The sequence below is a fragment of the Serratia sp. Ser99 genome, from assembly GCF_024519545.1.
In the GTDB taxonomy this organism is placed as follows: Bacteria; Pseudomonadota; Gammaproteobacteria; order Enterobacterales; family Enterobacteriaceae; genus Serratia; species Serratia liquefaciens.
In genome coordinates this window covers 298920-356590 of sequence record NZ_JALJRT010000005.1, presented here as the reverse complement: position 1 = coordinate 356590, position 57671 = coordinate 298920, and the positions used below count along the sequence as shown (strand labels likewise).

46 protein-coding genes and 1 riboswitch (2 of these 47 cut by a window edge) are annotated in these 57671 nt (G+C 57.2%); of the genes, 22 read left to right on the top strand and 24 right to left on the bottom strand.

What is annotated here, in order from left to right:
- The 4 genes from edd to iclR form a co-directional block, all read right to left on the bottom strand.
- Positions 1-986, bottom strand: the 5' portion of a protein-coding gene (gene edd / locus NR114_RS13320; protein ID WP_256814191.1) for a phosphogluconate dehydratase. Its footprint begins 829 nt before the window's first position; 986 of the gene's 1815 nt are visible here — the first part of the coding sequence; its start codon is at positions 984-986; its stop codon lies beyond the left edge, outside the window.
- A 111-nt stretch (positions 987-1097) separates the two neighbouring features.
- Positions 1098-2435, bottom strand: a complete 1338-nt coding sequence (gene gntU / locus NR114_RS13315) for a gluconate transporter (RefSeq protein ID WP_020837210.1) — start codon at positions 2433-2435, stop codon at positions 1098-1100.
- Positions 2432-2971: a gluconokinase gene (gene gntK, locus NR114_RS13310; protein WP_256814189.1), complete on the bottom strand. Its 540-nt coding sequence runs from the start codon at positions 2969-2971 to the stop codon at positions 2432-2434. Before gntK ends, gntU begins: the two co-directional genes overlap by 4 nt.
- A gap of 235 nt (positions 2972-3206) precedes the next feature.
- The gene (iclR, locus tag NR114_RS13305) at positions 3207-4037 is read right to left on the bottom strand and encodes a glyoxylate bypass operon transcriptional repressor IclR (protein ID WP_020837199.1); all 831 of its coding nucleotides are present in this window, start codon (positions 4035-4037) and stop codon (positions 3207-3209) included.
- 363 nt (positions 4038-4400) lie between these two features.
- Between iclR and metH the strand changes: the two genes are divergently transcribed.
- Complete coding sequence (gene metH, locus NR114_RS13300; RefSeq protein ID WP_256814188.1) at positions 4401-8081, top strand: methionine synthase; 3681 nt, start codon at positions 4401-4403, stop codon at positions 8079-8081.
- Between the two features lie 37 nt (positions 8082-8118).
- Here metH and NR114_RS13295 read toward each other — a convergent pair whose 3' ends face one another.
- Complete coding sequence (locus NR114_RS13295; protein WP_020837197.1) at positions 8119-8829, bottom strand: UTRA domain-containing protein; 711 nt, start codon at positions 8827-8829, stop codon at positions 8119-8121.
- Positions 8830-9022: 193 nt separating this feature from the next.
- Here NR114_RS13295 and NR114_RS13290 point away from each other — a divergent pair, with 193 nt between their 5' ends.
- The 6 genes from NR114_RS13290 (at position 9023) to NR114_RS13265 (ending at position 15353) form a co-directional block, all read left to right on the top strand.
- Positions 9023-10084, top strand: coding sequence for an ABC transporter substrate-binding protein (locus NR114_RS13290; protein ID WP_020837196.1), 1062 nt, complete (start codon positions 9023-9025; stop codon positions 10082-10084).
- Between the two features lie 11 nt (positions 10085-10095).
- Positions 10096-10893 (top strand): alkaline phosphatase family protein, encoded by a 798-nt coding sequence (locus NR114_RS13285; RefSeq protein WP_256814187.1) that lies wholly within the window; start codon positions 10096-10098, stop codon positions 10891-10893.
- Between the two features lie 9 nt (positions 10894-10902).
- Positions 10903-11742: an ABC transporter permease subunit gene (locus tag NR114_RS13280; RefSeq protein ID WP_256814186.1), complete on the top strand. Its 840-nt coding sequence runs from the start codon at positions 10903-10905 to the stop codon at positions 11740-11742.
- Between the two features lie 17 nt (positions 11743-11759).
- Entirely contained in the window at positions 11760-12545 is a 786-nt protein-coding gene (locus NR114_RS13275) for an ABC transporter permease (RefSeq protein WP_256814185.1), read from the top strand.
- Between the two features lie 4 nt (positions 12546-12549).
- Positions 12550-13542, top strand: a complete 993-nt coding sequence (locus tag NR114_RS13270) for an ABC transporter ATP-binding protein (protein ID WP_046372511.1) — start codon at positions 12550-12552, stop codon at positions 13540-13542.
- A gap of 161 nt (positions 13543-13703) precedes the next feature.
- Positions 13704-15353 (top strand): Na/Pi cotransporter family protein, encoded by a 1650-nt coding sequence (locus tag NR114_RS13265; protein WP_048759971.1) that lies wholly within the window; start codon positions 13704-13706, stop codon positions 15351-15353.
- Positions 15354-15389: 36 nt separating this feature from the next.
- Here NR114_RS13265 and NR114_RS13260 read toward each other — a convergent pair whose 3' ends face one another.
- The 5 genes from NR114_RS13260 to NR114_RS13240 all read right to left on the bottom strand — a co-directional run bounded on the left by NR114_RS13260 (position 15390) and on the right by NR114_RS13240 (position 26967).
- Complete coding sequence (locus NR114_RS13260; RefSeq protein WP_256814183.1) at positions 15390-20237, bottom strand: hemagglutinin repeat-containing protein; 4848 nt, start codon at positions 20235-20237, stop codon at positions 15390-15392.
- A gap of 45 nt (positions 20238-20282) precedes the next feature.
- Entirely contained in the window at positions 20283-21959 is a 1677-nt protein-coding gene (locus NR114_RS13255; RefSeq protein WP_256814182.1) for a ShlB/FhaC/HecB family hemolysin secretion/activation protein, read from the bottom strand.
- Between the two features lie 416 nt (positions 21960-22375).
- Positions 22376-23293, bottom strand: a complete 918-nt coding sequence (gene panS / locus NR114_RS13250) for a ketopantoate/pantoate/pantothenate transporter PanS (protein ID WP_048759966.1) — start codon at positions 23291-23293, stop codon at positions 22376-22378.
- A 144-nt stretch (positions 23294-23437) separates the two neighbouring features.
- Positions 23438-24805, bottom strand: a complete 1368-nt coding sequence (gene lysC / locus NR114_RS13245; protein WP_020837187.1) for a lysine-sensitive aspartokinase 3 — start codon at positions 24803-24805, stop codon at positions 23438-23440.
- A gap of 108 nt (positions 24806-24913) precedes the next feature.
- Positions 24914-25106, bottom strand: a riboswitch (Lysine riboswitch).
- Between the two features lie 52 nt (positions 25107-25158).
- The gene (locus NR114_RS13240) at positions 25159-26967 is read right to left on the bottom strand and encodes a sodium:proton antiporter (RefSeq protein ID WP_176984388.1); all 1809 of its coding nucleotides are present in this window, start codon (positions 26965-26967) and stop codon (positions 25159-25161) included.
- Positions 26968-27240: 273 nt separating this feature from the next.
- On the opposite strand from NR114_RS13240, the gene pgi reads away from it, so the two are divergent.
- On the top strand, positions 27241-28887 hold the full coding sequence (gene pgi / locus NR114_RS13235) for a glucose-6-phosphate isomerase (RefSeq protein ID WP_048759960.1): 1647 nt from the start codon (positions 27241-27243) through the stop codon (positions 28885-28887).
- Between the two features lie 64 nt (positions 28888-28951).
- Here pgi and NR114_RS13230 read toward each other — a convergent pair whose 3' ends face one another.
- Positions 28952-30388 (bottom strand): capsule assembly Wzi family protein, encoded by a 1437-nt coding sequence (locus tag NR114_RS13230; RefSeq protein ID WP_129941610.1) that lies wholly within the window; start codon positions 30386-30388, stop codon positions 28952-28954.
- 221 nt (positions 30389-30609) lie between these two features.
- On the opposite strand from NR114_RS13230, the gene psiE reads away from it, so the two are divergent.
- Positions 30610-31017: a phosphate-starvation-inducible protein PsiE gene (psiE, locus tag NR114_RS13225; RefSeq protein WP_020837183.1), complete on the top strand. Its 408-nt coding sequence runs from the start codon at positions 30610-30612 to the stop codon at positions 31015-31017.
- A 113-nt stretch (positions 31018-31130) separates the two neighbouring features.
- Here the strand turns inward: psiE and malG are convergent, their stop codons facing one another.
- The 3 genes from malG to malE form a co-directional block, all read right to left on the bottom strand.
- Positions 31131-32021: a maltose ABC transporter permease MalG gene (gene malG, locus NR114_RS13220; protein ID WP_256814180.1), complete on the bottom strand. Its 891-nt coding sequence runs from the start codon at positions 32019-32021 to the stop codon at positions 31131-31133.
- An 11-nt stretch (positions 32022-32032) separates the two neighbouring features.
- Positions 32033-33610 carry a maltose ABC transporter permease MalF gene (gene malF / locus NR114_RS13215; RefSeq protein WP_256814179.1) on the bottom strand — a complete coding sequence of 526 codons (1578 nt, stop codon included), beginning with the start codon at positions 33608-33610 and terminating at the stop codon, positions 32033-32035.
- Positions 33611-33673: 63 nt separating this feature from the next.
- Positions 33674-34867, bottom strand: coding sequence for a maltose/maltodextrin ABC transporter substrate-binding protein MalE (malE, locus tag NR114_RS13210; RefSeq protein ID WP_020837180.1), 1194 nt, complete (start codon positions 34865-34867; stop codon positions 33674-33676).
- Between the two features lie 358 nt (positions 34868-35225).
- On the opposite strand from malE, the gene NR114_RS24245 reads away from it, so the two are divergent.
- The 4 genes from NR114_RS24245 to malM all read left to right on the top strand — a co-directional run bounded on the left by NR114_RS24245 (position 35226) and on the right by malM (position 39622).
- Positions 35226-36197: an alpha-amylase family glycosyl hydrolase gene (locus NR114_RS24245; protein WP_020837179.1), complete on the top strand. Its 972-nt coding sequence runs from the start codon at positions 35226-35228 to the stop codon at positions 36195-36197.
- Positions 36190-37299 carry a maltose/maltodextrin ABC transporter ATP-binding protein MalK gene (gene malK / locus NR114_RS13195; RefSeq protein ID WP_020837178.1) on the top strand — a complete coding sequence of 370 codons (1110 nt, stop codon included), beginning with the start codon at positions 36190-36192 and terminating at the stop codon, positions 37297-37299. The genes NR114_RS24245 and malK overlap by 8 nt, the downstream gene beginning before the upstream one ends.
- A 32-nt stretch (positions 37300-37331) precedes the next feature.
- The gene (locus NR114_RS13190; RefSeq protein ID WP_046372520.1) at positions 37332-38624 is read left to right on the top strand and encodes a maltoporin; all 1293 of its coding nucleotides are present in this window, start codon (positions 37332-37334) and stop codon (positions 38622-38624) included.
- A 95-nt stretch (positions 38625-38719) separates the two neighbouring features.
- A complete protein-coding gene (gene malM, locus NR114_RS13185; RefSeq protein WP_116691095.1) occupies positions 38720-39622 on the top strand; it encodes a maltose operon protein MalM in 903 nt (300 codons plus the stop codon).
- A 55-nt stretch (positions 39623-39677) separates the two neighbouring features.
- On the opposite strand, the gene NR114_RS13180 is transcribed toward malM, so the two are convergent.
- Genes NR114_RS13180 through NR114_RS13170 form a run of 3 tightly spaced genes read right to left on the bottom strand, consistent with a single transcriptional unit; the run spans position 39678 to position 43090 of the window.
- Positions 39678-40661 (bottom strand): nucleoside hydrolase, encoded by a 984-nt coding sequence (locus NR114_RS13180; protein ID WP_115060668.1) that lies wholly within the window; start codon positions 40659-40661, stop codon positions 39678-39680.
- Positions 40662-40683: 22 nt separating this feature from the next.
- Positions 40684-41685, bottom strand: coding sequence for a LacI family DNA-binding transcriptional regulator (locus tag NR114_RS13175; protein ID WP_020837174.1), 1002 nt, complete (start codon positions 41683-41685; stop codon positions 40684-40686).
- Between the two features lie 22 nt (positions 41686-41707).
- Entirely contained in the window at positions 41708-43090 is a 1383-nt protein-coding gene (locus NR114_RS13170; protein ID WP_020837173.1) for an MFS transporter, read from the bottom strand.
- 391 nt (positions 43091-43481) lie between these two features.
- On the opposite strand from NR114_RS13170, the gene ubiC reads away from it, so the two are divergent.
- Positions 43482-44006 carry a chorismate lyase gene (gene ubiC, locus NR114_RS13165; protein ID WP_256814178.1) on the top strand — a complete coding sequence of 175 codons (525 nt, stop codon included), beginning with the start codon at positions 43482-43484 and terminating at the stop codon, positions 44004-44006.
- Entirely contained in the window at positions 44003-44896 is an 894-nt protein-coding gene (gene ubiA, locus NR114_RS13160; protein WP_041415038.1) for a 4-hydroxybenzoate octaprenyltransferase, read from the top strand. Before ubiC ends, ubiA begins: the two co-directional genes overlap by 4 nt.
- 60 nt (positions 44897-44956) lie before the next feature.
- On the opposite strand, the gene plsB is transcribed toward ubiA, so the two are convergent.
- A complete protein-coding gene (gene plsB, locus NR114_RS13155; protein WP_115060665.1) occupies positions 44957-47422 on the bottom strand; it encodes a glycerol-3-phosphate 1-O-acyltransferase PlsB in 2466 nt (821 codons plus the stop codon).
- Positions 47423-47570: 148 nt separating this feature from the next.
- On the opposite strand from plsB, the gene NR114_RS13150 reads away from it, so the two are divergent.
- The 4 genes from NR114_RS13150 to NR114_RS13135 all read left to right on the top strand — a co-directional run bounded on the left by NR114_RS13150 (position 47571) and on the right by NR114_RS13135 (position 50631).
- Positions 47571-47939, top strand: a complete 369-nt coding sequence (locus tag NR114_RS13150; RefSeq protein WP_256814175.1) for a diacylglycerol kinase — start codon at positions 47571-47573, stop codon at positions 47937-47939.
- Between the two features lie 121 nt (positions 47940-48060).
- Positions 48061-48669 (top strand): transcriptional repressor LexA, encoded by a 609-nt coding sequence (lexA, locus tag NR114_RS13145; protein ID WP_037416119.1) that lies wholly within the window; start codon positions 48061-48063, stop codon positions 48667-48669.
- Positions 48670-48770: 101 nt separating this feature from the next.
- Entirely contained in the window at positions 48771-50135 is a 1365-nt protein-coding gene (dinF, locus tag NR114_RS13140; protein WP_234529164.1) for an MATE family efflux transporter DinF, read from the top strand.
- A gap of 286 nt (positions 50136-50421) precedes the next feature.
- Positions 50422-50631 carry a CsbD family protein gene (locus NR114_RS13135; protein ID WP_017894203.1) on the top strand — a complete coding sequence of 70 codons (210 nt, stop codon included), beginning with the start codon at positions 50422-50424 and terminating at the stop codon, positions 50629-50631.
- 105 nt (positions 50632-50736) lie between these two features.
- On the opposite strand, the gene zur is transcribed toward NR114_RS13135, so the two are convergent.
- The 4 genes from zur to NR114_RS13115 all read right to left on the bottom strand — a co-directional run bounded on the left by zur (position 50737) and on the right by NR114_RS13115 (position 53254).
- Positions 50737-51249 (bottom strand): zinc uptake transcriptional repressor Zur, encoded by a 513-nt coding sequence (zur, locus tag NR114_RS13130; RefSeq protein ID WP_041415728.1) that lies wholly within the window; start codon positions 51247-51249, stop codon positions 50737-50739.
- A gap of 185 nt (positions 51250-51434) precedes the next feature.
- On the bottom strand, positions 51435-52193 hold the full coding sequence (locus tag NR114_RS13125) for an anti-sigma factor (RefSeq protein ID WP_174574831.1): 759 nt from the start codon (positions 52191-52193) through the stop codon (positions 51435-51437).
- Positions 52190-52678 (bottom strand): RNA polymerase sigma factor, encoded by a 489-nt coding sequence (locus tag NR114_RS13120; RefSeq protein ID WP_071844531.1) that lies wholly within the window; start codon positions 52676-52678, stop codon positions 52190-52192. The genes NR114_RS13125 and NR114_RS13120 overlap by 4 nt, the downstream gene beginning before the upstream one ends.
- Before the next feature lie 42 nt (positions 52679-52720).
- Complete coding sequence (locus NR114_RS13115; RefSeq protein ID WP_176984395.1) at positions 52721-53254, bottom strand: tetratricopeptide repeat protein; 534 nt, start codon at positions 53252-53254, stop codon at positions 52721-52723.
- A gap of 204 nt (positions 53255-53458) precedes the next feature.
- Here NR114_RS13115 and dusA point away from each other — a divergent pair, with 204 nt between their 5' ends.
- Both dusA and pspG read left to right on the top strand, forming a co-directional pair.
- Positions 53459-54469, top strand: coding sequence for a tRNA dihydrouridine(20/20a) synthase DusA (gene dusA / locus NR114_RS13110; protein WP_048759940.1), 1011 nt, complete (start codon positions 53459-53461; stop codon positions 54467-54469).
- A 159-nt stretch (positions 54470-54628) separates the two neighbouring features.
- Positions 54629-54847, top strand: coding sequence for an envelope stress response protein PspG (gene pspG / locus NR114_RS13105; protein ID WP_234529165.1), 219 nt, complete (start codon positions 54629-54631; stop codon positions 54845-54847).
- A gap of 313 nt (positions 54848-55160) precedes the next feature.
- Here pspG and NR114_RS13100 read toward each other — a convergent pair whose 3' ends face one another.
- Entirely contained in the window at positions 55161-55580 is a 420-nt protein-coding gene (locus NR114_RS13100) for a lysozyme inhibitor LprI family protein (RefSeq protein WP_242507333.1), read from the bottom strand.
- Between the two features lie 129 nt (positions 55581-55709).
- Positions 55710-56699 (bottom strand): quinone oxidoreductase, encoded by a 990-nt coding sequence (locus NR114_RS13095; RefSeq protein WP_234529166.1) that lies wholly within the window; start codon positions 56697-56699, stop codon positions 55710-55712.
- Positions 56700-56879: 180 nt separating this feature from the next.
- Between NR114_RS13095 and dnaB the strand changes: the two genes are divergently transcribed.
- Positions 56880-57671 carry the 5' portion of a replicative DNA helicase gene (dnaB, locus tag NR114_RS13090; RefSeq protein WP_020837159.1) on the top strand. 633 nt of this gene lie beyond the right edge of the window, so 792 of the gene's 1425 nt are visible here — the first part of the coding sequence; the start codon lies at positions 56880-56882; its stop codon lies beyond the right edge, outside the window.

Sequence of the window (57671 nt, the reverse complement as noted above, 5' to 3'; positions counted from 1 at the left end):
TCCGACAGTTCGGAGAAGTCGTCCCAGTTGATGATGATGCCGGCGGCGCGCGCCATCGCCACCATATGCATGGTCAGATTGGTGGAGCCGCCGGTGGCCAGCAGCGCAACGATGCCGTTAACCACCACCTTTTCATCCACCAGTTTGCCGATTGGCAGATAGTTGCCGGCGGTTTCGGTCAGGCGAGTGACCTGGCGTGCGGCAGCGTCGGTCAACGCATCGCGCAAAGGGGTGTCCGGGTGAACGAAGGAGGATCCCGGCAGATGCAGCCCCATCACTTCCATTACCATCTGATTGGTGTTGGCGGTGCCGTAGAAGGTGCAGGTGCCGATGCCGTGATACGAAGCGGCTTCGGCCTCCAACAGCGCCAGTCGATCGGCCTTGCCTTCGGCGTACAGCTGACGCACGCGCACTTTCTCTTTGTTCGGTAAGCCGCTGCTCATCGGGCCGGCAGGCACAAACAGCGACGGCAAATGGCCAAAGGACAGGGCGGACATCACCAGACCCGGCACGATTTTGTCGCAGATGCCGAGGAACAGCGCGCCGTCGAACATATTGTGCGATAGGCCGATGGCTGAGGACATGGCGATCACGTCGCGGCTCATCAGCGACAGCTCCATACCATCCTGCCCCTGGGTCACGCCATCACACATCGCCGGTACGCCTCCGGCTACCTGACCGACCGCGCCCACGGCATGCAGCGCCTGTTTCAGCCGCTGGGGATAGTTTTCGTAGGGCTGGTGGGCAGACAACATATCGTTATAAGCGGTGATGATGGCGATATCACTGCGCACCATGTTTTTCAGTGCGGTTTTGTCGTCCGGCTGACAGGCGGCAAAACCGTGCGCCAGGTTACCGCAGGCCAGCTGTGCACGGTGCACGGTTTGGGAACGCGCCGCTTGAATGCGTGCCAGATAGGCGGCGCGGCTCTGTTTGGAACGGTCGATGATGCGTTGCGTGACACGGGATAGGGTGGGATTAAGCATACCTTCCTCACATGGCTATTGTTATAGACGCCGCCTGTGGCGGTGCCCCCGGTGGAATATTGCAGCCCTGATGTGCAAAGGCCGGGGGCGGTGTTGTGTCGTTATCGTGATTTAAAACAGGGTGAAAGCAATCATGCCGATGATGCCACCCACGCTGCCAAGGATGGTTTCCATCACCGTCCAGGTTTTTAGCGTTTGCAGCTCATTGGCGCCGGTAAATTTGCCGAACAGCCAGAAACCGGCATCGTTGACGTGGCTGAGCACGATAGACCCCCCGGCAATACAGATAGCCAGCGCGGCCAGCTGCCCACCGCCGAGCCCCAACTGGCTGGTCACCGGCAGCACCAGGCCAACGGTGGTCAGGCAGGCAACGGTGGCGGAGCCTTGGATCACGCGTACCATAGCGGATAATGCAAAGGCGGCTACGGCGATCGGCAAACCGGTGCCAATCATGGCGTCACCCAGTGCCGGACCTACGCCGGAATCCACCAGGATTTGTTTGAATACGCCGCCTGCACCGGTCATCAGCAGGATGATCCCGGCGGGCTGCACTGCAGCCGAACAGATGGCCAGCGTTTGTTCGTTGGTCATGCCGCGCGGTTTTGCCAGCCCATAAATCACGATCAGACAGGCGATTAAAATGGCGGTGAACGGATGGCCAATAAACTCCAGCCACTGCTGCAACTGAGAACCTGGCGTGACCAGACGTGCACCAATGGTTTTCATGCCGACCAGCACCAGTGGGCAGAGTACCAGCGCCAGGCTAAAGCCAAATGACGGCAGGTTGCCTTTGTTGAGTGTCGGTTCGTTTTCGTCTGCCGGCATTGGCCAGTTAACGAAGCGGCTAATAAAGCTGCCGTACAATGGGCCTGCAATCAGCATGCCGAGGACGGCGGCGACCAGGCCGATGGCGATCATCCAGCCGAAGTCGGCTTTCATTTGCGCCGCCAGCAGCATTGGGACCGGCCCCGGCAGCAAGAAGGAAGCCGCAGCGGCGACGCCGGCGAACAAGGGAATGGCCAGCTTGACGATATTGCCGTCGGTGCGACGTGCGACGGCAAACACGATGCCGATCAGCAGTACCACCGCCACGTCAAAGAACAGCGGCAGGGCGCAGATCAACCCGGCGATACCGAGCGCGTAATGGGCTTTACTTTGGCCGAAACGTTTCAGCAAATGTGCCGCAATTTGATCGAGTGCGCCGACCTCATGCAGTATCTTGCCGAACATGGCGCCCAGCGCCACGACGATCGCCAGAAAACCCAGCGTATCGCCCATGCCTTTTTGCATGGTATCGGCGATGCGGTCCAACGGCATGCCGGAAAAAATACCGGCAGCGATAGACACCAACATTAACGCGACGAAGGCATGCATGCGTGCCTTCATCACCAGAAACAGCAGTAATAGAACCGAGCCGACTGCGGTACCGACCAGCGTTACAGTATTCACGCGCACACGTCCTGTGGCAGGAAACTCTGGATATGTCGCACGGTATCGGCGATGACGGCTTCCAGCGGCTGGTTGATATCTACGGACATAACGTCACTTTCGTCCGCGCCCGGTTGCTCCAGCGCCGCGAACTGCGTTACCAGCATCTGTGGCTTGAAGAAGTGGCCGTTACGCGCAGCCAGGCGGGCTTCGATCACCGGAAAATCGCCGTGCAGGTAGATGAACGACAGGTTGCCGTTACCGGCGCGCAGGCGATCGCGGTAGTGCTTTTTCAGCGCCGAACAGACAATGACCGAAACAGTATTGGTGCGTTGCATCGCAAAGGCAGCATCGTTGAGGGCGGCCAGCCATGGGGTGCGATCGTCATCGTTCAGCGGTTCACCGGCGGCCATTTTCAGGATATTGCTGCGCGGGTGCAGAAAGTCACCGTCAAGGAACCCGGCAGACAGTTGGCGGGCCGCTGCGGCGGCCACGGCAGACTTGCCGCTGCCGGAAACGCCCATAATGACGTAAATACGGTTTTGATTATTGGTCATGGCTTAGCTCCAAAACGACAAGTGGCGTTACCTTGCATTATTTGTTACCGGTAACATGTTATCGGTAACATTGTCGAAGGAAGTTTAACCAGTTGCAATGGGCTTTAGCAGGCAGGATCGTTAACTGTGATCGGCTTCAAGTTTTTATCAGGCGTGGAAACACTCTACCTACAGCGTTTCACATACTGACAACAGAAGGGGAGCGAGGCGCCACGGGGGCACCCCAACAACAAATTTAACGTACGCCACCGTATTCCAGGCTGATCTCTTTTGCGGCATGGATCACCAAGGCGCCCAGCTCAATCACGCGGTTGTCGGTGATGCGCGATACGGGGCCGGAAATCGAAATGGCAGCGAAGGCTTCGCGGTGCTCGTCAAAAATGCAGGCCGCCACGCAGCGCAGACCCAATGCATGCTCTTCATCGTCAAACGAGAAACCCTGCTTGCGGATCTGCGCCAGCCCTTCCTTCAGGTTGTGCGGCGTCAGCGTATGCTGGGTATAGGTTTGCATGCCCTTTTTATGCAGCAATTTGGTGACCTGATCGTCCGGCAGGGTGGACAGAAAGGCTTTGCCGGCACCGGAGGCGTGCATCGGCAGTTTGCCGCCGATGGGCGCAGACATGCGCATCAGCGCGGTGCATTGCACCTGGTCGATAATTATCGCCTGGTACTCGCTGGTATCCAGCACCGCCAGGTTAACCGTTTCGCCAGACTCTTCCATCAGGCGACGCAGCGTGGGGTGCACCATCGCCAGCAGATTACGGCTTTGCAGAAAACTGCTGCCCACCACAAAGGCGTGTGAACCTATAGTCCACAGACCCAGATCGCCGACCTGACGCACGAACCCTTGCTGTTGCATGGTGGAAAGCAGACGGTGAGTGGTGGAGTTCGGTAACCCCGCCTGTTGGGCCAGGTCGGTCAGCGCCACGTTGCCCTGGGCTTCGGCAATGTATTCCAATAATTTCAGGCCACGGGTCAGCGACTGTACCTGACCGGTTGCCGCACTGGCGCTTGGAGATGCAGCGCGGGGCTTCTTGCCACGTTTGGCGGGAACGGGGGTGACCATGATTCACATTCCTTTTTCCGTATGATGGAATTCATTTTCGTTTTTTACGTGTGAAATGCAAGCCGTCAATCAGCTCATCGGATGTGTTGCCAGACAACCTGAAAAACTCTCAATAACCGCTCGCCCCTTTAGCGGCACAACCTGTGCTAGGATGACCGATACCCGTCGTCTTTCAAGCCGCAGCGTTGTTGCCTGCACGTGTTCACCCCAGTCACTTACCTTAGTAAGCTCCTGAGGATGAACAGGCTGGGCGCCTAGCCGCAACTTGAAATCCCTAGGGTATGGGTGATGGTGACATAGTGACCCGATAATTTTACATAGGGGTCAATATAGCAGTGGCTTGAAAGATAAAGGGGATAAGGGGTGGTGAATCGAGTAGAACAACTGCGCCGGCAGTTAGCGCAGCGAATTTTAGTGTTGGACGGCGGCATGGGCACCATGATCCAAAGCTACCGTCTGGAAGAGAGCGACTTTCGCGGTGAGCGTTTTGCCGGCTGGCAAAGCGATCTGAAAGGCAATAACGACCTGCTGGTGCTGACCAAGCCCGAGGTCATTACCGCCATTCACTACGGCTATCTGGAAGCGGGAGCCGACATCCTCGAAACCAATACCTTCAACTCCACCTCCATCGCCATGGCCGACTACCATATGGAGTCGCTGTCCGCCGAGATTAACTATCAGGCCGCCTGCCTGGCACGTGCCTGCGCAGACGAATGGACTGCGCGTACCCCAGAGCAGCCGCGCTACGTGGCCGGGGTGCTGGGGCCGACCAACCGCACCGCCTCTATTTCGCCGAACGTCAACGATCCGGCTTTTCGTAACGTTTCTTTCGACGAACTGGTGGAAGCCTACCGCGAGTCGACGCGTGCGCTGGTGGAGGGCGGTGTCGATCTGATCATGATCGAAACCATCTTCGATACCCTGAACGCCAAGGCCGCCGCCTTCGCGGTGGAAACCGAATTCGAAGCCTTGGGCGTTTCGCTGCCGATCATGATTTCCGGCACCATCACCGATGCTTCCGGCCGAACCCTGTCCGGTCAAACCACCGAAGCCTTCTATAACTCGATGCGCCACGTCAAACCGCTGAGCTTTGGCCTGAACTGTGCGCTGGGGCCGGATGAACTGCGTCAATACGTTGCCGAACTGTCGCGTATATCGGAAAGCTACGTCACTGCACACCCCAATGCCGGTTTACCTAATGCGTTCGGTGAATACGATCTGGATGCGCAAGAGATGGCGAGGCAGGTTGGGGAGTGGGCGCAAGCCGGCTTCCTGAATATCATCGGTGGCTGCTGCGGTACCACGCCGGAGCACATTGCTGCCATGGCCAAGGCCGTGGCGGGCGTGCCACCGCGCCAATTGCCGGCGATCCCGGTGGCCTGCCGTCTGGCGGGGCTGGAGCCGCTAAACATCGATGCCAAAACGTTGTTCGTCAACGTGGGTGAGCGTACCAACGTGACCGGCTCGGCACGCTTTAAGCGGCTGATCAAAGAAGAGAAATACAGCGAAGCGTTGGCGGTTGCTCGCCAGCAGGTGGAAAGCGGCGCCCAGATTATCGACATCAACATGGATGAGGGGATGCTCGACGCGGAAGCGGCGATGGTGCGTTTTCTCAACCTGATCGCCGGTGAGCCGGATATCGCCCGGGTGCCGATCATGATCGACTCCTCCAAATGGTCGGTGATCGAAAAAGGCCTGAAGTGCATTCAGGGCAAAGGCATCGTTAACTCCATCTCGATGAAAGAGGGCGAAGAGGCCTTTATTCATCACGCCAAGCTGGTGCGTCGTTACGGTGCCGCGGTGGTGGTGATGGCGTTTGACGAAGTGGGCCAGGCCGATACGCGCGAGCGCAAATTCGAGATTTGCCGCCGTGCCTATAAAATTCTGACCGAGCGCGTCGGCTTCCCGCCGGAAGACATTATTTTCGACCCGAATATTTTCGCCGTTGCTACCGGTATTGAAGAGCATAACAACTACGCCGTCGACTTTATCGAAGCCTGCGCCGACATCAAAACTCACCTGCCGCACGCGATGATTTCCGGCGGCGTGTCCAACGTGTCGTTTTCATTCCGCGGCAACGATCCTGTACGCGAAGCGATCCACGCGGTGTTCCTGTATCACGCGATCCGCAACGGCATGGACATGGGGATCGTTAACGCCGGGCAGTTGGCGATCTACGACGATCTGACGGCTGAGCTGCGCGATGCGGTGGAAGACGTGATCCTCAACCGTCGTGACGACGGGACCGAACGGCTGCTGGAACTGGCGGAGAAATACCGCGGCAGCAAAGACAACGAAGTGGCGGTGCAGCAGGCGGAATGGCGCGGCTGGCCGGTCGAAAAACGGCTGGAATACTCGCTGGTAAAAGGCATCACCGAGTTTATCGAGCTCGATACCGAAGAGGCTCGACAGAGGGCGGATCGCCCGATCGAAGTGATCGAAGGGCCACTGATGGCGGGCATGAACGTCGTCGGCGATCTGTTCGGCGAAGGTAAGATGTTCCTGCCGCAGGTGGTGAAATCCGCCCGCGTGATGAAACAGGCGGTGGCCTATCTGGAGCCGTACATTGAGGCCAGCAAGCAAAAGGGCTCAACGGCAGGCAAAATCCTGCTGGCGACGGTGAAGGGCGACGTGCACGACATTGGCAAGAATATCGTTGGCGTGGTGCTGCAGTGCAACAACTATGAAATTGTCGATCTGGGCGTGATGGTGCCGACGGAGAAAATCCTGAAAACTGCGCGCGAGCAAAATGTGGATATTATCGGCCTGTCCGGACTGATCACCCCGTCGTTGGACGAGATGGTCAACGTGGCGAAAGAGATGGAGCGTCAGGGCTTTACCCTGCCGCTGCTGATCGGCGGCGCTACCACCTCCAAGGCCCATACTGCGGTGAAGATTGAGCAGAATTACAGCGGCTCAACCACCTACGTACAAAATGCCTCGCGTACCGTGGGCGTGGTGTCGGCATTGCTTTCCGACGCTCAGCGCGACGATTTTGTGGCGCGAACCCGTAAAGAATACGAAACCGTCCGCATTCAGCACGCACGCAAGAAACCGCGAACTCCGCCGGTTGACCTGCAGAAAGCGCGCGCGAATGCCATGGTGCTGGACTGGGAAAATTATCAGCCACCGGTACCGAAGCAACTGGGCGTTTACCCGGTCGAAGCCAGTATCGAGACGCTGCGGCATTACATCGACTGGACGCCGTTCTTTATGACCTGGTCGCTGGCGGGCAAATACCCGCGCATTCTGGAAGATGAAGTGGTGGGGGAAGAAGCTAAGCGGCTGTTTGCGGACGCCAACCAGATGCTGGATATGCTGGCCGCTAACGGCAGCCTCAACCCGCGCGGCGTTTATGGCCTGTTCCCGGCTAACCGGGTCGGTGACGATGTCGAAGTTTATCGCGACGAAAATCGCGATGAGGTGCTGGTGGTCAGTCGCCATCTGCGCCAGCAGACCGAAAAAACCGACTTCCCGAACTACTGCCTGGCCGACTTCGTCGCGCCGAAAAGCAGCGGCAAGGCCGACTACTTCGGGGCTTTCGCAGTGACCGGTGGGTTGGAAGAGGATGAACTGGCGGCGGCCTATGACGCGCAGCACGATGATTACAATAAAATCATGGTGAAGGCGCTGTCCGACCGTTTGGCGGAGGCTTTCGCCGAGTACCTGCATGAACAGGTGCGCAAGGTGCACTGGGGCTTTGCCAGCGACGAGAACCTGAGTAACGAAGAGCTGATCCGCGAAAATTACCAGGGCATTCGTCCGGCGCCGGGGTATCCGGCCTGTCCGGAGCACACCGAGAAAGCGGAGATCTGGCGACTGCTGGACGTTAACCGTCATACCGGCATGGAATTGACTGAGTCCTTCGCCATGTGGCCGGGGGCGGCGGTATCCGGTTGGTACTTCAGCCACCCGCAAAGCAAATATTTCGCGGTGGCGCAGATCCAGCGCGATCAGGTTGAAGATTATGCGGCGCGCAAAGGCATGAGCGTCGGCGAGGTTGAACGCTGGTTAGCGCCTAACCTTGGTTACGACGCCGACTGATCCTCTCCTAGATGGGCGCAGCAATGCGCCCATGTCATTACAACGCTTCGACGTCAATGTGCAGCGCGTCGTATCGCCAGTATTCCAAATCGCAGTCAATCACCCGATCGTGCTGATCGCGGTTAACCCGGGTAATAAATAACGCCGGGCTGCCGTAGGTGACCTTCAGCATGGCTGCCGCTTCCTGCGACAGCAGGGTTGGCAGCATATCGAAACGTACCCGCCCGTAGCGAATACCGTAGCGTTCGGCATACAGCCCGGTCAGCGACTGGGTTAAATCTGCCTCCAGAATGCCGGCAAAGTAGGCCGGGTTGAGGTAGTGCTCGCAATACAGCACCGCGCGGCCATCGATGTAGCGCAACCGACGAATGCGATAGACCTCGCTACCGGACGGTAAAGCCAGTTTTTGGCTCAGATCTTCGCGCAGCGGCACGGTGGCGCTGTCGATCACTTCGGTATGGGCATCACGCCCTTGCTGTTGCGCCATGGCGTGGAAGTGGCTGCGCTGCAGAGGGTTGTAAATCAGCCGCGGCGGCGAGATAAACCAGCCGCGCCTCACCTGACGGTAGATCACACCCTGCGCCTCCAACTGACCGAGCGCTTCCTGCAGCGTAATACGGGTGGTGGAAAACTGTTCGCTCAGAGCACGTTCCGAAGGCAATTTGCCGTCGGCGCTGAACTCCCCCAGGGCGATCCGGGCGTTCAGCGTCTGGCAGATGGCCGCCACGGTTGTCGATACTTCACTCATGCAACAGATGCCCCATTTTAGTGCGTTTATCCCCGCTAAAGGTAGACCAGCGAAGGGCTGACGAACACGCCAAATGCGATAAAACCGCTGCTTTTTTAGACTGACATATAATTATCACATTCGTCCGTTAGATTGGCTTGGTTCTTGCTGGACTAGTCCAGCCACTCCCACACTACCACCCGGAGCATCAGTTATGAAACGTTTGTGCGCTTCTGTGTTAACCAGTGCCATTGTCCTGACCAGTCAAATGAGCTGGGCAGCCGATTCCGATCTGGCGGCGCTGGAACAGGCTGCCAAGAAGGAAGGGGAAGTCAACAGCGTCGGCATGCCGGACAGCTGGGCTAACTGGAAAGATACCTGGCAGGATCTGCTGAGCAAGTACGGCCTGAAGCATGTCGATACCGACATGAGCTCGGCGCAGGAAATTGCCAAGTTTGATGCAGAAAAGAGCAATGCTACGGCGGATATTGGGGACGTGGGCGCGGCATTCGGCCCTATCGCGGTACAAAAAGGGGTGACCCAGCCGTATAAACCTTCCACCTGGGAACAGGTACCTGACTGGGCCAAAGACAAGGACGGCCACTGGGCACTGGCCTATACCGGCACCATTGCCTTCATTATCAATAAAAAACAGGTGAAAGAGATCCCTCACAGCTGGGCAGATCTGTTGAAGGGCACTTATCAGGTCACTATTGGTGACGTCGGCACCGCTTCGCAGGCGGCCAGCGGCGTGCTGGCGGCAACCTACGCGATGGGCGGGAACGAAAAGAACCTGAAGCCGGGTCTGGAATTCTTCGGCAAGCTGGCCAAGGCCGGGCGCCTGAGCCTGAGCAACCCGGTGATCGCTTCGCTTGAAAAGGGCGAAGTGCAGGTGGGGGTGGTTTGGGACTTTAACGGTTTGAACTACCGCGATCAGATCGACAAAACCCGCTTTGAAGTGCTGATCCCCTCTGACGGATCTATCACTTCCGGTTACACCACCATTATCAACAAATACGCCAAACACCCGAATGCCGCCAAGCTGGCACGCGAATACATCTTCTCAGACGCAGGCCAAATCAACCTGGCGCGCGGCTATGCGCGTCCAATCCGAGCGGAACACCTGACGTTGCCAGACGATGTCAAAGCCAAGCTGCTGCCGGCTGAACAGTATAAGAATGCTCACCCGATCGCCGATCCGGCGGCCTGGGAGCAAAGTGCCAAAACGCTGCCGCGCCAGTGGCAGGAAAACGTCATTATGTTTATGCAGCAGTGAGTTAAACCATCATGAAAACTATCCTCGTGCTGCTGGACGGTCTGAACTATCAGGTGGCACACGACGCCATGGGCTATCTGCAGGCCGAATGTGTGGCAGGGCGCGGACGGTTGTATCAGTTGGAGAGCGAGTTGCCCTCGCTCTCCAGACCGCTGTACGAATGCATCCTCACCGGTGTGCCGCCGGTGGAGAGTGGCGTGGTGCATAATCAGGTGTCACGCCTCTCGCATCAGCAAAGCGTGTTTCACTACGCTCGTGCCGCGGGCTTGACTACCGCGGCAGCGGCCTATCACTGGTTCAGTGAGCTGTACAATCGTACCCCGTTCGACGCCGCGCGCGATCGCCATACCGACGATGCCGAGCTGCCGATCCAGCACGGCCATTTTTATTACGACGACCGTTACCCGGATTCTCACCTGTTTGACGATGCGGAAAGCTTGCGCCGCCGTCATCAACCCGATTTCTTACTGATCCACCCGATGAACATTGACGACACCGGGCACCGCTTTGGCCTGTCATCGCCGCAGTACCGCAATGCGGCGCGCAACGCCGACGGCGTACTGTCGCGCTATTTGGCCGACTGGCTGAATGCGGGTTATCAGGTCATGGTTACCGCCGATCACGGCATGAATGACGATCGCAGCCACGGCGGCGTGTTGCCGGAAGAGCGACAGGTGCCGCTGTTTGTCTTCGGTGACGCCTTCAGCCAGAGCGACGCTAATCCGCAGCAAACCGACCTGTGTGGCACCCTGTGCGAAGTGCTGCAGATACCGCACGACAAGCCGCGTTGCCGTGCGCTGTTGGCCTAAGGGTGAGCCATGAAAGCTAAGTGGATTGCCGCGCTGTGCCTGCTGCCGTTTATCCTGCTGTTCGGCGCGTTTCAAATTGCGCCGCTGGTGTGGATTGCCGTCAGCAGCTTTTTCAGCCAGACCAGCGGCTGGGGGCTGGGCAACTATGTTGACGTACTGACCTCGCCGTTCTATTTGCAGGCGTTTCAGTTCTCGCTGGAGATCTCTCTTTGGTCGAGCGTTTATGGGCTGCTGATTGCGTTAGTAGGCAGTTACTCACTGCGCCGACTCGGTCAGACGCGGTTTCATGATTTTGTGATGTCGTTTACCAACATGACCAGCAATTTCGCCGGGGTCCCCTTGGCGTTTGCCTTTGTCATTCTGCTGGGATTGAACGGCTGCCTGACGCTGCTGCTGCGCAAATATGGCCTGATGGAAAGCTTCAACCTGTATTCCAAAACCGGACTGATCATACTTTATACCTACTTCCAGATCCCGCTGGGCGTGCTGCTGCTGTACCCGGCGTTTGACGCGCTGCGCGAGGACTGGCGCGAATCGGCATCGCTGCTTGGCGCCAGTCCGTGGCGCTACTGGCGGCATATTGGCTTGCCGGTGCTGGCGCCGGCGTTGATGGGCACCTTTGTCATCCTGCTGGCCAACGCACTGGGGGCTTATGCCACGGTGTATGCGTTGACCACCGGCAATTTCAACGTGATACCGATCCGCATATCGGCGCTGGTCGCGGGGGATATCTCCCTCGACCCTAACCTGGCCAGCGCGCTGGCCATGCTGCTGGTGGTGATGATGGCGTTTATTACTCTGATCCATCAATGGCTGTTGCGCAGGAGCTACCTCAATGCGCGCTCATAATGTTGCGGAGGGCGGCCATGTCGCGCTTTGAAACCGGCTATCACCGCGTAGTAAGCGGGCTGTTGTTGCTGATCCTGTTGTTGCCGCTGGCGGCGACGCTGATTTATGCGCTGGCCACCCAGTGGGGCGCGACTATTCTGCCGGACGGCTTTACCCTGAAATGGTTGGTGACCCTATGGAGCGATCCCCGCTTCCTGCTGGCGCTGTGGCACTCGCTGCTGATCTGCTTTGGCACCCTGGTGCTGGCGGTGGTGGTGATTTTGCCAACGATGTTTGTGATTGCTTACTATTTTCCCAAACTGGATGCGGTAATGAACGTGCTGATCCTGCTGCCATTTGCCGTGCCGCCGGTAGTGTCGGCGGTCGGGTTGATGCAGCTGTTCGCCGCCGATCCGCTGCCGCTGCTGGGCACGCCGTGGATCCTGATCGGCTGCTATTTTTCCATTACGCTGCCGTTTATTTACCGTGCCATCAGCAACAACCTGCAGGCGATCAACCTGCGCGATCTGATGGACGCCGCACATCTGCTGGGCGCCAGTACCTGGCAGGCGGCGCTGCTGGTGGTGCTGCCGAACCTGCGTAAGGGCGGGATGATTGCGGTACTGCTGTCGTTCTCTTTCCTGATTGGCGAATTCGTCTTCGCCAACCTGCTGGTGGGCAGCCAATACGAAACGCTGCAGGTTTACCTCTACAACATGCGTAACGGCAGCGGCCATTTCACCAGCGCACTGGTCATTTCTTATTTCGCCGTGGTGCTGATTGTCACCTGGTTGGCGAATTTGCTGAATAAAAATAAGGGCTAACCGCATGGCTTACCTCAATGTCACCCGCCTCAATAAACACTATGGCCAGACCCAGGTGTTTCAGGATATCGACTTCACCGCCGAGGAGGGCGAGTTTGTCACGCTGCTCGGGCCGAGCGGCTGCGGTAAATCGACGTTGCTGCGCTGTCTGGCGGGGCTGACCCCGGTCGACAGCGGACAGATCCTGCTGCAGGGCCAGGATCTGGTACCGCTCCCCCCGCAAAAGCGCGGTATCGGCATGGTGTTCCAGAGCTATGCGTTATTCCCGAACATGACCGTTGAGGGCAACGTCGCGTTCGGGCTGAAAATGCAAAAGCTGGCGGCCGGTCAGATCCAGCAGCGGGTGCAAGAGGTGCTGGCGTTGGTGGAGCTGACTGAGCTGGCGAAACGCTATCCGCATCAGCTGTCCGGTGGACAGTGCCAACGGGTGGCGCTGGCACGTTCGCTGGTGACCCGTCCGCGGCTGCTGTTGCTCGACGAGCCCCTTTCGGCACTGGACGCGCGCATCCGTAAGCATCTGCGCGAACAGATCCGTCGGATCCAGCGTGAACTGAACCTGACGGCTATCTTCGTTACCCACGATCAGGAAGAGGCGCTGACGCTGTCGGATCGCATTGTCTTGATGAACAAAGGACAAATCGTACAAAGCGGTGACGCGGAAACTCTGTATACCCAGCCGGCCGACGTCTTCGCCGCCGGGTTCATCGGCAACTACAACCTGTTGAGTGCGGAACAGGCGACGACTTTGACCGGCAGCCCTTACCACGGTAAGGTAGCTGTTCGACCAGAGTCCATTACCCTGGTGCCTGCCGGGCAGGGGATTGCCGCGGTGATCCTTAACCACAGCCTGTTGGGCAACGTGGTGCGCTATCGGGTACGGGCCCGCGGTGTGGAGCTGCTGGTCGACGTGCTCAACCGTTCGGTCGAAGATTTGCGGCCCGACGGCAGTGAAATTGGACTACACTTAGAAACTGTTACATTACGGGAAGTTGCATGACATCGCTGCGGCATTCAATGATAACTCCAGGGTAATTCCTGCCGTTGCGTTAACCCTCCAATAGCGGTCTGCAGCCTGTTGCCGCTGTCCTGCCTTTATGCACGCCTGGCAGGCAGGATAGCCTGCTGTGTCTTGCCGGGCGTGAAGGGAGCGTTCCTTCCGTGTTGACCCTTCTTCACCTGCTTTCTTCCGTTGCCCTTTTGGTGTGGGGTACCCACATCGTGCGCACCGGAATTATGCGGGTTTACGGCGCTAATTTGCGCCGGGTATTGAGCGACAGCGTAGAGAAAAAACCGCTGGCGTTCGTCTCTGGTATCGGCGTGACCGCGCTGGTGCAAAGCAGTAACGCCACGGCGTTGCTGGTGACCTCTTTCGTCGCGCAAGGGCTGGTGGGACTGACGCCCGCACTGGTGATCATGCTCGGCGCCGATGTCGGTACCGCGCTGATGGCGCGAATACTGACCTTCGACCTCTCCTGGCTGTCACCGCTGCTGATCCTGGTCGGCGTCTTCCTGTTTCTCAGCCGCAAGCAAACCCGTGTAGGGCAAATGGGGCGCGTGTGTATCGGCCTCGGGCTGATCGTACTGGCGCTGGAGCTGATTGTTGCCGCCGCGACGCCAATCACCCAGGCGGCGGGTGTGAAAGTGTTGTTCTCGTCACTGACCGGTGATGTGATGCTGGATGCCCTGACCGGTGCGCTGTTCGCCATTGTCAGCTATTCCAGCCTGGCGGCCGTACTGTTGACTGCCACTCTGACCGCCTCCGGGGTGATCTCGCTGAAGGTGGCGCTGTGCCTGGTGATCGGTGCCAATCTTGGCAGCGGTCTGTTGGCGATGATCAACACCAGCGGCCAGAATGCCGCCGGTCGTCGGGTGGCGCTCGGCAGCCTGTTGTTCAAGCTGATGGGTTGTGTGCTGGTGCTGCCGTTTGTCTCTTATCTGGCGGAGGTGATGACTCGGTTGCCTGGCGGCAACGAAGAGTTGGTTATCTACTTCCACGTGTTCTACAACCTGATCCGTTGCCTGGTGCTGATCCCGTTGGCCGGGCCGATGGCGCGCCTGTGTGAAACGCTGATTGCCGACGTGGCGGCGGACGATCCCCGATTGCGACCGCGGCACCTTGATGCCAGTGCACTGGATACCCCGACGCTGGCATTGGCCAACGCGGCACGTGAAACCCTACGTATGGGCGACGTGGTGGAGCACATGATGATTCTGCAGCGCGAAGTGCTGCACGGTAAGCAGGGGCAGGATAAAGAGGTTCGCCGGCTGGATGATGACGTCGACGTGCTTTATACCGCCATCAAGCTGTATCTGGCGCAGATCCAGAAAGAGGATTTAGGCGAGGAAGACTCTCGGCGCTGGGCGGAAATCATCGAGATGGCGCTGAATCTGGAACAGGCGGGTGACATTATCGAGCGCATGGCCGGGGACGTGGGGGCGAAATCACACGCGGCGCGGCGAGCATTCTCCACCGAAGGGCTGGCCGAACTGGATGCGTTGCATGAGCGGCTGATAGGCAATCTGCGTCTGGGACTGTCGGTGTTCTTGTCCGGTGACCTTACCAGCGCCAAACGGCTGCGGCGCTCCAAGCATCGGTTCCGGATTTTGGATCGTCGTTACGCCCATGCGCACGTTGATCGCTTGCATCAGCAGAACGTTCAAAGTATTGAAACCAGCTCGCTGCACCTGGGGCTGTTGGGGGATATGAAACGCCTGAACTCACTGTTCTGTGCGGTGGCATATAACGTGCTGGATCAAGATGAAAAGGATGATGAGCGTGAGTGGGAGGATACGCCCAGCACGCTGTAAGTCATGCCCCCGGCGTGGCCGGGGGCAGTACCTCAGTTATTTACCCGAAAAGACCCCCGCTTTGGCATCGGCGGCCTGGTTATTGATATAACCGCCGACCGGTGTCTCCAGGTTCACCACGCTTTTACCGGCGATGCCCAGCAGTGCGCCTGCCGAGGCAGCGGCATCAAGATGACCACCACCCTGATAGCGGTTGCCGGCCACGTCCTGCTGTTCCAGTTTACCGTTACCCAGCGTCACTTCACCTTGCTGGCTGCGGATCTCGCCGCCAGTGAGACGAGTGGTGCCCTGAACGTTGAGCGCAACGTCATTTTTCCCATTGATGGCCGACTGCACGCCTACTGCATCGTTATTGACTACGTCGGCCTTGACCTTGAACTGACCTTGCAGCCCGGCAGGACCGGTCAGGCTCTCTTTGGATTTGTTGCCCAGGAAGCGAGCGCCGCGATCCCACAGTGGCCCCTTTTCTTTTTCGCCGGCAAGCGTTTCCGGCAGGGTGACCTTACCTTCGGCCTTGCTGAAGCTGACCGCGCCGGTGGTGTCCTGCTTCGGATCGAGGCGACGAGCTACGCTGTTGTACTTGTCGGTGGTGGCGTCAGCGACCTTGTTGATGCCGCCCTCCAGCTTCTCCTTCACCTTACCCGCGTAGTGCGGGGTACCCACTTTCGACAGTTTGCTGGTTATGCTGCTGGCCGGGTCGTTGGTGTGGCTCAGACCGACATCCACATCGACCTTCACGCTGCTTTCGCTGTCTTTGCGACTTTCGACGCGCAGATCGCCACCGATGTTGCCTTGCACGCTGTCGGCATCGATTCGGGCGCCGGCCAACTGGGTGTCTTTACCACTGTTGATCGTGACTTCTCCTGCGCTAATCAGGCTGTTGCCCTGAGTGGTTTTTTGCAGGTTATCCACACCGACTTTCACACCGGCGCCCAGGGTATGGGTGTCGCTGCCGCTGGTGGTATCCACCTTACCGTTGGCGTCCTTATTGAAGGATTGGCCGCCTTTGGCGTTAGCCTTCAGCCCCAGGTTCCAGTTGTTTTTCTGCTCCTGGTTTTGTACCGAATCCAGCACCACGCCGCCGTTCTCGGCGTTCAGGCCAACGCTGCTGCCCTTGACCTCGGTTCCCTGCAGATGCAGGGCATGCGCGTCGTTGCCTTTGGCGGTAATGGTCACTGCGCCGCCGCTGGTGATTTTGCCACCTTGCTGGGTCGTCGAGGTCTCATCTACCTTGGCAATGTCAAACGCGCCGCCGAGAGAAAGGCCGCCCGCGCTCTTTTTGTCGTTATCGGTGCTGTTGCCGCCGATATCGATATTGCCGGAGAGCGTATCGTCCTTGCGGGTCTGCTGCGATTGGGCTGCCTGTAGCGCGACCTTGTCTCCTGCTTTCAGCGAAACGTCGCCCTGGCTGGTGACATTACTGCCTTGCAGCGTCAGCCCACGGCCGGCATCCAGTTCTACGCCCTGTTTGCCGCCGATGTTGCTGACTTGCGCGCTGCTGCCGTCACTCTTCCCGTTGCTGTAGCCGCCACCCAGCCCAAGGCCGAAGCTTTTGGTTTCCGGTGTGGTACCGCCTTTGGCCGACACTTTGACATTGAAGCCGTTGTGGCTTTCATGGCTGGTATCGGTGGCCTGGTCGAAACGGATGTTGCCGTCTTCCGCTTTTACCTTCGCCTTGCCGTCGCCGGCCTCCAACGAAGTACCCTGATACACCGCGTCTTGCTTGACCTTGATGTCGATGCCATTGGCGGCGGTGATGCTACCGGTCACGGCCTGGCTGCCGGTGCTTTCGCTGTGCTTATTGCCGCCTTCGCCTTTGGCATCGACGGTCAGATCGCTGCCGGTGGTGGTATAAACGCGCACGCTGGCGCCGCCGCGGGTTTCGCTGCTGCTTTCCTGCTGGCTATTTTTCGCCGCTTCACTGTGGTGGCTATCGGCTGTCAGCGCTACGCTCCCTTGAGTCGCCTGATACTGTGTTCCAGTATCCTGCAATTTCCCGCTGGCTTTTACGTCGATGGATCCGGCGGTAATCTTGCTGACTACGGCTTGGGAGCTGCTATTGCTCTTTTCGCTGCTGCCGCCATTGGCGCCAATATCCAGCCCGATATTCGGTGCGCCGATGCCGCCGATCTCGTTAATCACGCCGTTGGCGTCCAGCTTGGCGACTTTCCCTACCGCACGCTCTACCGGGCGGGTGACGGCGCTGTAATCGACGTTGGCACCGATGTCTACGCCGACGTCGGTTTTAGTGGTGTTGCTGCTTTCGCTGTTGACGGCGGCCAGGTGATCAACGCTGTTGGCATTCTCCTGATATTTGCCGCCAACCTGGTGCTGCGCACCTTGCTGGGTCAGTTTGTCTTTGGCATTAATCGTCAGATTGCCCGCGATATCGCTGCCGGAAGTCACCGCCTTGCTGCTTTGTGAGTGCGTCTTGCTGTTCTCGTAACCGCCTTCGATGCCGGAGCCAACTTTATCTATGCCGCCGGTGTAGTAGACTCCGCCGCCGATTTTAGTTTTTTCGGTATCGCTGGTGGTCTTGTTGTCGGCTGCCAGGAAGGCCACGTTGTCGCCGCTGATGCTGGCGTCACCTTGGGTGGTCACCAGTTTGGATCCGCTGAAGGTCACGTCCTTGTCTGCTTTCAGCGCGACGCTGCCGCCGCTCAGCGTTGATGACTGTTGTTCGCTGCGGGTGGTTTTCTCGCTGTCACTGGTATGCTCAATACGTATACCGGCACGGTATTGCTTGTCGCTTTTCTCGTTGGCATAGCCGTTGATGGCAAGGGCAGTTTTTTGCTCATCAATGTGCTGCTGCTGTTCTCCGCTGCTGACATTGATATTACCGCCGGCATTGACTTCCAGCTTACCGGTGCTGGCCACCTTGCTGCCCACCACGTCGGTATCCTTTTTGCTGACCAACTGCAGGTTGGTATCGGAAACCAATTCGCTGGCGGTGGACTGTTGGTGGCTGTTATTGGACTTTTGCGAGCTGCTGGTGATATTGAAGACGGTGCCGGTACGGGCATCCACCTTGTCAACCGTGGTGCTGAGGGCGTTATCGATGCGCAGACCGCCGTCGGTGGCGGCGACAAAACCGCCTTTGGCGCCCTTCACGGTGCTGCCGGTAATGGTCACGCCCTGTTTGCCGTTCAGCCACAGGGTGCCGTCGGCCGTCACCTGAGAAGCGTTGCTGACTTCGCGACGGTTGCTGTTGTCCTGGTTGTTGCCGCCGCCGATACCGCCCCATGAGGTTTTATTGTCGCGAACGGTTTTCTCATTGGCGGTTTTTTGTACGCCGATATTGATTTGGTCGTTGGCATCCACCTTGAGGTCGCCTGACGCGTACACTTTGGTTCCCTGGCCTACGACGCGATTACCGGCTTTTATCGCCAAATCACCGCCGGAGAAGACGCTGCTGGACTTCAGGCTTTCGGTTTCATTGCCGTTGCTCCAACTGCCGGTACGCAGGCTGGGGGTATGGTTGCGTTGATTACCGCGTTCGCTGGTTTTTTCTCGCTCGATCAATCCGCTGAGCTGCACGTCGCGCTTGGCGTCGATGCTCAATGCATTGCCCGCCGAAACCTTGGCGCCGCGCAGCGCCACATCCTGCTCGGTGGCGGTCAGCGTGACATTTTTCGTGGCCTCAATGTTGCTGGTGGCCTGTTGAAGCTGCTCATTCTCACGGGTGACGTTGTATTTCCAACTGTAGAACCACCGCTCATCGTTATGGCCCTGAGTCTGCTTCAGTTGCCGACCGTCGAGCGTCAGGCTGGCGCCTTGCAGCGTGACCTCTTCGCCACGAACGTCGGTGGCGGTCAGGTGGTTGCTGTTATCGGCCACCAGGCTGATATTCTTGCCTTTTAGTTCGGTGCGGGCCAGTTGCTGACCGGTGCTGCGGTCGTTGATGTAGATCCCGCCGCGGTAGTTTTGGTAATTCTCGCCGCTATTGCGGTTGCTGCTGCTGTCGTTGACCTGGCTGTCGGTGCGGATGTTGTAAGCTTTCACCCGGATTTCATCACTGCCATCCAGCTTGCCAGCCAGCTTTACGCCGCTGCCGGTGACGGTATGGATGATATTGATGCGCCCTGCCTGCATGCTGCCAAGATAGTAGCTGTCCGTGGAGCCTAATAACTGGTCCCAGACTGTGAGCTCAGGTTGTTCGCTGCTGAGCACCTGTGCATCGCGCGATACGCGGTTGTTGCCGCTGATGGCGTTGATCGCCGAGATCATTTTATCGCTTTTTTTATCGTACAGCGGTGCGACGATGACCTCGCCGCGGCTGTTGATTCTCGGCGCGATCAAATCCAGCACGCCACTGGCGTTCAGCCGGCCATCAAGGCTCAGGGTGTTGCGATTGCCCAACGTGCTGTAGCCCTGCAGCATGCCGTTTTCCACCAGGGGGTTACCCACCACCAGCGACGAGCGGCTGGTATTGATAAAGCCGCAGCCGTCGCAACTGATGCCGTTCGGGTTAGCCAGCACGTAATCGGCCGCCATGCCGAAGATTTCTTGCTGTCCGTGCAACAGCGACGGGTTGCGGCTGATCACTTCATTGAGGATCACGCTGGCCGCCTGGTTGTTCAGGTTCGGGTTGGCAGCCAGTTGGCCGGCCAACTGAGACCGCCCGGCATCGAGCGAGTTATTCAGCACCGCGCCGGGTTGGTTGACGTTGAAATCCTGATACTGGTTATGTGACAGCCCGTGGTCGTTAGGCGTCACGATATTGACCACCTGTGCGCCGTTACCGGCAGTTGAAACACCGGGCCCGTTAGCGCCGTTGGCCGCTACGATCTCGCCGGCGTACGCGCTGCCGAGGGAGGCGAGAATGATCGCCAGTGAAGCGGCTAACTTGCCCGCTCCCGAGAGCCTGAAGTTATTATTTTTCATCCATGTATCTCCATATATCGCTGTGGTAGTGCAAAAAAACGCAAACTAAAAGGTGTACGAAAAGCGTGCCAGTACCTGTATCGGATCGTCGGGCATTGAGTGGCTGGATAGTAGCCAACCGCGGCTGGCTTCAACGTCGAACATGGCGCGTTGGTAACGCAGGGTGACACCGGCGCTTAACCCCGCGCTGCTTTGCCAACCGGAAGGTCGGTTATCGCGAGGCAGCACCCGGCCGACGTCGCCGCCGATACGTGGAGTGAGGCTGCTCTGGCCCAAGGTGAAGCTGCGGGAAAGGGTGTTTTGCAGATACCAGCCGTTATCACCGGACAGCGTGCTGCGGCTGAAACCCCGGATCGCGCTGCGGTCCGTCAAGCTGAGCCATTCCACACCGGGCAGGCGATCGCGGCTGTATTGCCCGTACAGCAAGTTGCTCAACTGGTAAGTGGCACCGGCAAGCTGGAGGCGTTGGTTGAGGTTGGCGAACAGCTTGCCCTTGGTGAATTGGGGATCGGGCAGCCCGGCCCCCCCTTGACGGTCGGCGCCAAACCAGGGCAACCCTTGCTCTACGCTGAGGTTGGCGCTGATCAGCCCGGTAGGCAGGATCTGCAGGTGGTTAACGCCCAGCTCAAACAAGCTGAGCGTTGGGCTGCCGAGGCCAATACGTACGGTTTCGAAATAGTTAGTGATGCGCTTATGGGTCAGCTGGCCGCTCAGGGTGTTAATCTGGTCTCGATCGCGATAAAACACATAGTCGCCGCGCAGACCGTACTGTTGGGTCTGGCCGTGCAGCTTGTAGCTGTTGAACACTAACTGCTGGTGGTTCAGGTATTGCGAGTAGCTGGCAAAGCCGCTGAAGGTGAAAGCGCCGTAGGGCAGGGAATAGAGCAGGGTATAGGCGCGATTATAGCGTTGCGCCGGGTTGTCCAGCGTGCCGGCAACGTTCAGGCTGGCGAAGTCCGACAGGCCGAAAGGGCTGTCCAGCGTTGCCGTGCTCCGCGCCAGCCATTGGCCGGTATTTTTCTGACCGTAATTATCCAGCGTAGTGGACAGCAACCAGGGTTTAGTGTGTTGATTATGCAACCGAATAATAGATCCACCAACTTTGCTGCCCGGTAATATATCCAATCGGGTTTTATTCGATTGCAAACGATTGGCCTGATCTAATCCCTGATCGAGCTGGGTTAATTTTAATGGCTGACCTTCCAATCCAGGGAATAATAATTGGCTGTTAACCCAACGATCGCCCCCCTCTATTTTTTCGATAAATCCTTCTGTGACATGCAGGCCTAATTCCCCCTCGGCATTGGGGCGAATAAATTGCACGCGTGCGGTGATATAACCTTTATCCAGGTATAAGCGGGTCAATTCACGCGTCAGGCGATTGATGTCGTTGCTGCTGATGCAGTGCTCTGGCAGTGCACTCAGCGTTGCCAAATCTTTCGCCGACAGCAGCGTTATCCCCTGTAGATACACGCCGCCGATCGGCAGGCATTGAGCCGAAAGTGGCAGTGCCGGTGCAGCGGGTTCGGGGTCTTCCAGCAACTGCTGCTGTTTAAGCTGCTGATAGCGCCGCTGCTCTATTTGTTGATTCACTTCACGCGTACCGTCTTGCAAAGCGCGACGCGATTCGCTCATCGGTGAGAACCCCCCCATTTCCGGCAGGGTGGCGGCGGGGAGTGCGGTGCTAAACAGCAGCGCTAGGGCGGCGGTTTTTCTGATCATTGTAATCCATTATGAGAAACCGCTGGGGCGGCCTACTCAATCCATGAGGTCAATAAACGGACGGCCAACGGCCGGCCCGGAATCGCGAGCGACAATCACATTGCGGGGTTCTTATTCGCCAGTGGAAAATAAGAAGGTGGGTTTTATTTTTCTAAATAATAATTAGGCTGCTTGTTTATATTTTTAATAATTACCCTTCAATTACTCATAATGAGGTAATTAAAAAAGTAAATTAATTGGACTTTTCCGCTCTCGTCGTCATAGGCGGTTATCGGCAGCTCTGGGAAAAATCTGAATTTTTATTTTGTGCGGGGATAATAGAGGATGGGGATAATTCTGACAATCCGACCAGTGGGAAATACGAAATTTCGTAGGAGAGTCCGGGGCGCAAATGTGAACTGCACCCCGAGGTGAAATTATTTTTTAGTGATTGGTCGGCCGGACCAGTAACCCGCCAACAGGGATCCGGACAGGTTATGCCACACCGAGAACAGGGCGCCCGGCAACGCGGCCAGCGGTGAGAAGTAGATTTTACCCAGCGTCGCGGCCAGCCCGGAGTTCTGCATGCCGACTTCAATTGCCAGCGTACGGCAGGTCGATTCGTCGAAGCCGAACAGCTTGCCGCCCCAGTAACCACTCAGCAACCCGATGCCGTTGTGCAGGATCACCGCCACGATCACCACCAGCCCGACCGAGGCGATATGGCTCTGGCTGCCGGCAACCACGGCGCTGATGATCGCCAAAATGCAGATCATCGACAACGCCGGCAGGATCGGCTCAATACGTTTGACGGTTTTGGTAAAGGTGTGATGGACGATCAAACCCAGACCAATAGGGATCACCACGATCTGCAGAATGCTCAGCAACATCCCCATGACGTCGACGCTGATCTCGGTATCGACGTACAGGCGGGTCAGCAGCGGCGTCGCGAAGACGCCCACCAGCGTGGAGACTGCCGAAATGGTCACTGACAGCGCCACATCCCCTTTGGCCAGATAGATCATGACGTTGGACGCGGTACCGCTGGCAACGCTGCCAACCAGCACCATGCCGGCGGAAAGATCCGGGGGCATATGGAACAGCATTGCCAGCAGCCAGGCCGCCAGCGGCATGATCAGGTAATGCAAAAAGATCCCTGCGGCAACCGGGCCCGGGCGGGACAGCACGCGTTTAAAGTCATCGAGCCGCAGCGTGACGCCCATGGCGAACATGATCAGCATCAGCAGCGGGCTGACGTAGGGGCCGATCCCGATAAAGGTGGTGGGCGTGCTGTAGGCGGCGACGGCGAGCAGCACCGCCCACAGAGGGAATAATCGGGTAAATTTTGCCAGCATGAGTGAGGTTTTCCTTAGCCAAATAACAACGATGGGGGTGGTGTTGTGTTTTTTGCGGGTTCGGTGAACTGAACCCCTACGGTTATGGACTGCTTTTTTAGAGGTAGAGGCGCGGCGTGCCGCGCCTGCAAAGGTGACGGTAGCTTATTCGAACAGGTTGTGGTGCAGGGTGCGAACGACTTGTTCGGCGTCATCGCCCGGTACCAGGAAGCACAGGTTGTAGCTGCTGGCGCCGTAACAGATCATGCGGATATTGAACGGGTCGAGCACGCCGAACACTTCTTTGCCCACGCCGCAGGCCTGGGAAAGCTTGTTGCCGATCAAGGCGACCAACGCCAGGTTTTCTTCCACTTCTACCCGGCACAGTGACGACAGTTCGGTCAGCAATGAAGTGGTCAGCAGGCTGCCGCCGGTGGAGGTTGAACCCGTGGTATCCATGGTCAGCGCTACGCTAACTTCGGAGGTCGTGATCAAGTCCACCGAGATATTGTGGCGCGCCAAAATGCTGAACACCTCGGCCAGGAAACCGCGTGCGTGCAGCATGTTGAGGCTGTGCAGCGTCAGCAGGGTTTGTTTGCGGCGCAGCGCCAGCGCACGGAATAGCGGTGGGTTCTCGGTGGTGTTGCACACCAGGGTACCGCCGGCGGACGGATCTTTGCTGGAGCCGACGAACACCGGGATATCGCTGCGAACGGCCGGTAACAGGGTGGCCGGGTGCAAGACTTTTGCGCCAAAGGTGGCCATTTCAGCGGCTTCTTCGAAGGCGATTTTATCGATGCGTTTTGCCGCCGGAACCACGCGTGGGTCTGTAGTGTAGATGCCCGGCACGTCGGTCCAGATATCGACCCGGCTGACGCTCAGTGCTTCACCCAGCAGGGCGGCGGTGTAATCGCTGCCGCCGCGACCCAGCGTGGTGGTGCGGCCTTTCGGCTCGCTGCCGATAAAGCCCTGGGTAACCACCAGGGCTTCCTGCAGGCGTGGCTTGAGCAGCGACTGGGCCAGTTGGTTCAGCGCTACGCTGTCCGGCGTTGCGCGACCGAAATGATCGTCGGTGTGCATCACTTTACGTACGTCAAACCACTCCGCCTGCACATCACGACTGCGCAGGATCTCAACGAACAGCAGGGTAGACATCAGTTCGCCGTGGCTGACCAGTTCGTCGGTCAGCGCCGTGGAGGTGGCCAAGGAGGCTGCTTCGGACAGCATGGCAATATTTTCCAGCATGCGGTCGATTTCGTCGCGCACTACCGCCGGATTATCGAGGCGATCGAGAATGGCGTATTGAATGCGGCGGATTTCGTCGAGCTGATAGTGACGCTTGTCGGCGTCGCTGCCTTCGGCCAGAGCCACCAGCAGGTTGGTGACGCCCGCAGAAGCGGACAATACCACCAGACGTACGTTCGGATTGGCGAGAACGACGTCGGCGCTGCGGTTCATGGCTTCATAGTCGGCAACGCTGGTGCCGCCGAATTTGGCGACAACGGTGGCATTCTGGGGTGCTGCTTGGTTCATGTAAAAACCTCGTGTCAGGGTGGCCCTCTTCAGAGAGCACTTTTTTCATAGCCTTGGCACAAGGGGGGAGCGATAAACGGGAGCAGACGTAGAAGTGAAAGCTACGATACACCCAGAAGCGCCCCACCTTGTTGATTGCCCTTACGGACAATTCTGGTGACAACCCAGGGGATTCAGCCCCTGTAGTCGATACGATGAATGCCGCGCATCACCTTACCTCGGCGTCGCTCCCCCTCAAGCGTCGTCATTGGAAAACGGCTCCTCTGACACTCTACCTGGGCGACGCGCCTCTTCTGGCTTGCACACCGGGTGCGCAAGTAGGCTGTTAGGAATAGCCCGATATCGTGCCGCTGTCAACGTCCGGAAGTTGAGGGATTTTCATCTTGTACCAGTGCAATCAGCGTACAGGGCATTGCCGGGACAAAACCGGCGCCGATCGGCTGCAGCGTGCCGTCTTCCCGCTGGCTGAAAAGCGGAATAACACCATGATTTTTCTCTATATATTCCAACCAGCCAAAGTTCTCGTTCAGCTTGGTGGCTTTGATGGTGGCGCCCTGGGCAATCAGGCTGCTTAGCCGACCGTAGGTGGCCTCTTGATTGAACAGGATCTCATGCCGGCGGAAGCGCGAACTTTCCGCACTGTTGCCGCGGCCTTTCAGCGGGGCGCCGGAGCGGATGGCGAACACCTGTCCTTCGCCAAAAATATGGCCGAAGTGATAGACCGCCAACGCATTTTGGTGGCGGTTGGGAGAGAGCGCCAGTACCTGTGCGGTGTCGCTGAGATCGAGATAGTTTTCGGCATGCTCAGAGTAAGCATGGCCATAATAGGCGGGGATGCCGTCCATACGCGCCTGGCGATAATATTCCCAACTGCTGTCGGTGACGAGCACCGGAATATTCAACTTCATCAGCGCCTGTGCCAGCATACGTGCGACGCTATTGGCGCCGACAATCAGCACTCCACGCGGTTTTTGCTGCTGTACCCGCAGCCAACGCGCCATCATGCCGCTGGTCAGGCTTTGCAGTACCACGGTGCCGATGATCACGGCGAACACCACGGTCACCAGCCGATCGGCTCCCGGATAACCGCTGCGCTGCAGCGTCAGGGCAAACAGCGAACTGACCGCCGCGGCGACGATGCCACGCGGAGCGATCCAGCATAGCAGCAGGCGATCGCGCCAGTGCAGGGAAGAGCGCCAGGTTGATACCGCAATACACAGCGGGCGGGCGATGAACTGCACCACCAGCAACAGGCCCAATAATGGCCAGCCCATGTTCCACAAGGCCTGAACGTCGAGTCGTGCCGCCAAAATGATAAACAGCGCTGAAATCAGGATCGCCGACAGCTCTTCCTTGAACGCCAGAATGTCGCTGGTATCCACATCGCGCATATTGGCCAGCCAAATGCCCATCACGGTAACGGTCAGCAGGCCGGATTCATCGGCAATGGCGTTGGACACGCCAAAGGCGGTGAGCATGATGGCCAGTACCGCCAGGTTTTGCAGGTAACGCGGCAGCCAGACGCGGCGCAGCGCCAGGCCCAGCAAATAGCCGAACAGTGCGCCAGCCACCAGGCCGACGGCGGCGGTAATGCCCAGCGTCCAGAACAGATGGGTGTAAGATTCTGAATGCTGTTTCAGTACGATAAATTCGAACACCAGCAGGGTAAAAATGGCGCCGACCGGATCGATGACGATGCCTTCCCAGCGCAGTACCTGGTTGATATTGGCATTCGGTCGCACCACGCGCATCAACGGGGCGATCACCGTTGGGCCAGTAACCACCGTGACCGCGCCGATCAGCGCCGCCAACTCCGGTGGAAAGTCCAACAGCCACCAGCAGGCCACGCCGATCACCAGGAAGGTCATCAGCATGCCAATGGTTACCAGATTGCGCACCACGCCGCCGAGGCCACGTATTTCCTCGACCCGTAGCGTTAGCGCCCCTTCAAACAGAATAATGGCGACCGACAGCGACACCAGCGGGAACAGCAAATCGCCGAACAACGCATCCGGCTGAACCCAATGCACCACAGGCCCCAGCACGATGCCAAACACCAGCAACGGCAGAATGGCCGGCAGGCGTAACACCCAGGCTAGCCACTGCGCCAGCAATGAGCTCAAGCCAATAACCACCAACATCAATGGGGCAGATAATTCCATAGTCATGTCCTTCGTCGTTCACACCGCAGCCTGGCTGGCCGCGCATCCTTAGCCTAATTACGTCATTGACGTGGTGATAACCTGACACAGTTTAGTGACAGTTAAGCAACCCTGATAACAGGCTGTTATCCAAAAGTATAGGGGAAGTGCTGAAACGATGCGGCGGCAATTGACAGTTAGCGCCTATCGCAAGAAAAGAGATCATAATCACGGTCGAACAGGCTACAATCGGTCAACCACGTCACATTTATTCTCAAGCCTAAGAGTGTTGCTATGAAAAATATCAATCCTAGTCAAACCGCTGCTTGGCAAGCCCTGCAGCAACATTTTGAACAGATGAAAGACGTACAGATCAGCGATCTGTTTGCTCAGGACAAAGAGCGTTTCTCCAAGTTTTCCGCCACCTTCAACGATCAGATGCTGGTGGACTACTCTAAAAACCGCATCACCGCGGAAACCCTGGAGAAGCTGCAGGCACTGGCGAAAGAAACCGATCTGCAAAGCGCGATCAAATCCATGTTCGCCGGCGAGAAAATCAACCGTACTGAAGACCGTGCGGTGCTGCATATTGCCCTGCGTAACCGCAGCAACAGCCCAATCATCGTTGATGGCAAAGATGTGATGCCGGAAGTGAATGCGGTGCTGGCCAAAATGAAACAGTTCTGTGACCGCGTGATTGGCGGTGACTGGAAAGGCTACACCGGCAAAGCGATTACTGACGTGGTAAATATCGGTATTGGCGGTTCAGATCTCGGCCCTTATATGGCTACCGAGGCACTGCGCCCGTACAAAAATCACCTGAACATGCACTTCGTCTCCAACGTTGACGGCACCCATATCGCCGAAACGCTCAAACCGCTGAACCCGGAAACCACTCTGTTCCTGGTGGCGTCCAAAACCTTCACCACCCAGGAAACCATGACCAACGCCCACAGCGCGCGCGACTGGTTCCTGAGCACCGCCGGTGATCAAAAACACGTGGCGAAACACTTCGCGGCGCTGTCCACCAACGGCAAGGCCGTCGGCGAGTTCGGCATCGACACCGCTAACATGTTCGAGTTTTGGGACTGGGTTGGCGGCCGTTATTCCCTGTGGTCGGCGATTGGCCTGTCTATCGCCCTGTCAGTGGGTTACGAGAATTTTGAACAGTTGCTGAGCGGCGCGCACGCGATGGACAAACACTTCGCGCAAACGCCGGCAGAGCAAAACCTGCCGGTGCTGCTGGCGTTGATCGGTATCTGGTACAACAACTTCTTCGGGGCAGAAACCGAAGCTATCCTGCCGTACGACCAGTACATGCACCGTTTTGCCGCTTACTTCCAGCAGGGCAACATGGAATCCAACGGTAAATATGTCGATCGCAACGGCAATCCGGTGGACTACCAGACCGGCCCAATCATCTGGGGCGAGCCGGGCACCAACGGGCAGCACGCGTTTTACCAACTGATCCACCAGGGGACCAAACTGGTGCCTTGTGACTTTATCGCGCCGGCCATCAGCCATAATCCGCTGAGCGACCACCATGCCAAACTGCTGTCGAACTTCTTCGCGCAGACCGAAGCCCTGGCGTTCGGTAAATCACTGGAAGTGGTAGAAGAAGAATTCGCAGCCCAGGGCAAAACGCCGGACGAGGTTAAGCACGTAGCGCCGTTCAAGGTATTTGAAGGCAACCGCCCAACCAACTCCATCCTACTGCGTGAGATTACGCCGTTCAGCCTGGGTAGCCTGATTGCCCTGTATGAACACAAGATCTTCACCCAGGGCGCGATCCTCAACATCTTCACCTTCGACCAGTGGGGTGTGGAACTGGGTAAACAGCTGGCTAACCGTATCCTGCCTGAACTGGCCGGTGACGAAGCGGTCAGCAGCCACGACAGTTCAACCAATGCACTGATCAATCGCTTCAAAGAATGGCGTTAATTAGCGTCTGAATTAATGCCAATAAAAAAACCCGCCTTGGCGGGTTTTTTTACGTCTGAAGGAATTACAGATTGATAGGCACTTCGAAACTGATGCCTGCGCCTACGTCATCGGCGGTGCTGGCGTTGTTATCGGTGTACCACAGGCTGGTATCAAACTTGACCTGAGAGTCGAAGTTGTAACCCCAGCCTAACTGAATGCCTTTCAGCGTGTCGGATTTCGGGAAGGCATGGTTAATTGGCTGGCTGTTCGGGTTTACTTTGGCGTATACCAAGCGGGTGCTCCAGCGTTGGCCATCGTCCAACACCATCTCTACGCGGCCGGACAGCATTTGCCCGTCGCCGCCCATGGCGTGGCCCAGTGGGTAGCCTTGCTGGTAGTAGCCACCTTTATAGGTGTAGTGGGTGTAAACATAGTTTTTACGGCTCATATCGGAGCGGGTATCTGCCCCTTCAATAGACCAGTTGATAGTGGTTGGGCCCCATTCAGGATGGCCTTCCAGCCCCAGCAGGTAGGTATTTTGCGATGGCAGGAAGCCCGCTTCATCTTCACCCACTAACTGACCGTACAGGCTGACAGGCAGACCAATCAACGGCTGCATTTTCAGCTTGAAGTCGAAACCGGCGAGCTGGTTGCCGGGATCGTTGCCTTGGCCTGAGTCATCGTTGTCCTTGCCGGTGAAGGCGTCCCAGAAGGAGCTAAAGGACTGTGGTCGGCCGCTGCCGCCCCACTGCATGATGCGCGAAGCACCCAACTCGAGGAAGTTGGTCGGCATCATGGTCAGACGGCCGCCGATCAGCTTGGTGTCAGGCACGGCGGTGTACTGCGACAGCTGACCTGCCGTCAGTTGGTACTGCCAGCGGCCAATCCAGGACAGCCAAGGGGTTTCAAACGGCGATTGGTCGGCGCGCTGCAGCATAAAGCCGGCGACCGGGCGTGCGGCGTCGGAACGGATCAGGCTGCCGTCGTAACCAGGCCCCCACCACTGGGAAACTTCACCGAAGGACAACCACTGGTTCCAGATTTTCACTGCGCCGTAGGAGCCGTTCAGGTTGAATTTGGAACCGTCGCTGACGCGTTGATCGCCTTCGACGGAACCCTGGAGACGCACGTCCCAGAATTCGCCGTTGGCACCAGCACCGACGGTGAGGCTTTGGTCAGCATATTGGTTCTGCCCGAAACCCTGTGGCGTGCCGGGCTTATCGGTAGCTGCGTAGCCGCTGACGCGAATATTGGCTTTCAGTTCGCCGACGCGGCGTTGAACACGGTCGATGACGTTTTTCTCGGTATTGGTTACCGGTTTGGCCTGTGAAATGACCGAACTGATCTCTTCCTGGCTTAGTGGCCAGGTGGACAGGCTAACGTTGATTACGCCGCGATCGGACAACCAGGCGAGGTCGTTGCGCAGGTCATTATCAGGGGTTACCAATCCGCTGGCATGGCCGGTTAATGCACAGGTAAACAGGCCTGCGGCGACCAGTCCGTTAAGCTTAGCGCGCATAAATATTCCCTTGTTAATTCGAGGTGTTTGTTTTATGTAAAGATCTATGACCCATCATAGTTGACATTTCAATTTGCTACAAATATATCCACATGAAACATTTAAATTTAACCATTTGAATGGTAATCGTTTTTTTCAATCGGCATACAGATGTTAATTTTTAAGATAATGCCTATGTTAGGATGCGTAGATAATTACAGTGGTGTTTATGGGGAATAATTATGGCAAAAACCTCCCGCTCAGTGATGGTGGCCAAAGGGCTACAACGGGTGCTGAACGTTGGGCTGTTGTTGTTGGCAGCAATCCTGATCGTTTTTTTGGTGAAAGAAACCATTCATTTGGCGAAAGTTTTGTTTGTAAATAACGAGGAGTCTACGTCTTATCTCTTGATTGAAGGGATTGTGATTTACTTTCTCTACTTTGAGTTTATCGCGTTGATTGTTAAATATTTTGAGTCTGGCTATCACTTTCCGCTGCGCTACTTTATTTATATCGGCATCACCGCAATTATCCGATTGATCATTGTGGATCATGAAAACCCAATCGATACGCTAATTTATTCCGCCGCGATATTGTTACTGGTAGTGACGCTCTACCTGGCCAATACCGACCGCTTAAAACGGGAATAGCAGAAATAAAAATGGCGGCCCGATAGGGCCGCCGAAGACACAGGTATTGATCGGAAATAACTGAAGTACATCAAGCGCAGTAGGGCCCACCCGTGAGTGAGGCCCGAGAAAACCTAACCTTTCACCCCACCGGCCGTCAGGCCTCCTACCAGCCAGCGCTGCGCCAGCAAGAATACGGCGGTAATCGGGATTGCCGACAGCACCGCCGCAGCGGCAAAGTCGCCCCACAGATAGTTTTGTGGGTTCAGGTATTGCTGCATGCCCACTGCCAACGTGTAGCTGTTAACGTCACGCAGCAACAGCGAGGCGACCGGCACTTCGGTGATGGCCGCGATAAACGACAGAATAAACACTACCGCCAGGATCGGTACCGACAGCGGCAACAGCACCAGGCGGAACGCCTGCCAAGGGCTGGCACCGTCCAATGCCGCCGCCTCCTCCAGCGAGTTATCGATGGTTTCGAAATAGCCTTTGATCGTCCAAACGTGCAGTGCGATCCCGCCCATGTAAGCGAAGATCACGCCGCCGTGGGTGTTCAGGCCGATAAACGGAATGTATTGGCCCAGACGATCGAACAAGGCGTACAACGCCACCAGCGACAGCACCGCCGGGAACATCTGGAAAATCAGCATGCTTTTCAGCAGCGTGCTCTTGCCGCGAAAACGCATGCGGGCAAAGGCGTAGGCGCAGGTGGTGGACAGCGTGACGATGCCGATCGCAGTGATCACCGCGATCTTGATTGAGTTCCACAGCCACAGCAGCACCGGGAACGGCGGTGGGGTAAGGCTGCCGTCGGCGTGGGTCACGCTCATGCCGAGCGCCAGCCGCCAGTGATCCCATGAAATCTGTTCCGGTATCAGGCTGCCGGTGGCGAAGTTGCCGGAACGCAGCGAGATGGTCACCACCATCAGCAGCGGGAACATGATCAGGGCGATAAAGCACAGCATCAGAATATGGGTCATCCACAGGCGCAGGCGCTGGGATTTGGGTTGGACCATGGCCATTATTTTTCTCCCTAGTCGAAGTTCATCTTGCTGGCTTTCAGATTCAGGATCGCCAGGGCGCCAACCAGCAGGAAGATCAGCGTGGCAATGGCGGCTGCCAGTCCGAAGTCCTGCCCGCCGCCGCCTTCGAAGGCGATGCGGTAGGTATAGCTGACCAGCAGGTCGGTATAACCGGCCGGCGTGGTGGTGCCAATCATGTCCGGCCCGCCGTTGGTCAGCAGCTGAATCAGGACAAAGTTATTAAAGTTGAAGGCGAAACTGGCGATCATCAGCGGCGTCAGCGGTTTGATCAGCAGCGGCAGCGTGATGCGGAAGAAGTTCTGCATCGGGGTGGCGCCGTCCATTGCTGAGGCCTCGTACAAATCGTCGGGTATTGCCTTCAGCAGCCCCATGCACAGGATCATCATGTAGGGATAACCCAACCAGGTGTTGACGATCAAAATCATGCTTTTGGCGGTGATAGGGTCGCTGAACCAGGCCGGTTTGATGCCAAACAGATGGCTGAGCATCATGTTGATTTCACCGAAGCTTTGGTTGAACAACCCTTTGAAAATCAGTATCGAAATAAACGACGGTACCGCGTAGGGCAGTATCAGCATCACGCGATAAACCGCTTTGCCTTTCAGCGCTTCCCACTGCACCACGCAGGCCAGCACCATACCCACCGCCACGGTGAGGATCACGGTCATGACCGAGAACACGATGGTCCAGATAAAAATCGACACGAACGGCTTCTTGATGCCTTCGTCCTGCAGCACGCGCAGGAAGTTTTTCCATCCGATGGTGACGGTATAGCCTGGGCTCAGGGTCTCTTTGGCCCAGTTGCCCTCGGCATTCACCGCCTGATAGAAGCCAATGTCAGGGTTTGGGCGGTATTGAGTATGGGTTTGTTGGTCGGTCAGCGTATTGCTTTCCTTGTCCAGCGCGTAGAGCGGGGTGGTGCCGGAAAATTGGCGCAGGGAACTCATGCGCAGCTCGCCGCCGTCCGGAAGTAATGCCACCAGTTGGCTTAGCGCCTGACGATTTTGCGTGATCACTCGCAGCGTGGCGCGTTCGCCGACCGGTTCTGCGCTTTCTTCCGTCAGTTTCAGCGTTTGCGGCGCACTGGCGTCAAAGCTGAACGGTTCGGAAATCAGTTTTTGGTCACTGTCAGGGTGGGTTAACTGCAGGCGCCAACGTTGATTTTCTGCCGAATACAGCCCGAAGGTGAAGGTTTTTCCGGTTTGGAACTGACGCTGCATCAGCACCGACTGAGCGCGTTCAAAGGTGAGCTGGTTGGTGCTGCTGTAGTTGGTAAAGGCGATGGCAATGGTGCAAATCAGCGGAAACAGGACAAACAGCCCCATGCCGGCGATGCCCGGATAAACGTAGCGCCAGGCGTAAGCCCGGCGATTGGCGAAGACGTAAAGCCCGGCGCTGACCAGTATCAGCGTCAGAATGGCAAACAGGTATTCACCCTGTGCATACATCAACACAATCAGATAGCAGGTAACCAGGCTGAACAGGCCGATGACCAGCCATTTCAGTACGTCACTCTGCCACCACTTCGACTTTTTGCGCGCAGGCGACCCGGCGTGAGCTAATTGCATAGGGCGTTCCTTTCTGTGAAGCCACAGCGGGGCGCTGATCCGCACCCCGCACAACGTTGTGTGTTACTTGGTGATACGGGTCTGCACATCATCCAACGCGGCTTTCACCGTCTGGCGGCCGCTGACGGCGTTGATTACCGCGCTGCGTTCGGCGTACCAGAAGGCGCTCATCTGCGGGATATTAGGCATGATTTCGCCGTTTTGTGAGTTTTCCATGGTGGCGGCGATTTTCGGATCCTTCGCCAGTTGCTCCTGGTAGGACTTCAGGGCCACCGCACCGAGCGGTTTGTCCTTGTTGACGTCGGCCAGGCCTTCGTTGGTCAACAGATAGTTTTCCAGGAATTCGGTAGCCAGCTCTTTGTTCGGGCTGGCGGCGTTGATCCCGGCGGTCAGCACGCCAACGAAAGGTTTGGACGGCTTGCCTTTAAAGGTCGGCAGCAGGGTTACGCCGTAGTTGATTTTGCTTTGCTCGATGTTTGACCAGGCCCACGGACCGTTGATGGTCATGGCGGTTTGGCCCTTATTGAAGGCGGCTTCGGCAATGGAGTAATCGGTATCGGCGTTGATCTGCTTGTTTTTCACCAGATCGACGATGAACTGCAGACCGGCCTGCGAACCGGCGTTGGCGACGCCAACGTCCTTGATGTTGTATTTGCCATTTTCATACTTGAAGGCATAACCGCCATCGGCGGCGATAATCGGCCAGGTGAAGTAGGGTTCTTGCAGGTTCCACATGATGGCGCTTTTGCCTTTGGCGCGCAGTTCTTTGTCCAGCGCCGGGATCTCTTCCCAGGTTTTTGGCGCCTGTTTGATCAGGTCTTTATTGTAAATCAGCGACAGCGCTTCCACGGCGATCGGGTAGCCGATCAGCTTGCCGTCGTAGCGCACTGCGTCCCAGGTGAACGGGAACAGCTTGTCCTGGAAGGCTTTGGAAGGATGGATTTCCGCCAGCAGGCCGGACTGCGCGTAGCCGCCAAAGCGGTCATGGGCCCAGAAGATGATGTCCGGGCCGTCGCCGGTGGCGGCAACCTGCGGGTACTTCTCTTCCAGCTTGTCCGGGTGTTCGATGGTCACTTTGATGCCGGTGTCTTTCTCAAACTTTTTGCCGACCTCGGCCAGGCCGTTATAGCCTTTATCGCCGTTAATCCAGATAACCAGTTTCCCTTCCTCGATCTTGGCGAAGGCGGAAGAGGAAAGCACCAGGGTGGTCAGAGCCGAAAGCACCAGTGTGCGGGCGGTGGTAAAGCTGCGAGTCATAATCCAATCCTTCTTTTTTGTGGGCACGTAAGTCAAGGAGAGAGGTTTCGCGGTAATAGTGGGTCACAAAGCGACACATTCTCATCCTCCCCCCCTCTACGCCCCACGCCTGCGTAGTGTGATCCAGTTAACATTGCTCCTTATTCTGTGGTGTCAGACACAAAATAGGGGGACGATTTTTGCCAGGCAGATCACAGATTTGTCTTAAGCGTGGAACTTCTCGTCCCCGCGGTCGTTCTCTCATCCTCCCATCTCCTCCCCCATGAAAAATCCTGTTACGGATGATTACCCTTTGTGGGGTTTACCGCACTATCGGCCACATTGATTTTATCGCCACGTGCAGCAGGGAATCGGATTTATGTCGCCAATGCCTACCGTCACTCAGCCAACCCTGTACCGGATCCACCCGGTCAGTTTCCGTGATGGAAACGGGGATGGCGTGGGTGATGCTCACGGCATGATTGCGGCGCTGCCCTACCTGAACCAGCTGTCGATAGACGGCCTGGTCCTGCCGCAGCCATTGGCGGAGCAAGAGGGGGCGGCGGTCGCCGCGCAGGGTCTGGCGCTGTGGTATTGCGACGGGCCGCATCACATTCGTCGCGCCGCCGCGTCGCAGCAGTACCTTCGTAGCCCATTGGCGCTGGAGGTCGTGCCCTTCAGCGTAGAGAAACTGATTGAGGTGTTGAATGCTCGCCGCGCCACTCTGGCAGACAGCCTGTGGAGCACCGGTGATGCGGATCAGCCGCGAGTCGTTAGCCATTGGGGCCAGGGTAATCTGCGTTCGGCTGATGCCTTTTTGACGCTGCTGGCGATGTTGCCTGCGCCCATCTGCCTGTATCAGGGCGAAGAATTGGGTCTGCCACACGCCGCCGGCCTGCAGGATCCGCTGGGTGCGCAAACGCCGATGCCCTGGCATGAAGCGCCGGAACAGGTGACCAACGGTGAGATCCACTGGTACCAACAGGTGGCCATCGAACATCGCGCGCTGGCCATCAGCCGCCAGCAGCAGGACAACCAATCCACCTTGCGTTACTGCCAATCTCTGTTGGCGCTGCGCCGCTTGCCGGTGATCCAGCAGGGCGAACTGAGCGTGGTCAGCCAGCATAACGGCGTGGTTCGTTTACTTATTACCCATCAGGATCAATGCCTTGAAGCGCTGATTAACCTGCAGCCTTATACTCAGGCGGCCGCGCCGTCTGAGGCGACCTTGCCACTGGCATGGCAGCACGGTGCGCAGCAAGAGGGTCATCAATGGGTTTTGGCGGGTTTTGCGTCCGCCATTTTTACACGAAATGTTAACTGCGAAAGCAGGGGAGTAACGCATGGCTAGCGTCACATTGCGCAGCGTTTATAAGGCCTTCGGCGAAGCTGTGATTTCCAAAGACGTCAATCTGACGATAGATGACGGTGAGTTTGTGGTGTTTGTCGGGCCGTCGGGCTGCGGCAAATCGACACTGCTGCGCATGATTGCCGGGCTGGAGGACATCACCTCTGGCGACCTGATGATCGGCGATAAACGCATGAATGAGGTGCCGCCTTCCGAGCGCGGCATTGGCATGGTGTTTCAGTCCTATGCGCTGTATCCGCACCTGTCGGTGGCCGACAACATGTCGTTCGGCCTGAAGCTGGCCGGTGCCAAGAAAGCGGAAATCAGCCAGCGGGTCAATCAGGTGTCGGAAGTGCTGCAACTGGCTCACCTGCTCGACAGGCGGCCAAAAGCGCTGTCCGGCGGGCAGCGTCAGCGGGTGGCGATCGGCCGTACGCTGGTGGCGGAACCGGACGTGTTCTTGCTCGATGAACCGTTGTCGAACCTCGACGCCGCGCTGCGGGTACAGATGCGCATTGAGATTTCGCGTCTGCACAAGCGCCTGCAGCGCACCATGATTTACGTGACGCACGATCAGGTGGAAGCGATGACGCTGGCCGACAAGATCGTGGTGTTGGACGCCGGGCGTGTCGCCCAGGTCGGCAAGCCGCTGGAGCTGTATCACTATCCGGCCAACCGCTTTGTCGCCGGCTTTATCGGCTCGCCGAAAATGAACTTCCTGCCGGTCAAAGTGACCGCCGCAGAACCGCAACAGGTCCAGGTCGAGCTGCCTAACCGCCAGTTGGTGTGGTTGCCGGTGGAAGGCACCGACGTTCAGCCCGGTACCAACATGTCTCTGGGCATTCGCCCGGAGCATCTGCTGCCCAGTGATGCCTCTGAAGTACTGCTTACGGGTGACGTACAGGTGGTGGAGCAACTCGGTAACGAGACGCAAATCCACATCCAAATCCCGGCAATTCGTCAAAACCTGGTTTACCGCCAGAACGACGTGGTGCTGGTAGAAGAAGGTGCAACATTCGCCATAGGCTTGCCGCCTCACCGTTGCCATCTGTTCCGTGAGGACGGTACGGCATGTAAACGGCTGCACCAGGAGCCGGGCGTTTAAAGCATCACAGTCTGTATAACAGGAGAATAATGATGACTACTCTGCGCAAACTTCCTCTGGCACTGGCAATCGCCGCTGGTGTGCTTACCACTCAGGCGATGGCCGTTGATTTTAAAGGCTACGCCCGTTCCGGCATCGGCTGGACCGGCAGTGGTGGCGAGCAACAGTGCTTCCAGGCTACCGGTGCCGGCAGCAAGTACCGTCTCGGCAACGAATGCGAGACCTACGCCGAGCTGAAACTGGGACAGGAAGTGTGGAAAGAAGGCGATAAAAGCTTCTACTTCGATACCAACCTGGCTTACTCCGTTTCACAACGTTCCGACTGGGAAGACGTGACGCCAGGCTTCCGTGAAGTGAATGTGCAGGGTAAAAACCTGATTGAATGGTTGCCGGGTGCCAACATGTGGGCCGGTAAGCGTTTCTATCAGCGTCATGATGTTCACATGATTGACTTCTACTACTGGGATATCTCTGGCCCAGGTGCCGGTCTGGAAAATATCGATCTGGGCTTCGGCAAGTTGTCTGCTGCCGTAACCCGTAACTCAGAATCCGGCGGCTCTTACGGTTACCTGGATAACGAGTGGGATCAACGTCCTACCGTCAACGACACCTTCGACGTGCGTTTGGCCGGTCTGGAGTTGAACCCGGGCGGCACCCTGGAGTTGGGTGTGGACTACGGTCGCGCCAATACTCAGGACGGATACCATTTAGCTGACGGCGCCAGCAAAGACGGCTGGATGTTCACCGCGGAACATACCCAGAGCATCCTGACCGGCTACAACAAGTTTGTGGTGCAGTACGCCACCGACTCCATGACTTCGCAGAACAACGGCCGCAACCAGGGCTCAACCATCGACAACAACGGCAAGATGATCCGCGTGCTGGACCACGGTGCCATCGACTTCAACGATCAATGGGCGCTGATGTACGTCGGTATGTTCCAGGATGTCGATCGTGACAACAATAACGGCACCACCTGGTACACCGTGGGCGTACGTCCAATGTACAAATGGACGCCAATCATGAGCACCCTGCTGGAAGCCGGTTACGACAACGTGAAATCCCAGCGCACTGGCGATCGCAACGGTCAGTACAAAGTGACCCTGGCGCAACAGTGGCAAGCGGGCAACAGCATCTGGTCACGTCCGGCTATCCGCGTATTCGCGACCTACGCCAAGTGGGATGAGAAGTGGGGCTACGCCAATAACGATTCCGGCGCCGGTTACACCTCGGGCACTGCGTACAACGACACCAGCTTACATACCTTCAGCCGCGGCAATGACGACGAAGTCACCTTCGGCGCCCAGATGGAAATCTGGTGGTAATGAGATAACGGGGAGGGCCAGGTGCTCTCCCCAGCCTGTATTCGCCGGCGTCGTCTCTCTTGCCTGAGCCGCGCCGGATATCATGGGGTATAACAATGAAAAAGAATCTGCTGTCACTTTGCCTGTCACTGGCTCTGACCCTTGGCGCCCCGCTGGTGGCCAATGCCGATACGCCGGCCAATGTTTCCATCGCGCCGGCCATTAGCGCCAGCACGCTGCAAAGCCTGCCGTGGCAACCGCTGATGCCGCCGGTCAGCCAGGACATCAAACTGGATAATGTCAGCCCGCAAATCAACCAGGGCGACATTCAGGGCGCTATCGCCGCTTATACGCTACCGGCCGATCGCGGTTCGCTGGAAGTCACGCTGAGCAGCATCAGCAAGAACAACTCACTTTACGCGCCGAGCGTGTTGGTGCTGGATGAGCACCTGCGCCCTGCGGCCTATTACCCGAGCAGCTACTTCCCGTATCAACCACCGGGTGCGATGTCATCCGATCGGCTGGAGGGCACGCTGAAACTGACCCCGGCACTCGGTCAGAAACAAATTTATCTGCTGGTGTACACCACCCGTCAGGATCTGGCGAAAACCACGCAACTGACCAACCCGGCCAAGGCTTATGCACAGGGCGTGGGCAACGCGGTGCCGGATATTCCGGATCCGATCGCCCGGCATAGCACCAGCGGTACTATCAAACTGAAGGTCACGGCAGAGCAGGGCAGCGGCAATATCATGATCGGCATGCTGCAGCCGGCACCGGCGGCGACGCCAGTGGTGGTGGGATCAACGGCCGCCGTCGCAGCAGCACCGGCTCCGGCGCCGACTCAACCGGCGGAACCCATGTTGAATGATACCGAAGCTTACTTTAACAACGGCATCAAACAGGCGGTGAAGGCGGGCGATATCGATAAAGCGCTGAAACTGATGAATGAGGCTGAAAAACTGGGTTCCACCACAGCACGTGAAACCTTTATTGGTAGCGTGAAAGGCAAGGGGTAGTACCCGACGCTGTCGATGCTGGCTCGATGATTGGTGCGCCCCGGCGCACCTTTTTTCATCCGTGGGCCAGGGTGGTGCCGATCAACGCCAGCAGGCGGGCATTATCCACCTGCTGCATCACCCGCAACGGCTTGCCTTCGGGCTCCGGCATGCCGACCGTCAGACGCAGGCCTCCGGGACGCCAGCGGCGAGAACTGCCACGCGTCATAGCGCCTTCCAGTGCGACATCCACATAATATTCCTCCGTGGTCACCAACTGTGGCTCAAGCAACCAGGCAATCACCAGCGCATCGTGGATCCAGCAACCCGGCAGATGGCGGGTATGGCGGGAATAGTCGATCCAGGGTTGAGTGGTGGTTCGCAGATAGCGGCACAGCGGCGTGTCCGGTTGGGTCATCTGCGCCAGGCTTTCCTGAGTCAACATGGTTTGCGTAGTAACGTCCAGTGGGGCGAGCGTAATATTGGCACCGCTGGTCAGCACCTGCCGTGCGGCTTCCGGATCCAGACCAAAATTGGTGTCCTTGATGTAGCCCTCCAGGTTGAAGACTCCGCCCATGATCACAATTTCCTTCACCGCCTGTGCCATCTGCGGGTACAGCTGCAGAGCATGGGCGACGTTGGTCAGGGGGCCGATTGCCGCCAGGGTGATCTCGCCGGGGTTATTGCAAATCAGCTCGCCGATCGCCACGGCGGCGTTCGGCGTTGGTGTGGTTGCGGCCTGTGGATAAGGCGTATTGCGCCACAGTGCCGCCAGATCAGGATCGGCAATCGCGCGGTCGAGGTGGGCGCGCCAGGGTTCTGGCGGTTCGCTCAGCGCGCGCGCCGCGCCGACGGCAATCGGCACCTGATAGCCGGTTTGTTGCAGCAAATGTTGTGCCACGGCAAAGCCAACGTCACGTGGCGTATTGCCCGCAACAATGCTGATCAACTCCAGTGAGAGTCGCGGGCGGGCTGCCAGTGCCAATGCCAGCGCCAGCCCGTCATCGACGTTGGCGCCGGGAATGCCGTTGCCGGGATCGCAATCAATAATCAAACGCATAGCGGTTACCTGAATCAATAAACTAACAGCCGCACGATCGGCGGATATGCAGTTGGAAAGCGAATTCGTGCAGCTCTGGCTGCGCAGCACCGGCAGCCAGCATGGCGATCGCTCGCTTGGCCATGGCGTCAATCGGTTGTTCGACCGCACTGAGCGGTGGCACGCTGAACTCGGACTGCTGGGTGCCGTTAAAACAAATGATCGCCAGATCGTCCGGCACGCGAAGCCGGTGTTCTGCCAGTGCCGACAGGCAACCGAGCGCCTGTTGTTCGTTAGAGGTGAATATGGCCCGCGGCCGCGGGGCTTGCAGCATTTTCTGGCTGGCCTGATACCCCCCCTGACGGGTATAGGGCGCTTCGAATATCCACTCTTCGCGTGGCGCAATGCCCGCTTCCTTCAGTGCATCACGCCAGCCGTTAAGGCGGTCCTGCGCGTTGAGCATGGTCAAGGGGCCCACAAAAATGCCGATGTCCTGATAGCCGTGCTGCAACAGATGGCGAGTTGCCTGACAGGCCGCATCACGCTCGTCGACGCGAATAGCGCAGACGCCGGCATGGCTGTCTATGGTGTCAATCATTACGCATGGCGTGCCGGATGCGCGGATCAGATCGAACCAGGGATGGCGATCGACGCTGGTGTACAGCAGACCGTCAACCTGACGGCGCAGCAGATGATTAATCAGGTCGTGCTCGCGCTGGCGGTCGTCACCGGCGTCACCCAACAGCAGTACCCGACCGTGGCTGAAAGCCTCTCGCTGCAACGCCTGGGCCAGGGTGGCAAAAAACGGGTTGGAGATATCGGGTACCACCAACCCGTAGGTCAGGGTGTTGCCTGAAGCCAGTGCCCGGGCGATATCGTTTGGTCGGTAACCGGTTTTTTCAATAGCCTCCAGCACCCGCAGACGGGTGGTTTCCGCCACCGGGCGCGGTCCGTTGTTGATCACGTAGCTGACGACCGCAACCGAGGTGCCCGCTACGCGGGCGACGTCGGCACGGGTGATGCGTCGCGCGGATTGATTATCCAAGTTGGGTTCCTGTGCGCCCTGATTACGCCGCGTCCTGCGGCAGGTTTAGATCGCGGCCGCGGGTTTCCGGTGCAAAGAAGGTGGTGATTAAGCCAATGGCCGCCATTACAACAAAATAGCAGGCGACAGGCCACCAGTGACCGAAGCCGGACAGCAACGCGGTGGCGATCAGCGGAGCGGTACCGCCGGAAAGGATCGACCCCAGCTCCTTGGCGAACGCCATTTTTGAATAGCGATTTTTGACGCCGAACAGTTCCACGCCATAGGCCGCCTGCACCCCAAAAATGCCGAGTGACGCAATGCACATGCCGACCACAATCACTGAAATGACGGTTGCCGGTTCGCGGCTGTCGAGCAGCCAGAACGCCGGGAAGGCATACAACACCAGCAACAGACAGAACCAGCGGTAAGTGATACGACGGCCGAAGCGATCGGAAAGCCAACCGGCCAGGGGGATCACCAGGAAACCGCACAGTGAGGCGATCATCACCGCCAGCGCGGGCACCGATTTGTCCACCATCAGCACCTTGGCGACGTAACCGACGATAAAGCCCTGACACAGATAGGAGGGGCCATTCTCGCCAATGCGCAGGCCAAGCATGATCCAAAAAGCTTTGGTGCGCTGCAAATAACTGCGGTTATCCGGCTCGGTGGGGGTATTTTCCAGCATCCGCTGGCGGTTTTGCTGAAGCTCGCGTTCAAACACCGGCGTTTCGCGTACGTGGCGGCGCAGGTACAGTGCTCCTGCGGCGATCAGGATGCTGGCAAGGAACGGAATACGCCAGCCCCAGGCGATAAGATCCGCTTTGTCCAACTGCAACACTAACAACCACACCAGCGACGCCAGCAGGGTGCCGCTGTTGGAACCGATGGCGATGATCGAAGCGACCAGACCGCGTCGTTTTGCCGGTGCGTATTCTGCCAGCATCACCGCGCCGCCGGAGAGCTCCGCTCCGGCACCGAAACCTTGCGCAAAACGCAGGATCACCAGACAGACAGGCGCCCAAACGCCAATTTGTGCGTAGGAGGGGATCAGCCCGATCAGCGTGGTAGAAACGCCCATCAACGCGACCGTGGTGAGCAGTACCACCCGGCGGCCTTTGCGATCGCCAATCCAGCCAAAGACCAACGCACCGATTGGACGGGCGACAAAGCCGACGGAGTAAGTGGCAAAGCTGGCCAACAGCGCCACTATCGGTGTGGCTTCGGGAAAGAACACGTCGCCGAACACCATACCGGCCGCCAGGCCATACAGTGCGAAATCGACATATTCCATCGCGGTGCCGAGCCAGCAGGAAAAAGTGGCACGCCAGAATTGGCCGCGTCCTTCTTTGGTGGCCAGGCGTTCGTCGGCCGCCAGCGTATCGCCGGCGGCCTGTTGGTGTGCAAGCGTTGTTTCGCTCATGGCATTGATATCCTCTTTTCGTCATGCGCCATAAATGGCGCCGTTAAAGATGGTTTCCCTGGTGTCGGCAAGAAGGTTTGCTGACAAAGTGTTGGACTGATGGCGATTCAACGCTGCGGCACAAGAGTATCTACGCGCGTAGATAAAACAATGTGGCAGAGGCGAAAGTTTGCAGGCGATCACAGAATCCCCATCGCTCTGGTGGACGAAGGTAAAGAAAACAGATGGCAGAAAGATGACATTGCGTTGCTTTTTTTGGCGTTATTTTGCTGTGCGCCACGCCACGAATCAGCCTGCCGCTTTTGAATTTCTGCGTTACAATGGTCGACTGTTAACAGTTTGTCTGGTCTGGCGCGGCCGCAGGGCGCGGCGTCAGGCATGGAGTAGAGCAATGTCTGGCAATAAGGATTCCATCCTGCCGCCGTTGGAGTGGTTATCCGCACAACAATCTCCGCCATCGGCCGCCGTCAGTGATTGGCTGATGGAGCTAGGATCCATGACCCGCCGCTTTGAACGTCACTGCGGGCGCGTGCACGTTGAGCCGCAGCGCGAGTGTTTTATCACCCGCGATCAACTGGGCGAAGAAGCCGACCATCTTCCTGACAGCCCACGATACTGGCTGCGTGAAATCGTGCTGTTGGGCGACAACCAGCCCTGGCTGCTGGGGCGTACGGTGATCCCGCAGGAAACCCTGACCGGCCCGGATTTGGCGCTGGTGGATTTGGGCACATTGCCGTTGGGGCGCTATCTTTTTAGCAGCGACGAGTTAACTCGCGATTACATCCATATCGGTCGGCAAGATGCGCTGTGGGCACGCCGTTCCCGCCTGCGGCTGGCGGGTAAACCGCTGTTGCTGACCGAACTGTTTCTACCGGCTTCGCCGCTGTACGCCGCGGGCAGTACTGACCCCGAATGATGAGGAGAGGAAATACCTTGGAGGGAAGCGTGATTCAAAGTAAATGGCAGGCTTATAGCCATCTGATGCGCATCGATAAACCTATTGGCACCTTGCTGTTGCTGTGGCCGACGCTGTGGGCGCTGTGGCTGGCGGGGAAGGGCGTGCCGTCGTTGTCTATCCTGCTGGTGTTTGTGGTCGGGGTTTTCCTGATGCGTGCCGCCGGCTGTGTGGTGAATGATTATGCCGATCGCGCCGTCGATGGCCATGTGAAGCGTACCGCCGGACGCCCAATGCCCAGCGGCCGGGTGAGCGAAAAAGAGGCCAAGATCCTGTTTGTGGTGCTGGTGCTGATTTCGTTCGCGCTGGTGCTGACGCTGAATGCGATGACCATCTGGCTGTCTCTGGCGGCGTTGGCGCTGGCATGGGCCTATCCGTTTATGAAGCGGGTCACTCATTTGCCGCAGTTCGTATTGGGCGCCGCGTTTGGTTGGGGCATTCCGATGGCCTACGCCGCCGTCAGCGAATCGCTGCCGCTGAGCTGCTGGCTGCTGCTGCTGGCCAATATCTGCTGGACAGTGGCTTACGATACGCTGTATGCCATGGTCGATCGCGACGATGATCTCAAGATTGGTGTGAAATCCACCGCCATTTTGTTTGGCCGTTACGACAAACTGATCGTCGGCCTGCTGCAGTTCGCCACCTTGCTGCTGATGCTGTGGGTGGGCTATCTGGCGCAGTTGAGCGGCGCGTTTTATTGGTCGCTGTTGCTGGCGGGAGCCCTGTTTATCCATCAGCAAAAACAAATTGCCGGTCGTGAACGGGATGCCTGCTTCAAAGCGTTCCTGGATAACAACTACGTCGGGCTGGTACTGTTTATCGGTATTGCGCTGAGTTACTGGCAAAGTTGACCACGTTCGGACAGTAAAAAAGGCACCCTGGGGTGCCTTTTTGTTTTCTTTATCAACGTATTACTGGTCTTTCTCTTCCGGTTCAATCGCTTCCGGCAGAGCGTTGGTTTCCGCCGGCATGCTGACGCTTTCAATGGTCAGTTTGATTTCCGGAGTAATCAGGTCGCTCAGCATGTTGTACACCTCAAGGGTGTGCTCACGCACCGCATCGCCAATATCGTTGATGTAGCCTTCTTCACGCAACGTAGCTACCAGGGTGGAGAATACCGCTTTGTCGAAGAACTCCGGTGCGTTGATGCCGTGCAGCACGGATAAACGCTGTGCCATGATACGGCTCTCTTTCTCCAGCGCACCGCGGTTAATGCTCGGGTTGGCGCTGAGGATAGACATGGTGATGGCGTAGCGCTGCAAGGTTTCACGGACACCGGCGGCCAGCAGCTGCAACGGACGGATGCGCGCTGGATTCAGTACCAGATCGTCGCCTTTATCGCAGATCAATTGCTGACGGATCATTTCCTCGATCAGCGGTTGCAGCACTTCCGGCAGTTGTTCCTTGTCGTTGTGCAGGAACAGCTCGGCTTTCAGCATCGGGTAAATCAAACCAATCTGGCGCAGCAGTTCAGCGCGAGATACCCGGCGATGGTGCATCACGATAGTGGCAATCAGAGACGGCAGAACCAGCAGGTGATGGATATTGTTGCGGTAATAGGTCATCAGCACCGCCTGCTCGCGCGGCAGAATGATGATATCGCCGATGTTATCCTTCTCCACCTCGAACTTGTTCATGTTCAGCGCGTGATCCAGCAACTCATCCGGCGTTTGAGTCGGCACGGTAACGTCATCGGCATAAGGCACGTTGCGCATCAGTTGCAGATAGCATTCCAACTGTTCAAGCAACTGCTCGCGGGTCAACGAGCGCTGGCGAGAAGCCAGTAACGCCGTGGAACACAGGTTCATGGCGTTGGCCGCTGCGGCATTGTTGATGCGCACCATAATCTTGGCCGCCAGATCGTTGACCGTCGGCGTCAGCCAGCTTGGGCGCTGGGATTCGATCGGGTCAATCGATTCGCGCCACTGCGGCACATTCTGGTTCAGGTAGGTGGTCAACGGCAGGGGGTCGCCGAAGTTCACGTAGCCCTGGCCGAGATTACGCAGTTTGCGCAGGCCGCGCAGCATCTGCAGCAGGCTCTCTTTTTCCTTGGTGGCGCCACGCAGCTCTTTGGCGTAGGTACCCACTTCCATCACGTGCTCGTAACCGATGTAGATCGGCACCAGCGTGATAGGGCGGGCCCCGCCGCGCAGCATCGCCTGAATGGTCATCGACAGGGTGCCGGTCTTCGGCTCCAGCAAACGCCCGGTACGGGAACGCCCGCCTTCGACAAAGTACTCGACCGAGTAACCGCGGGTAAACAGCTCGCCGAGGTATTCACGGAACACCGTCGAGTACAGCTTGTTGCCTTTGAAGGTCCGGCGGATAAAGAACGCGCCCAGGCGGCGGAAGATCGGCCCGGCCGGCCAGAAGTTGAGGTTAATACCGGCAGCAATGTGCGGCGGCACCAGGCCCTGGTGGTACAACACATAGGACAACAGCAGATAGTCCATGTGGCTGCGGTGACAGGGCACATACACGATCTCGTGGCCGTCCTGCGCCAGCTGACGCACGCGTTCGGCGTTGGTGACGTTGATGCCCTGATACAAGCGGTTCCAGGTCCAGCTCAGCACGCGGTCGGAAAGGCGCACCGTCTCGTAAGAAAAGTCGGCGGCAATCTCTTCCATCAATGCAATGGCATTTTGCTGGGCTTTTTCGTGGGAGATTTTTTTACTGCGTGCTTCGTCTTCGACCGCTTTTTCGATCGCTTTGGACGCCAACAGCTTGTTGAACAGGTCCTGACGGGCCGGCAGGCTTGGGCCTACGGCGGCCAGACGCTGACGCGAGAAGTGCATCCGGGCTACGCGGGCCAGCTTTTGCGCGATGATCTTGTCCGTACCGTGCTCGGTCGCCATGCGGCGCAGCGAAACAGTATTGGAGAAGCGCACAAAGCTATCGCGGCCGAGCCACAGCACGGCAAAGAATTTCTGCACGCCATTTAGCAAGCGCAGATGCGGTGTACCGTGGCCTTCGCGCCCCGGAGAGCGGCCAAACATCACCGAAACCGGCAGCATCTGAATATCGAGATCCGGGTTACTGCGGTGCAGATCCAGATAGTCGTGGAACAGTTTTACCGACTCTTCTTTCGGCGTGTAGTAGCGGAATACGCGCGGGCCGTCGTGAATAAACACGTGGCTGGGCAGCACGGTGCCGTCTATTTCCAGCGGTTCGAGAGGATCGGGCAAATCCTGCGCCAGGCACTGGGTGCGCAGCGTCAGTAAATCCGCCTTGGAATTATAAGGTAAAACATACAAAATCGGCCGTGAGGGATCCAACCCTAACTCCGTGACCGGATCTGAAGGGATAACCTTACTTCTTACCAACAATTTGAGTGGTAAATTCAATAGTTTATAATAAATTTTACGCCAACCTGACATAACAACGTGAAGCCTCTTGTTAGCAATGCGCCGCAAGCATACCAGAAACCGGGTAGCAGATCTGTGGTGTTGGAAAACCGGGAGCCGTGAGCGCTTCCTGGCCTAGACTGTTTAATTATGACTTACCTCTGCGAAAGGCACTAAAAACATGACGAACCAAGCAACCGGCTTGACCCGTATTATTAAAGCCGCCGGCTACTCTTATAAAGGTTTTTCCGCTGCCTGGCAGCACGAAGCGGCGTTCCGCCAGGAGTTGGTGGTGACCGTGCTGGCTATCATACTGGCGATTTGGCTGGACGTGGGTGCGATAGCGCGCATTTTACTGATTGGGTCGGTGGTGCTGGTGATGATTGTCGAGATGCTCAACAGCGCGATTGAGGCGATTGTTGACCGGGTGGGGACCGAGTATCACGAGCTGTCCGGCCGGGCCAAGGATATGGGGTCGGCGGCAGTTTTGCTGGCGGTTATTTTTGCGCTGTTTGTTTGGGGCGCGGTGCTGTGGCAGCACTTTGTCTGAGCAGAGCAAGCTCGTTGCGATCCGGGTCGCTAATCCCTGATTTTTATTCAATCTTCGGTTCCCAAGCCGCACTTACCTGTATATACTCACAGCAAGACTGTATAAACAAACAGGGGGCGGAATGAAAGCACTAACTACCAGACAGCAAGAGGTCTATGATCTGATTCGCGATCATATTTCGTCCACTGGCATGCCGCCGACGCGTGCCGAGATCGCCATGCGTCTGGGGTTCCGTTCGCCAAATGCCGCAGAAGAACATCTGAAAGCGCTGGCGCGTAAAGGCGTCATCGAAATCGTCTCCGGCGCTTCGCGCGGCATTCGGTTGCTGATGGAAGATGAAGAGGGTTTACCGCTGATTGGCCGCGTGGCTGCCGGTGAGCCGCTGCTGGCGCAGCAGCATATCGAAGGTCACTACAAGGTGGATCCTTCTTTGTTCAAACCGAGCGCGGATTTCCTGCTGCGGGTTAACGGCATGTCGATGCGTGATATCGGTATTCTGGACGGTGATCTGCTGGCGGTGCATAAAACTCAGGACGTGCGTAATGGCCAGGTGGTTGTGGCGCGCATCGAAGATGAAGTTACGGTCAAGCGGCTGAAAAAGCACGGTAACGTGGTTGAGCTGCTACCGGAAAACAGTGAGTTCCAGCCGATTGTGGTTGATCTGCGTCAGCAGAACTTCACCATTGAAGGCTTGGCGGTCGGCGTGATCCGCAACGGCGACTGGGTTTAACCCATAAGCCTGCACGCTGCCCTTTGATTTAAATCGCCCCAGCTCTGGGGCGATGTCATTTCTGACCGATTAAAACCGCATTGCCACGGGAACATTTCACTATGCGCCTGCTCTCCGCCTTCACCAGCGATACCGATAAAGCCTTGTGGCGCCTGGCGCTGCCCATGATCTTCTCCAATATCACCGTGCCGTTGCTTGGGCTGGTGGATACCGCAGTGATCGGTCACCTCGACAGCCCTGTTTATCTGGGCGGTGTGGCGGTGGGAGCGATGGCGACCAGCTTCCTGTTCATGCTGTTGTTGTTCCTGCGTATGAGCACCACCGGTCTGACTGCACAGGCTCTGGGAGCACAAAACCCACAGGGATTGGCGCGCGCCTTTATGCAACCGCTGCTGCTGGCGGCGTTGGCCGGTGTGGCCATTGTCTTGCTGCGCCATCCGCTGATCGAACTGGCGCTGAAAATCGTCGGTGGCGACGAGGCGGTGCTGGAGCAGGCCCGATTATTCCTCGAGATCCGCTGGTTGAGCGCGCCGGCGGCATTGGCGAACATGGTTATCCTGGGCTGGCTGCTTGGCGTGCAATACGTACGTGCGCCGGTGATCCTGCTGATTGTCGGCAACTTATTGAATATTGTACTGGATATCTGGCTGGTGATGGGGCTGGGCTGGAACGTGCAAGGTGCGGCGACGGCGACCGCTATTTCTGAGTATGCCACGCTGCTGCTGGGCTTATGGCTGTCCTGGCGGGTCATGCGCCTACGTGGCATTTCCATGCCGATGCTGCGCACTGCCTGGCGCGGTAACCTGCGGCGTTTGCTGGCGCTGAACCGCGATATTATGCTGCGTTCCCTGCTGCTGCAGCTGTGCTTCGCTTCTTTGACCATCTTCGGTGCCCGGCTTGGCGGCGAAGTAGTGGCAGTGAATGCGGTGCTGATGAACTTACTGACCTTTACCGCCTATGCGCTCGACGGTTTTGCCTACGCGGTTGAAGCGCATTCTGGCCATGCCTATGGCGCGCGTGACGATAGCCAACTGCGCAAGGTGTGGCGGGCGGCTTGCCGACAAGCCTGTCTGGTCGCGTTGGCCTTTGGCCTGGTTTATGCCGTTGCCGGTCAGCATATTATCGCCGCCTTGACCTCGTTACCGGAACTGCGTGCGCTGGCCAGCCACTATCTGCCGTGGCAGGTGGTGCTGCCATTGGTGGGCGTATGGTGCTATTTGCTGGACGGCATGTTTATTGGCGCCACCCGAGGAGCAGAAATGCGCAACAGCATGGCAGTGGCAGCGGCCGGCTATGGTTTAACGCTGCTGACCGTACCCGTCTTGGGCAATCATGGTTTATGGCTGGCGCTGGCGGTCTTTCTTTCTCTGCGCGGCATCGCGCTCGGCTGGATTTGGCACCGTCACAGGCTGCGCGGTACCTGGTTTGCCGCGGATCCAACGGCTCACAATGAGACGTTATCATAAAATTAACTAATGTTTTGTATTCATATTGAGTTACATATTATCGCGTCGATTTAGTCCCGCTTACTGACTGTTATTTCGGGTGTTTTACTGCATTTTGTTGTTTTGTTGAATTTTTATTCTGGTTTTTTGTTCTTTATCGATATCTGTTGCTATAGTTAATCATGTGGCTGGCGGAATGAATTGGAATGACACTCCCTTCATTTTAGGTCAATTGACCATGATTATTACTCAGTTAAGCCCAGCGACAAGTTTTTAAAACTGACTAATCACAGGTAACGGAGAGGTTATGAACAAAGATCAAGCCGACGGTAACTGGAAGCAGTTTAAAGGGAAAGTGAAGGAAAAATGGGGCAAGCTGACCGATGACGATTTGACGGTCATTGAAGGGAAACGCGAACAGCTTGTCGGTAAAATTCAGGAACGCTACGGCTACCAGAAAGAGGCGGCCGAGAAAGAAGTGAAATCCTGGGAAGACCACAACAAGTATCGCTGGTAGTGCGATAGGCCGCAGCGGATTGCGGCCGTAAACTATGCTGATGGCCAGGCGTTTCAATCCCCTTGACGCTATGGCCGAAGGTACAGGGAGGTACCTGATACCCTCTTATTTCTTCTTGATAGCGATGCTGTGATCGTGTTCGCCGCAATCATGTTTGCTATCGCAGGCTTCTACCTCAACGCAACCCTCACACAGGCCATGGGCTTCTACCACGCTGTGACGTAGGGCAAATCCTGACTCTTTAGCCAGCTTTTGCAGCGTCTCTTCGATCCCTTCGGTTGTGCGCTCAGTCACCTGGCCGCAGCGATCGCAAATAAACAGTGCGGAAGTATGCATCGGCTGTTCGAAATGATGGCACAACACATAGCTGTTCGCCGATTCCACGCGATGAATAAAGCCTTGTTCCAACAGGAAATCCAATGCACGGTAAACCGTGGGGGGTTTGGCCTGGGGTTCGGCTACGCGCAGCAAATCCAGCAGGTCGTAAGCGCTGATGGCACCGGGCTGTTGTGCCATCAGGCGTAACACTTCCAGCCGCTGCGGTGTCAGTCGCACATTGCGTTGCTGACAGAGTTGTTCAGCCTGCGCCAGCAGCTTTTCCTGGGTGCTTGAGTTCATGGCAAATTTCCCGGTACGTAAAAAAGCCGATTTTACCATGCTTCAGCCAAATCGCCGAGAGTCGGCCACTTTTCTGCCAATATGCCGCATTAAACGTCCGGTTTAGCGCCCGTTGTTAGCCGGAAATGTGATGATATTCACGATGTTCCGTGCCGTTCTCGCAGGCTATGGCTTCGCGTAGGCTCTTAGGCGGTCAGCGAACGCTGTAATTGACTGGCCAATCTGACCATTTCCACTGCCGGGTTATGGCCAATCAGCATGAAACTGTGTCTGCTATCGGACCAATAGACCACATTCATTCCCAGGCGTTGTTCGCTCTCGGCGGGCTGCGACTTGCCCGGTTGCTGGATAATACACAGTGCCAAAACACCGTACCGCGCATCCAACCAGGTTAATTGAGCAATACGGCGATCGTCGTACGCCAGCACACGGGCGTTTTTCAGTTCGGCCCCTTGCAACGTCAGCTGCGACAGAGGAAGCGCGATGCCCAGCCGATCACCGGTGTGCTGTAGCTGACTGGCAATCTGCGCTGCGGAGCCTTCAAAACCCATCAGCGTTTCCGGGGTGTACAACGCCATATATTGAGCGACCAGGCTCCGCCAGTTGTCATCCGGTTGGCTGAGCTGCAGATAGGCGCGATCGCCTGCGATGCCCAATGCCAGAAAAGCGACGGTGGCCGCAATCAGGCCACGGCGGCTGATAGCGTGCGGTGGCGAGGGGACGATAAGTGGCAATTTTGACTGCAATCTTTGCACCGGCGCTTCATCAAGCAAAGGCGCAAAGGCTTGCTTAAAGGGCAAGCTGCTGCGCTCCAGCAACGACAAGCGTTCTGCCAACGCCGGTTCGCCGGCCAGACGCTGTTCCAGCCGGTGGCGTTGCTGTGGGTCCAACTGATTATCCAGATAGGCGACCAGCAGTTCATCCGTTGCGTAGGCTGAACTCATGATTGTTCTCCTTTTACCTGCGGGGTACGGGTTTGCAACAGGCTGTCATTCGCCAACCGCAGCCGTGCCGCCGCCAGACGGCTCATGATGGTGCCAATGGGCACACCCAGCACCTCAGCGGCTTCCCGGTAAGAAAGTTCCTCCACGTACACCAGAAACAACGTATTGCGCTGCGCCTCCGGCAGTTGATTAACCCGTTGCATCACTTCATTGGCCCAAATCGGCTGCTCGCCGTTTTCCGCACCGGCCAGTTCTTCAACGTCGACAAAGCCCTGTCCCTGGCGAATGTGCTGAGAGCGGACCTCGTTCAACCAGATGGAGTGAAGAATGGAAAATAACCAGCGGTCCATACGCGTTCCCACGGCAAACTGTGCGGCGCGTTCCAACGCCCGCACGCAGGTGGCCTGCACCAAGTCGTCGGCTACGTCCCGCCGGTGGGACAGCACCAAGCCATAGCGCCACAGGCGGGAGAGATATTGGCCGATTTCGTTGCGGATCGCGTCGCTGCTGATGTTTGCCTCCGGGTTTTACGATTCAGGGTGATGATCGATAGCCGCCGCCAGATCTCGGTACTCTTCACAACCGGTACCGCACAGCGATTGAATAACCTTAAGCTGCTCCTTCGCCAGGTCCTGACGACCTTTGATCATATAAGCCTCACCCAGATACTCGCGGACTTTGGGGTATTTCGGATCGAGCGCCACTGATTTTAAATAGTAGCCGATCCCTTCGTCGGTGCGGCCGAGCTTGCGGGTGGCATAGCCGCGGTAATTCAGCGCCACGGCAGTGTTGGGATTTTTGAGGGTATTCAGCACATCCAGCGCTTCCTGATAGCGGCCGCTTTTGGCCAGCGCATAGGCATAGTTCGTGCGATCGTTGTCGCTGACCATGCTGCTTTTATCCACCATGCAGGTTTTGGTTTTCGTATCGTATATTTGGCCTTTGGGGCAGGTTGGCGTGGTTTGACCGCTGCCATCGCCGCCCATCGCCAGAGCGGTACCGGAAAACAGCAGTGAACCGGCAATGACTGGCAGCAGCAGGCGTTTAACGAAACTGTTCATGGTTATTTCCTCATCATGAAGGACGCAGAACTGCGGCCTTACAGAGAGAACACCTGACAGCCTCTTTTTATTCGCTTTTGCCGGTGCTTTTTTATCGGCGACACAGCGGTTTTCCCAACGCCGCCGATTGTCGTTATAATAGCCGTTTGCGGCAGCATGCCGTTCGTTGAACCCCAGACAGAATCAGGTAGCCAGTAGCCCAGCATGACGACAGACAATAACGCCCCAAAATACGCCGCCAATCGTTTTTCCATCGCGCCGATGCTCGACTGGACCGATCGTCATTGCCGTTACTTCCACCGCTTGTTGACCAAGGAAACCTTGCTGTACACCGAGATGGTGACTACCGGCGCGATTATCCACGGTAAGGGCGACTATCTGGCCTACAGCGAAGAAGAACATCCTGTGGCGCTGCAACTGGGCGGCAGCGACCCGGCTGCGCTGGCGCACTGCGCCAAACTGGCTGAGCAGCGCGGCTATGACGAGATCAACCTCAACGTCGGTTGCCCGTCGGATAGGGTACAGAACGGCATGTTCGGTGCCTGCCTGATGGGGCAGGCAACGCTGGTTGCCGACTGCATCAAGGCGATGCGCGACGTGGTGTCGATCCCGGTGACGGTGAAAACCCGCATTGGTATTGACGATCAGGACAGCTACGAGTTTCTGTGCGATTTCATCGCCACCGTCGCCGGGCGCGGTGAATGTGACATGTTTACCATTCATGCCCGCAAGGCATGGCTGTCGGGCCTGAGTCCGAAAGAGAACCGCGAAGTGCCGCCGCTGGATTATCCGCGCGTGTACCAGTTAAAAAGGGATTTCCCGACGCTCACTCTGGCGATTAACGGGGGGGTGAAAACACTGGAAGAGGCGAAACAGCATCTGCAGCATCTGGATGGCGTGATGATGGGGCGCGAAGCCTACCAGAACCCGGGCATTCTGGCGCGGGTCGACAGTGAACTGTTTGGCTGCCAAAGCGACGTTATGGACAGCATCGCGATTATCGAATCGCTGTATCCGTACATTGAACGCGAGCTGTCGAAGGGCACTTATTTGGGCCATATCACCCGCCATATCCTTGGGTTGTTCCAGGGCGTGCCCGGTGCCCGTCAGTGGCGCCGTCACCTGAGTGAGAATGCCCATAAGCCAGGGGCCGATGCACGCGTGGTTGAGCAGGCGCTGGATTTGGTTCGCCTACCGCGCACCGAGATGGCGTAATAGAGATAAAATTCTGACTAACAGTTAGTGTTTTTGACCAGGCATGTTGCGTGATGTGGCATGCCTTTTTTTCAATTTCAATAACTTAGTCCTCTCACCATTTTGGCACGCTTCTTGTAATACCTTCGCAGATACTTTGTTTTGCGAAGGAGCAAAATCATGTTGGAACTCTTCTTTCTGGTCGGCTTTATCGTCATGCTGATGGTGACGGGCATTTCGTTGCTGGGCGTATTCGCGGCGTTGCTGGTGGCCGCGGCATTCATGCTGATTGGCGGGCTGTTTGCGATGGTGATTAAGCTGTTGCCGTGGCTGATTTTGGCGGTGGTTGGCGTTTGGCTCTACCGTTCAATGCAGAAGCCTTCAATACGCCGCTATTAATTTTTTGTCGAATAATCAGTCGGTCACGCTGAAAATCGAGCAACAGATGCGTTCTTAATGCGGCAGCGATCACAGCTTGACGTTTAAACGGCCGGTGCGGCGCATTAGCCATTTTTTTTGCGCCTCGGGGCTGTTAGGATGTCTGCCGATGCAGCGATGCGACCGATTTCATCACCGCAAGAGACAATAATACCCAATACGAGCGTTGCTCAAGCAACCCACTGTCTCTGGCGGACTCTGCTCTACCCCTACAAACGCAGTAACAAAAAGGGCTCCTTACGGAGCCCTTTTTGTTACTGATAATCCAGCAATATTAAGATCTTGGCCAGTTGTCGCTTTCAAGTTGCAACGTGCGTTCAATGGTCATGTTCAGTTCGCATGAAGCCGCATCCAGCGCATCGCCGGAGCCATGCGGTGCTGCCACCAGCGCCTGGCATTGGCTGTCTTTGAACTTCAGCCAGTTACGCTGTGCCTCACGCCAGGCTTTTGGGGCTGCCTTAAACTTGAGCGCTTCCTTATAGGACTTGTTCAGGCGTGCATCCCAGAGCTTGAACTCTGTTTCAATGCAGGCAGCCATACTTGGTGTATTGAGATCTGGTTTGCTCATACATTGCGTATAGGCGGCAGAGTAAGGGTATTTCATCAATGCGTCTTTTTCTGCGTTTGGCGTCGCTGCCTGCGCTGCGGCGGCCAACGCTGGAGCTGCGGCGAAAACCAGCGCTGTAACCAGCATTTTTATTTTCATTTCAGAGCTATTTCCCTATTGAACAACATGAATTGCCGGAAGATCATATTCCACTCTTCGCCTTTAGACGATGTACCACCGCACGTTATACCTAATTTTACCGATCTTTTTTCCAACTCAACGACCAGGGATCAGCAGGCTTGAGCCGCTGGTATTACGGCTTTCCAGCACCTGATGCGCACGTTGTGCGTCAGCCAGCGCAAACTTCTGCTCTTCCTTCACGTCGACCTTGATGGCCCCGCTGCCGATCAATGAAAACAGCTCATTGCTGGCAAATTGCAGTTCCGCGCGGCTGGTGATGTAGCCATTGAGGGAAGGGCGAGTGACATACAGAGAGCCTTTCTGGTTCAGCATCGCCAGATCGACTCCGGTAACCGGGCCGGAGGCGTTGCCAAAGCTCACCATCAGCCCGCGTCGCTTCAGGCTATTGAGCGAGGCTTGCCAGGTGCTTTGGCCCACAGAGTCATACACCACGCCGACTTTTTCGCCCTGGGTCAGTTCGGCGACGCGCTGGGCGATGTCTTCCTTATGGTAATTGATGGTGGCCCAGGCGCCGGCACGCTTCGCCAGCTCGGCTTTTTCGTCGGAACCGACGCTGCCGATTAACCTTGCCCCGAGCGCTTTGGCCCACTGGCAGGCAATCAACCCGACACCGCCTGCGGCAGCATGGAACAGGAATACTTCACCCGGCTGCACCTCATGGGTTTGGCGCAGCAGGTAATGCACCGTCAGCCCCTTCAGGAATGAGGCTGCCCCTTGCTCGAAACTCAGATTGTGCGGCAGGATGGCCACTTTTTCCTGCGCGACGTTGTGCACTTCGCTGTAAGCACCGAGCGTTGACTGGGCGTAAACCACGCGGTCACCCGGCTTCAGCGCGCTGACTCCTGCGCCGATCTTGGTGACCACCCCGGCCGCCTCGGTGCCCAACCCGCTTGGCAGGCTGGCGGGCGGGTATAACCCGCTGCGTATGTAGGTGTCGATATAGTTGATGCCGATCGCCTTGTTCTCGATCTGCACCTCACCGGCTGCCGGGTCTGGTGGGGTAAAATCAACGTATTGCAACACTTCAGGGCCGCCGGTGGCGGAGAATTGAATGCGCTTGGCCATATCAGTACCTCGTGTGGGTGTCTGATTTCACCCTACGCGTTTTAGTATTGGCGATCCAGTTTGTCCGCGCGCGGATTGATACCTTTTTTGCATCGGTTATGCCGCAGGAATCACAGATAAAAATCACGTATACTCTCGCGTCAGGATCCTTCATTCGCAACCGGATTAAGAATACGCTTCATGGCAGGAAAAAAACCAACCAACAAAACAAACGCAGACGAAGCCAGAGAACGTCCCCGCGATCGCCAGATGGAAGGGCTGAAGATGCCGCCACATTCGCTGGAGGCTGAGCAGTCAGTGTTGGGCGGTTTGATGCTGGATAACGAACGCTGGGATAACGTGGCGGAACGCGTGGTCTCCAATGATTTCTTCAGCCGCCCGCACCGCCTGATCTTTACCGAGATGCAGCGCCTGCTGGAGATGAGTCGGCCTATCGATTTGATCACCCTGTCCGAATCGCTGGAACAGCGGGGCGAACTGGACTCTGTCGGTGGCTTCGCCTATCTGGCCGAATTATCGAAAAACACCCCAAGCGCTGCCAACATCGGCGCTTATGCGGATATCGTGCGTGAACGTGCGGTAGTGCGTGAGATGATCTCGGTGGCCAATGAAATCGCTGACGCTGGCTACGATCCGCAGGGGCGCAGCAGTGAAGATCTGCTCGATTTAGCCGAATCGCGGGTATTCCAAATCGCGGAAAACCGCGCCAGCAAAGATGAGGGTCCAAAAGGGATCGAGCGTATCCTGGAAGATACCGTTGCGCGTATTGAGCAGCTGTATCAGCAGCCGCACGATGGTGTGACCGGGGTAGATACCGGCTATCAGGATCTCAATAAGAAAACCGCCGGTTTGCAAAAATCGGATCTGATCATCGTCGCCGCCCGTCCTGCAATGGGTAAAACCACTTTCGCCATGAACCTGTGCGAACACGCCGCGATGACGCAGGACAAGCCAGTACTGATTTTCAGCCTG

Coding starts and splice junctions, on each gene's coding strand:
- lexA (WP_037416119.1), top strand. CDS start 48,061: ATGAAAGCACTAACTACCAGACAGCAAGAGGTCTATGATCTGATTCGC.
- ubiA (WP_041415038.1), top strand. CDS start 44,003: ATGATGAGGAGAGGAAATACCTTGGAGGGAAGCGTGATTCAAAGTAAA.
- malM (WP_116691095.1), top strand. CDS start 38,720: ATGAAAAAGAATCTGCTGTCACTTTGCCTGTCACTGGCTCTGACCCTT.
- NR114_RS13280 (WP_256814186.1), top strand. CDS start 10,903: ATGAAAGCTAAGTGGATTGCCGCGCTGTGCCTGCTGCCGTTTATCCTG.
- NR114_RS13190 (WP_046372520.1), top strand. CDS start 37,332: ATGACTACTCTGCGCAAACTTCCTCTGGCACTGGCAATCGCCGCTGGT.
- dinF (WP_234529164.1), top strand. CDS start 48,771: ATGCGCCTGCTCTCCGCCTTCACCAGCGATACCGATAAAGCCTTGTGG.
- malF (WP_256814179.1), bottom strand. CDS start 33,610: ATGCAATTAGCTCACGCCGGGTCGCCTGCGCGCAAAAAGTCGAAGTGG.
- NR114_RS13095 (WP_234529166.1), bottom strand. CDS start 56,699: ATGGCCAAGCGCATTCAATTCTCCGCCACCGGCGGCCCTGAAGTGTTG.
- NR114_RS13180 (WP_115060668.1), bottom strand. CDS start 40,661: ATGCGTTTGATTATTGATTGCGATCCCGGCAACGGCATTCCCGGCGCC.
- NR114_RS13135 (WP_017894203.1), top strand. CDS start 50,422: ATGAACAAAGATCAAGCCGACGGTAACTGGAAGCAGTTTAAAGGGAAA.
- NR114_RS13295 (WP_020837197.1), bottom strand. CDS start 8,829: ATGAGTGAAGTATCGACAACCGTGGCGGCCATCTGCCAGACGCTGAAC.
- malE (WP_020837180.1), bottom strand. CDS start 34,867: ATGACTCGCAGCTTTACCACCGCCCGCACACTGGTGCTTTCGGCTCTG.
- panS (WP_048759966.1), bottom strand. CDS start 23,293: ATGCTGGCAAAATTTACCCGATTATTCCCTCTGTGGGCGGTGCTGCTC.
- iclR (WP_020837199.1), bottom strand. CDS start 4,037: ATGGTCACCCCCGTTCCCGCCAAACGTGGCAAGAAGCCCCGCGCTGCA.
- NR114_RS13260 (WP_256814183.1), bottom strand. CDS start 20,237: ATGAAAAATAATAACTTCAGGCTCTCGGGAGCGGGCAAGTTAGCCGCT.
- dusA (WP_048759940.1), top strand. CDS start 53,459: ATGACGACAGACAATAACGCCCCAAAATACGCCGCCAATCGTTTTTCC.
- plsB (WP_115060665.1), bottom strand. CDS start 47,422: ATGTCAGGTTGGCGTAAAATTTATTATAAACTATTGAATTTACCACTC.
- NR114_RS13270 (WP_046372511.1), top strand. CDS start 12,550: ATGGCTTACCTCAATGTCACCCGCCTCAATAAACACTATGGCCAGACC.
- pgi (WP_048759960.1), top strand. CDS start 27,241: ATGAAAAATATCAATCCTAGTCAAACCGCTGCTTGGCAAGCCCTGCAG.
- NR114_RS13150 (WP_256814175.1), top strand. CDS start 47,571: ATGACGAACCAAGCAACCGGCTTGACCCGTATTATTAAAGCCGCCGGC.
- ubiC (WP_256814178.1), top strand. CDS start 43,482: ATGTCTGGCAATAAGGATTCCATCCTGCCGCCGTTGGAGTGGTTATCC.
- NR114_RS13240 (WP_176984388.1), bottom strand. CDS start 26,967: ATGGAATTATCTGCCCCATTGATGTTGGTGGTTATTGGCTTGAGCTCA.
- malK (WP_020837178.1), top strand. CDS start 36,190: ATGGCTAGCGTCACATTGCGCAGCGTTTATAAGGCCTTCGGCGAAGCT.
- zur (WP_041415728.1), bottom strand. CDS start 51,249: ATGAACTCAAGCACCCAGGAAAAGCTGCTGGCGCAGGCTGAACAACTC.
- NR114_RS13115 (WP_176984395.1), bottom strand. CDS start 53,254: ATGAACAGTTTCGTTAAACGCCTGCTGCTGCCAGTCATTGCCGGTTCA.
- psiE (WP_020837183.1), top strand. CDS start 30,610: ATGGCAAAAACCTCCCGCTCAGTGATGGTGGCCAAAGGGCTACAACGG.
- NR114_RS13170 (WP_020837173.1), bottom strand. CDS start 43,090: ATGAGCGAAACAACGCTTGCACACCAACAGGCCGCCGGCGATACGCTG.
- NR114_RS13125 (WP_174574831.1), bottom strand. CDS start 52,193: ATGAGTTCAGCCTACGCAACGGATGAACTGCTGGTCGCCTATCTGGAT.
- NR114_RS13230 (WP_129941610.1), bottom strand. CDS start 30,388: ATGCGCGCTAAGCTTAACGGACTGGTCGCCGCAGGCCTGTTTACCTGT.
- pspG (WP_234529165.1), top strand. CDS start 54,629: ATGTTGGAACTCTTCTTTCTGGTCGGCTTTATCGTCATGCTGATGGTG.
- NR114_RS13285 (WP_256814187.1), top strand. CDS start 10,096: ATGAAAACTATCCTCGTGCTGCTGGACGGTCTGAACTATCAGGTGGCA.
- gntK (WP_256814189.1), bottom strand. CDS start 2,971: ATGACCAATAATCAAAACCGTATTTACGTCATTATGGGCGTTTCCGGC.
- lysC (WP_020837187.1), bottom strand. CDS start 24,805: ATGAACCAAGCAGCACCCCAGAATGCCACCGTTGTCGCCAAATTCGGC.
- NR114_RS24245 (WP_020837179.1), top strand. CDS start 35,226: ATGTCGCCAATGCCTACCGTCACTCAGCCAACCCTGTACCGGATCCAC.
- NR114_RS13100 (WP_242507333.1), bottom strand. CDS start 55,580: ATGCTGGTTACAGCGCTGGTTTTCGCCGCAGCTCCAGCGTTGGCCGCC.
- NR114_RS13255 (WP_256814182.1), bottom strand. CDS start 21,959: ATGATCAGAAAAACCGCCGCCCTAGCGCTGCTGTTTAGCACCGCACTC.
- NR114_RS13290 (WP_020837196.1), top strand. CDS start 9,023: ATGAAACGTTTGTGCGCTTCTGTGTTAACCAGTGCCATTGTCCTGACC.
- NR114_RS13275 (WP_256814185.1), top strand. CDS start 11,760: ATGTCGCGCTTTGAAACCGGCTATCACCGCGTAGTAAGCGGGCTGTTG.
- malG (WP_256814180.1), bottom strand. CDS start 32,021: ATGGCCATGGTCCAACCCAAATCCCAGCGCCTGCGCCTGTGGATGACC.